Origin of the sequence: Nocardia flavorosea NBRC 108225, from assembly GCF_001613385.1 — a bacterium.
In the GTDB taxonomy this organism is placed as follows: domain Bacteria; phylum Actinomycetota; class Actinomycetes; order Mycobacteriales; family Mycobacteriaceae; genus Nocardia; species Nocardia flavorosea.
The window spans coordinates 57672-113004 of the sequence record NZ_BDCG01000011.1 but is presented as its reverse complement, the minus strand read 5'-3'; the positions used below and the strand labels follow the sequence as shown (position 1 = coordinate 113004).

The 55333-nt window shown below is 67.1% G+C and carries 57 protein-coding genes, 2 tRNA genes and 1 pseudogene (2 of these 60 only partly in view); 26 read left to right on the top strand and 34 right to left on the bottom strand.

Translation table 11 applies throughout. The annotated features are described in order from the left end of the window. Positions 1-77, top strand: partial view of a hypothetical protein gene (locus NFL01S_RS36465; protein WP_210745089.1) — the final stretch only. 85 nt of this gene lie to the left of the window's left edge; only the last 77 of its 162 coding nucleotides appear in the window; the start codon falls outside the window, past its left edge; the stop codon is at positions 75-77. Between the two features lie 95 nt (positions 78-172). Here the strand turns inward: NFL01S_RS36465 and NFL01S_RS12985 are convergent, their stop codons facing one another. The 3 genes from NFL01S_RS12985 to NFL01S_RS37320 all read right to left on the bottom strand — a co-directional run bounded on the left by NFL01S_RS12985 (position 173) and on the right by NFL01S_RS37320 (position 2121). Next, positions 173-1228 (bottom strand): serine hydrolase domain-containing protein, encoded by a 1056-nt coding sequence (locus NFL01S_RS12985; RefSeq protein WP_062974819.1) that lies wholly within the window; start codon positions 1226-1228, stop codon positions 173-175. After that, positions 1225-1755, bottom strand: a complete 531-nt coding sequence (locus NFL01S_RS12980; RefSeq protein ID WP_062974818.1) for a PadR family transcriptional regulator — start codon at positions 1753-1755, stop codon at positions 1225-1227. The genes NFL01S_RS12985 and NFL01S_RS12980 overlap by 4 nt, the downstream gene beginning before the upstream one ends. A 165-nt stretch (positions 1756-1920) precedes the next feature. Then, entirely contained in the window at positions 1921-2121 is a 201-nt protein-coding gene (locus NFL01S_RS37320) for an FAD-dependent monooxygenase (RefSeq protein ID WP_371851822.1), read from the bottom strand. A 382-nt stretch (positions 2122-2503) separates the two neighbouring features. On the opposite strand from NFL01S_RS37320, the pseudogene NFL01S_RS36890 reads away from it, so the two are divergent. Further along, positions 2504-2623, top strand: a pseudogene (locus NFL01S_RS36890) (short-chain dehydrogenase); the annotation flags it as partial. Positions 2624-2628: 5 nt separating this feature from the next. Here the strand turns inward: NFL01S_RS36890 and NFL01S_RS12970 are convergent. The 8 genes from NFL01S_RS12970 to NFL01S_RS12935 form a co-directional block, all read right to left on the bottom strand. After that, positions 2629-2964 (bottom strand): helix-turn-helix domain-containing protein, encoded by a 336-nt coding sequence (locus NFL01S_RS12970; RefSeq protein ID WP_062974813.1) that lies wholly within the window; start codon positions 2962-2964, stop codon positions 2629-2631. Further along, positions 2964-3329 carry a type II toxin-antitoxin system RelE/ParE family toxin gene (locus NFL01S_RS12965; RefSeq protein ID WP_084492648.1) on the bottom strand — a complete coding sequence of 122 codons (366 nt, stop codon included), beginning with the start codon at positions 3327-3329 and terminating at the stop codon, positions 2964-2966. The genes NFL01S_RS12970 and NFL01S_RS12965 overlap by 1 nt, the downstream gene beginning before the upstream one ends. 84 nt (positions 3330-3413) lie before the next feature. Beyond that, a complete protein-coding gene (locus NFL01S_RS12960) occupies positions 3414-4094 on the bottom strand; it encodes a response regulator (RefSeq protein ID WP_245670662.1) in 681 nt (226 codons plus the stop codon). Continuing rightward, positions 4091-5371, bottom strand: coding sequence for a sensor histidine kinase (locus NFL01S_RS12955; protein WP_245670660.1), 1281 nt, complete (start codon positions 5369-5371; stop codon positions 4091-4093). The genes NFL01S_RS12960 and NFL01S_RS12955 overlap by 4 nt, the downstream gene beginning before the upstream one ends. Then, on the bottom strand, positions 5281-6159 hold the full coding sequence (locus NFL01S_RS12950) for a CPBP family intramembrane glutamic endopeptidase (protein WP_062974810.1): 879 nt from the start codon (positions 6157-6159) through the stop codon (positions 5281-5283). Before NFL01S_RS12950 ends, NFL01S_RS12955 begins: the two co-directional genes overlap by 91 nt. A 185-nt stretch (positions 6160-6344) precedes the next feature. Further along, positions 6345-6911, bottom strand: a complete 567-nt coding sequence (locus NFL01S_RS12945) for a TetR/AcrR family transcriptional regulator (RefSeq protein WP_062974808.1) — start codon at positions 6909-6911, stop codon at positions 6345-6347. Positions 6912-6921: 10 nt separating this feature from the next. Further along, positions 6922-8472 (bottom strand): MFS transporter, encoded by a 1551-nt coding sequence (locus tag NFL01S_RS12940; RefSeq protein ID WP_062974806.1) that lies wholly within the window; start codon positions 8470-8472, stop codon positions 6922-6924. A 123-nt stretch (positions 8473-8595) separates the two neighbouring features. Then, complete coding sequence (locus tag NFL01S_RS12935; protein WP_062974883.1) at positions 8596-9060, bottom strand: MarR family winged helix-turn-helix transcriptional regulator; 465 nt, start codon at positions 9058-9060, stop codon at positions 8596-8598. Between the two features lie 74 nt (positions 9061-9134). Here NFL01S_RS12935 and NFL01S_RS12930 point away from each other — a divergent pair, with 74 nt between their 5' ends. From NFL01S_RS12930 to NFL01S_RS12920, 3 genes are read left to right on the top strand one after another with little or no spacing between them, the layout of a single operon-like run. Further along, positions 9135-9518, top strand: coding sequence for a VOC family protein (locus NFL01S_RS12930; protein ID WP_062974805.1), 384 nt, complete (start codon positions 9135-9137; stop codon positions 9516-9518). Between the two features lie 21 nt (positions 9519-9539). Then, positions 9540-10265 carry a TetR/AcrR family transcriptional regulator gene (locus NFL01S_RS12925; RefSeq protein ID WP_210745091.1) on the top strand — a complete coding sequence of 242 codons (726 nt, stop codon included), beginning with the start codon at positions 9540-9542 and terminating at the stop codon, positions 10263-10265. Next, the gene (locus tag NFL01S_RS12920) at positions 10262-11155 is read left to right on the top strand and encodes an alpha/beta fold hydrolase (RefSeq protein WP_062974801.1); all 894 of its coding nucleotides are present in this window, start codon (positions 10262-10264) and stop codon (positions 11153-11155) included. The genes NFL01S_RS12925 and NFL01S_RS12920 overlap by 4 nt, the downstream gene beginning before the upstream one ends. A 253-nt stretch (positions 11156-11408) precedes the next feature. Here NFL01S_RS12920 and atzF read toward each other — a convergent pair whose 3' ends face one another. From atzF to urtA, 8 genes are all read right to left on the bottom strand, one after another. Continuing rightward, the gene (gene atzF, locus NFL01S_RS12915) at positions 11409-13100 is read right to left on the bottom strand and encodes an allophanate hydrolase (RefSeq protein ID WP_062974881.1); all 1692 of its coding nucleotides are present in this window, start codon (positions 13098-13100) and stop codon (positions 11409-11411) included. Between the two features lie 194 nt (positions 13101-13294). Next, complete coding sequence (gene uca, locus NFL01S_RS12910; protein ID WP_245670658.1) at positions 13295-16954, bottom strand: urea carboxylase; 3660 nt, start codon at positions 16952-16954, stop codon at positions 13295-13297. A gap of 50 nt (positions 16955-17004) precedes the next feature. Beyond that, the gene (locus NFL01S_RS12905) at positions 17005-17706 is read right to left on the bottom strand and encodes a GntR family transcriptional regulator (RefSeq protein WP_280508630.1); all 702 of its coding nucleotides are present in this window, start codon (positions 17704-17706) and stop codon (positions 17005-17007) included. Positions 17707-17716: 10 nt separating this feature from the next. Further along, the gene (urtE, locus tag NFL01S_RS12900) at positions 17717-18409 is read right to left on the bottom strand and encodes an urea ABC transporter ATP-binding subunit UrtE (protein ID WP_062974799.1); all 693 of its coding nucleotides are present in this window, start codon (positions 18407-18409) and stop codon (positions 17717-17719) included. A gap of 5 nt (positions 18410-18414) precedes the next feature. Beyond that, on the bottom strand, positions 18415-19416 hold the full coding sequence (gene urtD / locus NFL01S_RS12895) for an urea ABC transporter ATP-binding protein UrtD (protein WP_084492639.1): 1002 nt from the start codon (positions 19414-19416) through the stop codon (positions 18415-18417). Beyond that, positions 19413-20531 carry an urea ABC transporter permease subunit UrtC gene (urtC, locus tag NFL01S_RS12890; RefSeq protein ID WP_062974797.1) on the bottom strand — a complete coding sequence of 373 codons (1119 nt, stop codon included), beginning with the start codon at positions 20529-20531 and terminating at the stop codon, positions 19413-19415. Before urtC ends, urtD begins: the two co-directional genes overlap by 4 nt. After that, positions 20528-21415: an urea ABC transporter permease subunit UrtB gene (gene urtB, locus NFL01S_RS12885; RefSeq protein WP_062974795.1), complete on the bottom strand. Its 888-nt coding sequence runs from the start codon at positions 21413-21415 to the stop codon at positions 20528-20530. The genes urtC and urtB overlap by 4 nt, the downstream gene beginning before the upstream one ends. A gap of 5 nt (positions 21416-21420) precedes the next feature. After that, a complete protein-coding gene (gene urtA / locus NFL01S_RS12880) occupies positions 21421-22683 on the bottom strand; it encodes an urea ABC transporter substrate-binding protein (RefSeq protein WP_062974792.1) in 1263 nt (420 codons plus the stop codon). A 328-nt stretch (positions 22684-23011) separates the two neighbouring features. On the opposite strand from urtA, the gene NFL01S_RS12875 reads away from it, so the two are divergent. Together NFL01S_RS12875 and NFL01S_RS12870 are read left to right on the top strand one after the other, a co-directional pair. Beyond that, positions 23012-23617, top strand: a complete 606-nt coding sequence (locus NFL01S_RS12875; protein ID WP_062974790.1) for a ClpP family protease — start codon at positions 23012-23014, stop codon at positions 23615-23617. Positions 23618-23852: 235 nt separating this feature from the next. After that, the gene (locus NFL01S_RS12870; RefSeq protein WP_062974788.1) at positions 23853-24443 is read left to right on the top strand and encodes a ClpP family protease; all 591 of its coding nucleotides are present in this window, start codon (positions 23853-23855) and stop codon (positions 24441-24443) included. A 353-nt stretch (positions 24444-24796) separates the two neighbouring features. Here the strand turns inward: NFL01S_RS12870 and NFL01S_RS12865 are convergent, their stop codons facing one another. Both NFL01S_RS12865 and NFL01S_RS36290 read right to left on the bottom strand, forming a co-directional pair. Next, positions 24797-25165, bottom strand: a complete 369-nt coding sequence (locus NFL01S_RS12865) for a helix-turn-helix domain-containing protein (protein WP_062974786.1) — start codon at positions 25163-25165, stop codon at positions 24797-24799. A gap of 224 nt (positions 25166-25389) precedes the next feature. Continuing rightward, positions 25390-25731, bottom strand: coding sequence for a hypothetical protein (locus NFL01S_RS36290; RefSeq protein ID WP_157116498.1), 342 nt, complete (start codon positions 25729-25731; stop codon positions 25390-25392). Between the two features lie 344 nt (positions 25732-26075). Here NFL01S_RS36290 and NFL01S_RS12855 point away from each other — a divergent pair, with 344 nt between their 5' ends. The 4 genes from NFL01S_RS12855 (at position 26076) to NFL01S_RS12840 (ending at position 30353) form a co-directional block, all read left to right on the top strand. Then, on the top strand, positions 26076-26279 hold the full coding sequence (locus NFL01S_RS12855; protein WP_033241329.1) for a cold-shock protein: 204 nt from the start codon (positions 26076-26078) through the stop codon (positions 26277-26279). 450 nt (positions 26280-26729) lie between these two features. Next, a complete protein-coding gene (serA, locus tag NFL01S_RS12850) occupies positions 26730-28328 on the top strand; it encodes a phosphoglycerate dehydrogenase (RefSeq protein ID WP_062974782.1) in 1599 nt (532 codons plus the stop codon). 308 nt (positions 28329-28636) lie between these two features. Then, the gene (locus tag NFL01S_RS12845) at positions 28637-29644 is read left to right on the top strand and encodes a 3-isopropylmalate dehydrogenase (protein WP_062974780.1); all 1008 of its coding nucleotides are present in this window, start codon (positions 28637-28639) and stop codon (positions 29642-29644) included. A gap of 106 nt (positions 29645-29750) precedes the next feature. Beyond that, on the top strand, positions 29751-30353 hold the full coding sequence (locus NFL01S_RS12840; protein WP_210745092.1) for a Uma2 family endonuclease: 603 nt from the start codon (positions 29751-29753) through the stop codon (positions 30351-30353). Between the two features lie 132 nt (positions 30354-30485). On the opposite strand, the gene NFL01S_RS12835 is transcribed toward NFL01S_RS12840, so the two are convergent. Then, a complete protein-coding gene (locus NFL01S_RS12835; RefSeq protein ID WP_210745093.1) occupies positions 30486-31712 on the bottom strand; it encodes an MFS transporter in 1227 nt (408 codons plus the stop codon). Positions 31713-31899: 187 nt separating this feature from the next. On the opposite strand from NFL01S_RS12835, the gene NFL01S_RS12830 reads away from it, so the two are divergent. The 4 genes from NFL01S_RS12830 (at position 31900) to NFL01S_RS12815 (ending at position 34734) form a co-directional block, all read left to right on the top strand. After that, the gene (locus tag NFL01S_RS12830) at positions 31900-32661 is read left to right on the top strand and encodes a fumarylacetoacetate hydrolase family protein (RefSeq protein ID WP_062974777.1); all 762 of its coding nucleotides are present in this window, start codon (positions 31900-31902) and stop codon (positions 32659-32661) included. 13 nt (positions 32662-32674) lie between these two features. After that, complete coding sequence (gene gltX / locus NFL01S_RS12825) at positions 32675-34150, top strand: glutamate--tRNA ligase (protein WP_062974776.1); 1476 nt, start codon at positions 32675-32677, stop codon at positions 34148-34150. A 291-nt stretch (positions 34151-34441) separates the two neighbouring features. Continuing rightward, a tRNA-Gln gene (locus tag NFL01S_RS12820) sits at positions 34442-34513 on the top strand. Between the two features lie 148 nt (positions 34514-34661). After that, positions 34662-34734 (top strand) — tRNA-Glu (locus tag NFL01S_RS12815). Between the two features lie 330 nt (positions 34735-35064). Here NFL01S_RS12815 and NFL01S_RS36460 read toward each other — a convergent pair. Both NFL01S_RS36460 and NFL01S_RS36455 read right to left on the bottom strand, forming a co-directional pair. Next, positions 35065-35370: an SbtR family transcriptional regulator gene (locus NFL01S_RS36460; RefSeq protein ID WP_210745094.1), complete on the bottom strand. Its 306-nt coding sequence runs from the start codon at positions 35368-35370 to the stop codon at positions 35065-35067. Beyond that, on the bottom strand, positions 35340-35606 hold the full coding sequence (locus tag NFL01S_RS36455; protein WP_210745095.1) for a TetR/AcrR family transcriptional regulator: 267 nt from the start codon (positions 35604-35606) through the stop codon (positions 35340-35342). The genes NFL01S_RS36460 and NFL01S_RS36455 overlap by 31 nt, the downstream gene beginning before the upstream one ends. Positions 35607-35848: 242 nt before the next feature. On the opposite strand from NFL01S_RS36455, the gene NFL01S_RS36080 reads away from it, so the two are divergent. Continuing rightward, positions 35849-36163: a nuclear transport factor 2 family protein gene (locus NFL01S_RS36080; RefSeq protein WP_210745096.1), complete on the top strand. Its 315-nt coding sequence runs from the start codon at positions 35849-35851 to the stop codon at positions 36161-36163. Here the strand turns inward: NFL01S_RS36080 and NFL01S_RS37590 are convergent. The 3 genes from NFL01S_RS37590 to NFL01S_RS12785 form a co-directional block, all read right to left on the bottom strand. After that, positions 36082-36828: a chloramphenicol phosphotransferase CPT family protein gene (locus NFL01S_RS37590; RefSeq protein WP_084492636.1), complete on the bottom strand. Its 747-nt coding sequence runs from the start codon at positions 36826-36828 to the stop codon at positions 36082-36084. The genes NFL01S_RS36080 and NFL01S_RS37590 overlap by 82 nt on opposite strands. Before the next feature lie 81 nt (positions 36829-36909). Next, the gene (locus tag NFL01S_RS12790) at positions 36910-37437 is read right to left on the bottom strand and encodes a pyridoxamine 5'-phosphate oxidase family protein (protein ID WP_062974770.1); all 528 of its coding nucleotides are present in this window, start codon (positions 37435-37437) and stop codon (positions 36910-36912) included. 34 nt (positions 37438-37471) lie between these two features. After that, positions 37472-38173 carry an IclR family transcriptional regulator gene (locus NFL01S_RS12785; RefSeq protein ID WP_062974768.1) on the bottom strand — a complete coding sequence of 234 codons (702 nt, stop codon included), beginning with the start codon at positions 38171-38173 and terminating at the stop codon, positions 37472-37474. Between the two features lie 143 nt (positions 38174-38316). Here NFL01S_RS12785 and leuC point away from each other — a divergent pair, with 143 nt between their 5' ends. The 3 genes from leuC (at position 38317) to NFL01S_RS12770 (ending at position 41185) form a co-directional block, all read left to right on the top strand. Further along, positions 38317-39732, top strand: a complete 1416-nt coding sequence (gene leuC / locus NFL01S_RS12780; RefSeq protein WP_062974766.1) for a 3-isopropylmalate dehydratase large subunit — start codon at positions 38317-38319, stop codon at positions 39730-39732. A 55-nt stretch (positions 39733-39787) separates the two neighbouring features. Next, positions 39788-40396: a 3-isopropylmalate dehydratase small subunit gene (leuD, locus tag NFL01S_RS12775; protein WP_062974765.1), complete on the top strand. Its 609-nt coding sequence runs from the start codon at positions 39788-39790 to the stop codon at positions 40394-40396. Between the two features lie 156 nt (positions 40397-40552). Next, positions 40553-41185, top strand: coding sequence for an HU family DNA-binding protein (locus NFL01S_RS12770; protein ID WP_062974763.1), 633 nt, complete (start codon positions 40553-40555; stop codon positions 41183-41185). A 190-nt stretch (positions 41186-41375) separates the two neighbouring features. On the opposite strand, the gene NFL01S_RS12765 is transcribed toward NFL01S_RS12770, so the two are convergent. Genes NFL01S_RS12765 through cofC form a run of 3 tightly spaced genes read right to left on the bottom strand, consistent with a single transcriptional unit; the run spans position 41376 to position 45296 of the window. After that, on the bottom strand, positions 41376-42350 hold the full coding sequence (locus NFL01S_RS12765; protein ID WP_245670656.1) for an NUDIX hydrolase: 975 nt from the start codon (positions 42348-42350) through the stop codon (positions 41376-41378). Next, a complete protein-coding gene (locus tag NFL01S_RS12760; RefSeq protein WP_062974758.1) occupies positions 42347-44539 on the bottom strand; it encodes an RNA degradosome polyphosphate kinase in 2193 nt (730 codons plus the stop codon). Before NFL01S_RS12760 ends, NFL01S_RS12765 begins: the two co-directional genes overlap by 4 nt. Positions 44540-44591: 52 nt before the next feature. Next, entirely contained in the window at positions 44592-45296 is a 705-nt protein-coding gene (cofC, locus tag NFL01S_RS12755) for a 2-phospho-L-lactate guanylyltransferase (RefSeq protein WP_062974755.1), read from the bottom strand. Between the two features lie 30 nt (positions 45297-45326). Between cofC and NFL01S_RS12750 the strand changes: the two genes are divergently transcribed. Both NFL01S_RS12750 and NFL01S_RS12745 read left to right on the top strand, forming a co-directional pair. Continuing rightward, positions 45327-46322, top strand: coding sequence for an NAD(P)H-dependent glycerol-3-phosphate dehydrogenase (locus tag NFL01S_RS12750; RefSeq protein WP_062974752.1), 996 nt, complete (start codon positions 45327-45329; stop codon positions 46320-46322). A 56-nt stretch (positions 46323-46378) separates the two neighbouring features. Beyond that, positions 46379-47497, top strand: a complete 1119-nt coding sequence (locus NFL01S_RS12745) for a D-alanine--D-alanine ligase family protein (protein ID WP_062974750.1) — start codon at positions 46379-46381, stop codon at positions 47495-47497. A 67-nt stretch (positions 47498-47564) separates the two neighbouring features. Here NFL01S_RS12745 and NFL01S_RS12740 read toward each other — a convergent pair whose 3' ends face one another. After that, a complete protein-coding gene (locus tag NFL01S_RS12740) occupies positions 47565-48155 on the bottom strand; it encodes a DUF3515 domain-containing protein (RefSeq protein WP_062974872.1) in 591 nt (196 codons plus the stop codon). A 525-nt stretch (positions 48156-48680) separates the two neighbouring features. Here NFL01S_RS12740 and NFL01S_RS12735 point away from each other — a divergent pair. The 4 genes from NFL01S_RS12735 to NFL01S_RS12720 are packed head-to-tail and all read left to right on the top strand — an operon-like array spanning position 48681 to position 51609. Next, a complete protein-coding gene (locus NFL01S_RS12735; protein WP_245670655.1) occupies positions 48681-49721 on the top strand; it encodes a thiamine-phosphate kinase in 1041 nt (346 codons plus the stop codon). Between the two features lie 11 nt (positions 49722-49732). Then, positions 49733-50416, top strand: a complete 684-nt coding sequence (locus NFL01S_RS12730; RefSeq protein WP_062974748.1) for a uracil-DNA glycosylase — start codon at positions 49733-49735, stop codon at positions 50414-50416. A gap of 35 nt (positions 50417-50451) precedes the next feature. After that, positions 50452-50688, top strand: a complete 237-nt coding sequence (locus NFL01S_RS12725; protein ID WP_033241348.1) for a hypothetical protein — start codon at positions 50452-50454, stop codon at positions 50686-50688. 51 nt (positions 50689-50739) lie between these two features. Then, positions 50740-51609 carry an alpha/beta fold hydrolase gene (locus tag NFL01S_RS12720; protein ID WP_245670654.1) on the top strand — a complete coding sequence of 290 codons (870 nt, stop codon included), beginning with the start codon at positions 50740-50742 and terminating at the stop codon, positions 51607-51609. Between the two features lie 383 nt (positions 51610-51992). Here the strand turns inward: NFL01S_RS12720 and NFL01S_RS12715 are convergent, their stop codons facing one another. From NFL01S_RS12715 to rpmB, 3 genes are all read right to left on the bottom strand, one after another. After that, entirely contained in the window at positions 51993-52778 is a 786-nt protein-coding gene (locus NFL01S_RS12715) for an enoyl-CoA hydratase/isomerase family protein (RefSeq protein WP_062974744.1), read from the bottom strand. Next, positions 52775-53359: a GNAT family N-acetyltransferase gene (locus NFL01S_RS12710; protein WP_084492634.1), complete on the bottom strand. Its 585-nt coding sequence runs from the start codon at positions 53357-53359 to the stop codon at positions 52775-52777. Before NFL01S_RS12710 ends, NFL01S_RS12715 begins: the two co-directional genes overlap by 4 nt. Before the next feature lie 106 nt (positions 53360-53465). Beyond that, on the bottom strand, positions 53466-53657 hold the full coding sequence (gene rpmB, locus NFL01S_RS12705) for a 50S ribosomal protein L28 (protein WP_011210730.1): 192 nt from the start codon (positions 53655-53657) through the stop codon (positions 53466-53468). 689 nt (positions 53658-54346) lie between these two features. Between rpmB and NFL01S_RS12700 the strand changes: the two genes are divergently transcribed. Next, positions 54347-55333: the 5' portion of a DAK2 domain-containing protein gene (locus tag NFL01S_RS12700; RefSeq protein WP_084492633.1), read on the top strand. The gene runs 888 nt beyond the window's last position; only the first 987 of its 1875 coding nucleotides appear in the window; the start codon lies at positions 54347-54349; the stop codon falls past the right edge of the window.

Here is a 55333-nt window from a genome sequence, read left to right as displayed (position 1 = left end):
CGGCGAACTGGCCGGCCGATGTGCGGGAACTGGTCCGGTGGCGGCGGCCCGCTGTTTCGGATGCCGCCGCCGGGTGACCCGGCCGATCGGACTGGCGAACCTTTCCGGCCCGGGGAGTCCTCGACCTGCCCGGCTCCACGCAGCGGTAGGACGTCCGGGGGTGTTGTTCGTCTCAGGAGAATCGGGAGACGAGTCGCAGCAAGAGGGTGTGGGAGAGGCTGACCGAACGCATCTGGTTGACCGTGGCGGCGAGATAGAGGTCGCGGTCGGGGACGTGGTAGAGGACGGTGCCGAAGGCGCCGGAATGGCCGATCATGGGTGGGTTCGGTGTGAAAGGGTTCTGCCAGCGGGGCTGCCGGTAGCGCATCATCCCGATGCCGTAGTGGATGGGGATGAGGGGCGAGAACACCGAATGCCACCGTGCGGTCATCTCGGCGAGATATGACGACGGGAACAGTTCGCCGGCGATGAAGGCGCGCAGGAAACGCACCTGGTCGGTGACCGTCGAGACCACCGCGCCGTCGGGTGGGAACGAGGCGATCGTCTTCGGGATGTGCAGCCGGTTCCGGCCGTGCCGAATCGTGGCGACCTCGTCGTAGCGGTCCAGGGTGTGCGGGGTGAACAGCCAGGTGTGTGGCAAACCGATCGGTTCGAGAATGCGGCGGCGCAGTGCGTCGTCGAAGCTGCCGGACGTGGCGACCTCGATGATCCGCCCGAGTAGTTGATAGTTGGTATCGCAGTACTGTGCCCGGCCCGGCGTCGACGGGGCGAAACGGCTCGGCATACTCCTGGCCGTTTCGAGGTAGTCGTCGAAAGATCGCGCGATATCGACGCGGAGCATCTCGTCGGCCATTGTTGTGCCGTCGGGTCTTTTCTGTTCGTAATAGTCCGGTATCCCGGACGTTTGGGTCAGCAGTTCGCGCACCGTGATCGCCGGGCCGTAATCATGGCCGTCGTGCACGACCAGTCCACGCATCGTGTCCGCGCCGAGGAGATCTGCTGCGGGGGTGTCGAGTGTGAGTGCTCCTTCGGCGCGGAGTTGCATGATCATCGCGGCGGTGTAGAGCTTGGTGATGCTCGCGATGAAATACGGCTGATCGGTGTTGCCGTACCCCCAGGTGAATCCGGTGGACGGCTGTTCGATGGCGGCGCCGAAATCCGAGACCGCCGGTTTGGTGGCGTAACGCGCCGCAATGCGATCGAGCTGGGCAGGCAGGGGTGTGCTCATGGGGTGATCCGATCCAGTCGTTGCTGTGCGGCGTCGAGCCAGGCGATTTCGGCCTTGGCCACGGTTATTCCGTAGTCGAGCGTGGTGAGTCGGAGTGCCTGCCCGATATCGGCCGGTTCGCCGGGGACCGAAATCGCCTCCAGCGTCGCCAGATATTCGTTCAGTTCCTGCCGGCGAGTCCGCAGGAGGTCACGAATGCGGTCGGGCGGCAATCTGTCCGCGAAGAACAAGCGCACCAGGAACGGATCCCGCGTCGGTGGGGTGCGCAGCGGTGAGGCGAGCCAGGAGTCCAGCTCGGCCGAACCGAGGTCGGTGATGCTGTGGACGTGCATATTCGGACGCTCCTCCTGCACGACCGTGCGGCGGGAAGCCAGTCCGCTGTCCACCAGATCGGCGAGGGTGCGATACACCTGCGACTGATCCGATGTCCAGAAGTGCGCAACGCTTTCGTCGATCACCTTCTTCAGCTCGTAACCGCTCATCGGCTTGATGGAAAGGAGACCAAGAATCGCGTGCCGGAGGGACATTAATAGATGTTAACACACATATATGTGGTGTCCAGTATGGAGGCGCTGGGCTTTTCGCTGTTCGAGGCGCGGCCGTGACGTTCGTGCCGTCGGTACGGTGCCACCTCGGACTCCCGGCGCCGCGGATGGCCTGGTCAGGCGTTCGGAGCCGGGGCCGGTTCCTCGTCAGAGCTTCGAAGCATGCCCTGTTGCTTCGACCGGCCGCCCGGCGAACGCCACCGCGGGGTTCCCGCCCCCGGCCGCGAGTTCGCCTGCCAGTACATAGGCTCCGATCAGTGCCAGGGCGGCGCCTTGGCCCGCTATCGGGTCGGGGCAGTGCGCGGCGTCGCCGACCAATCCGACTCTTCCCGTGTGCCAGGAGTCCATCCGGACCTGAAGGCACGGCGTGAGCCGGAAATCGTTGGCGGAGCGCATTGCCCCCAGCATGCTCGGCACAAGCCACTCATCGCCGCCGAATACCTGCTCGATGTGGCGTAGCCGGGCCTCCTGGTCCATTTCGCGCGTCACGGTTGTTTCCGTGCTGCGCAGCAGAAACATCCCTTCCAGCTCGGCATTTCCGGGCATGGTCGTGATTGCCGCGACCCGGCCGGGCCACGCATGGAAGCGCGAGACATCGGACCGGCCCAGGTAATTCTCCATGGTGAAGTACGCCTCGTCGGCCCCGAGGTAATGCAGGAAGCGGTTGTGCTCGCCGAATGTCAATCGGCGCAGTGGCTGTGGGCAATCGGTCCCACCGCGGTGCTGCTTCATCGCCCAAGGTTTCGGGCGGATCATCAATGTGAGCGGGCTCGGTGCGCGGCAGGCGAATTCGATCGCTCAAACGGTTCGCAATGTGAGCGTCGCCGCGCTGACCAAGAATCTGGCGGACGCCACTCAGGCCACGCGCCAGGTGCGATCACCCAGGGTGGCAACTATATCGACGGAACCGCCCAAGGCTGCGACATACGCACGGATCGTATCGATACCTGAGATTTCACCACTTTCGATCTTGGAGATTCGGGCCTGAGATACGCCGAGTATTTCCGCAAGTTCCGTTTGTGAGAGACCCACCGCTTGTCGCATCTCAGCAAGCTGGTGACCACGCACATACGCCTCACGGCGAGTCTTCGCACGGTCGGCGCCGGCGGCGCGTTCCTCGTCGGTCCGGGGGTCTAGGGCGCGGGCCGCCTTCTTTACGTCACTCCATTTCGAGTATTTCGGCTCTGTCATTATTTCTCCTTCACCGCTGCCAGGTGTTCGGCAAAGCGCTTATCGGCGAGTGGGACGGCTTCTCGGTACCACTGTTGCCACTGTCCGGACTTGTCCCCGGCGACGAGAACTATTGCCTCACGCAACGGGTCGAACGCAAACAGCATCCGGATCTCCGTCGAGCCGGTCGACGGCGGCCGCAACTCTTTCATGTTGTGGTACGAACTGCTCTTGATCCTGTCCACCGGTGGTCTGCCCGCTGCCGGTCCCTCGTGTTCGAGTTGGTCAAGTGCATCAGCGATCAGGTCGCTGGTGTCGGGGTCGCTCACGCATATGGCCAAGTACCACGCTTCCACCTCCGGATGAAGACTGATCTCCCAGCTCACCGCAACCGCACCCATTATAACCTAATTGTCATACCACCCCCGGTTGTGGTTTCTGCCCGACATCGGACCCACAGGGGTGGGCGCTCAGTGGGCCTCGGGTTGGCCGAGTGAGCGTAGGTAGATGAGGGTTGCCTGGACTCGGCGGTCGCCGTCGTGCAGGGGGAGTTTGGCGAAGATGGCGCCGATGTGTTTGCGGACGGCGGCTTCCGAGACGGTCAGCACCTCGGCGATACCGGCATTCGTACGACCCTCCGCCACCAGCGCGAGCACTTCCCGCTCCCGCGCGGTGAGATCGGCCAGTGGCGTGCGGTGCCGGCCGGATTTGACCAGCGCCCGGACGACCTCGGGATCGACGATGGTCTCCCCGGCGGCGATCCGGGCGACGGTGTCGAGAAACTGCCGGACGTGTCCCACCCGTTCCTTCAAGAGATAGCCCACACCGGCGGCCGAATCGTCACCGAGGAGATCATCGAGGTAGGCGACCGAAACGTACTGTGACAGCACGACTATCGGGAGGTGGGGGTCGCGGCGTCGTAGTTCGGCAGCGGCGCGGAGGCCGTCGTCGGTGCCGTCGGGCGGCATCCGGACATCGGTGATCACCAGATCCGGCGTGTAGGCCGCGCAGGCGTGGACGAGGCCGGGGGCGTCGCCCACCGCCGCGCTCACCTCGTGGCCGGCCGAGGTGAGCACGCTCTCCAGCCCCGCCCGTAACAGGGGACTGTCCTCGGCCAGCACGATCCGCAGCCGGGCGGGTGGGATTGTCACACTGCGCACTCCATCCTGATGGTGGTCGGACCGCCGGTCGGGCTGGTCACCGTGAGCTGTCCGTCGAGAGCAGCGAGCCGGCGTCGCAGGCGGTCGAGGCCGTGACCGTCGACGATATGCGCACCGCCCGGACCGTTGTCGGTGACGTTCAGGATCCACCGCGGGCCGGTGCGCTGGCCGCGCACGTCGACGCGGGCGGCGTCGGTGTGCCGGGCGACATTGGTGAGGCATTCGGCGACCAGAACATAGGACATATGCTCGACCGCGGGTGGCAGACGGTTGCTGTCGAGGTCGATGTGGATATCGAGCGGCAGGTCTGCGGCGAGGTCGGTCAGGGCCGGTTCGAGTCCGCGTTCGGACAGCACCCGAGGGGAGAAGCCGCGCAGGACGGCCCGTAGTTCGCTCAAGGTGTCGTCGACCTGCCGGTGGGCCTCGGCGGCGAGGCGGCCGGCGGGGCCGTCCGCGTCCTGCGCTTCGGTCAGCCCCAGGTTCATCGACAGTGCGACGAGTCGATGCTGGACACGATCGTGCAGTTCGGATTCGAGGAGTTCGCGCTCGAAACCCTCCGCTTCCAGCAGGGCCGAGCGGGAGCTCTCGATCCGGACGGCCTCGTGGCGCCAACGGTCGGCATCGGGGGTCAGCAGGCTGCGGGCGAGTAGTGCCTCGAGTGCCGACCAGGCGCCGAGGAGTACCAGCAGCACGAGCGTAGCGAGCAGGCCCACGCCCGCGCTGGTCCAGGCGGCCGCATTATCGTCGATCACCCAGGGGCCGAAGTCGAAATAGTCGTCGCGGACGATGATCGGCGCGGCGAGCAGGACCGCGGCGACGGAAAAACCCAGCGCCGCCAGGCAGAACACCACGCCGCTGAACACCGCGGTCGCGACGATATAAGTGATATGCCGGAATGTGGGCAGTCGTTGCGCGGCGCTCGCCTCCCGCACTCGGGTATCGGCCCGGACGGCCGTATCGGGGTCGATCAGCCGGAGCCGCATACAGTGCAATCGCAGCATGGGCTCCCACAGAGCGACCCGCAACGAACGGGTCAGCCCGAGCAATACGATCGGCACCACACCGATCACCGTCAATGCCGACAGGACAGCGCCGCACACCACTGCGAGCAGTGCGCGCCACGGCCATGTGGAGATCAAGAAGCGCGGACCGGTCCGGAGTGCGGCTCCCATCGCCGTCACCGTCCGGCCGTCGAGTTCGCGTTCCGCGGACCGCCGAGCCTCGTCGTCACGACGATCCACGCGACTACCGGCAAATACGCTGCGCACATCAGCAGGGTAATCGAAGCGCCGGAGGGTCCCGCGTTACCGACGAACAGTTCCAAACCCAACGCGACCACGAGATTACTGCCGCCGTGGAGCAGCGCGGGCGGCCACACCGACCCACTCCGCGCCCACAGCCAGCCGATCAGAAACTCCAATTCGATCGACAGCGGCAGCCACAGCAGCATGGCGATGAAGGCATCCGCGGCCGAACCGCCCGAACCCAGATAGCCCAGCCACGGCAGCGGCCAATGCCACACACCCCAGATCACACCGGTCGCGAACGTGGTGGCCACCGGGCGGCCGGGGAGGAGGCGGTCGCGGAGATAGGTGGTCCAGCCGAACTCCTCGCCGAAGAAGATCGGGGCCGCCACGACCGGGATGAGCGGGGCGAGTACCAGGAACAGCAGGGTGCCGGAACCGAAATCGTGCTGTTCGGGGCGCCACATTCCGAGGAGCACCGCGAGCGTGAGCGCGGCGGCGAGAATGCCGATCGGTAGCAGGGCCGCGGTCAGATACGACCGCCACTGCGTGCGGAGTCGCAGGCGAAGGCCGGAATCGGCGAAACCTTCCCGGGTGATCCACCGGCGGGTGATGATCGCCGCCAGTGCCGGGGTGAAAGCGCCGGTCAGCAGTTGGACGGCCGGATTGTCGAGGGTGTATCCGGCTGCTCCGGCGACACCCCATGGGATCCATGCGCCTGCGAACGCGAGGAACAGGAACCAGACGATGCCTCTCCGTCGAGTCACGGCGGTGCGCCCGAACGGCTTCCCATCGGTCAACGCTGTAGTCATACTTCGATTACACGGTGGCGGCCACGCGAAGTCGGTGGTGAACGGGACCGTTTCATGGTCGCGTACGCGCTACCTCGCGAAGGCATCCGGTGCGGGTGCCGTCCGGTTCGGACGATACCGCCGGGAAGGGAGCGGCCGAGGCTCGGGAGTCGCAGGTGTCTTCGACGAGCGGGCCGTTCGGTGGACTATGGACCTGTGCGGCGCAGTGCGCCGTCGAGGAGTCCGCGGATGTGTGCCGGGTCGGCGTCCTGATCACCGAGCAGGATCGCTGCGCACAACCCGTCGCAGAGTGCGACGAAAGCCTCGATGACATCGGCGTCGCCGGATTGTGTCCGGGCGAGTTCCGCCACGCTGTCGCGCCAGCTCCACGCCGCGGGACGCAGTGCGGGCCGGCGGGCCGCCAGGGTGGACAGTTCCCGTTCGGCGAGCGCGCGCTCCCGGCCTGGACCTGCGGATTCGGCGATGAGCCGGGCGAGCCCGTCCAACGGGTCGCCGGCGGTGTCGATGAGTTCGCGGATGCGCTCTGTGTAGGCGTCGGTGACGCTGGTCAGGGCGGCGACCAGAAGGTCGTCCAGGGTGGCGAAGTAGTAGAGGGTCAGGCTGGTGGCGATACCGGCTTCTTTGGCCACGGTGCGGTGGGTCACGCCCGCGGCGCCGTCGCGGTGCACGATCGTGAGTGTCGCCTCGATGATCTGTGCTCGACGCTGCCTGCCACGTAGTTTGCGGCCGTCGACAGTATCCTGTTCAGTCATCGTGGTCCTCTCACCGATCGTCGCCGCCGTCGGTCGAGGCTATCGGTTCCACGGGGTGGCCCGTGGAACCGATCGGGGGGAGCCGGCGCAGCATCCGGAAACAGACCACGGCGGCAGCGGCGACGGCGATACCGGCAGCGGTCGCGGCGATGCCGAGGCCGCTGGTGAACGCCTCCCGGGCAGGTCGAAGAGCTTCTGCCGGTAGCTGTTCGGTCACCGATACCGCGCCGGAGATGCTGTCGTCGTAGGACTCGGCCACCGAGCGGGGTGCACCGGCCGGGGCGTGAGCCATCATCCGGTAGACCGCCGTGGTCAGGCTTCCCAGTAGTGCAACCCCGGCCGCGATTCCCAGTTCCTGCACCGTCTCCGACAATGCCGCCGCCGAACCGGACCTTTCCGCGGGGGCCGCGCTCACGACGATTTCGGTGCCGAGAGCCGCGATGACACCCAGTCCCAGATAAACGAATCCGAAACCGGCCACAACCGTGGGCTTACTGTCCGTTCCCGCAACGGCAATCAGGGTGTATCCGATCAACGACAGCGCCAGCGTGCCTGCCATGACGATTCCCGGCGGGACGCGGCCGGCGAGCACCGGCGCACCGATCCCGCCGATCAGCATCGCCAGGGCGGGCGGGCCCATCCACAGCCCCGCTGCCAGTGGGGAGAGCCCGTCGACGAATTGCAGGTACTGGGTGACCAGGTACATCACCCCGCCGAATCCGGCCAAGCCGATCAGTAGGACCGACAGGGCAGCGGCGAAAGTCCGGTCGGTGAAGAGCCTGATATCCAGCAGCGGCTCGCGGAGGCGCAACTGTCGGCGGACGAAGGCAACGGTCGCGGCAGTAGCCAGCGCGGCGGCGGCCACAGCCTGGGCGTCGATGCCGTGCGCGGCGGCATGCTTGATCGCGAAGATGGCCGGGAGCAACGCCGCCAGCGAGAGGGCGACGCTCCACAGATCGAGCCGGGAGGTTTCGCTGCGGAACTCCGGCAGTAGTGCCGGCGCCGCCACCAGCGTCACCACGCTGACGGGAACCGCGATAAGAAACACTGCACCCCACCAGAAATGGGCGATGAGGATACCGCCCGCAATCGGGCCGGCCGCCATTCCCAAGGCGAACATCGTCGCCCATAGACCGATCGCCGCCGCCCGCTGCCGGGCGTCGGCGAACATATTGCTGATCAGGGACAAGGTGGACGGCATCAGCGTCGCCCCGGCCACGCCCAGCAGCGCCCGCGCGGCAATGAGCCAGGGGGCACTTGTGGTGAACGCCGCGAATACCGAGACCGCGCCGAATGCGGCCATGCCGATCATCAGCAGGCGCCGGCGCCCGATCCGGTCGCCCAGCGACCCCATCGTGATCAGGAAGCCCGCGATGAGGAAGCCGTACGCGTCCATGATCCACAACGTCTCGGTGGCAGTCGGCTGTAGGTCCGCGGCCAGATTCGGGACGACGAGGTAGAGCGCCGTGACATCGAGACCCAGCAGCACTGTCGGCAACATCAGCACCGCCAGGCCGGCCCACTGCCGCCACTCGAGGCCGGGCGTCGGGCGTATGTCCATCGCGAACTCCGATCTAGTTGAACGAACGTACTAGTTGTACCATCGTTCAAAATGATCGGGAAGTGGGTGCGGTGCCGCTCCGGAACGGACGGTCCGGTGTCCTCGATTCGGGCCGGGCTCGGGTTATGTGGCGGTTTCGTCGGCGAGGCGTCGGAGGTAGGTGGCGAACCGGTGACGATCGTCGGCGGGCCACTTGGCGGTGAGGCGGTCGAAGCAATCGCGTTGCCAGGCGTGGGCCGCATCCAGGAGGTGGACGCCGGATTCTGTGGGTTCGAGGGTTACGCGACGGCGGTCCCGCGGTGAGGTGGCGCGGGTGAGATAACCGGCGGCGGTGGCATCGCGGACCATGCGGCTCGCGCCGGAGTGATCGATACCGAGCTGGGTCGCGATATCGGTGACGGTGGCTTCCTCGCGAACGCGCCGGGCGGCGGCAACGGCTTCGAGAACCTGGATGTGCTGGATGCGGCCGGTGTCCGAGGGTGGGGTGGTTCGTTCGTCGAAAACTCGGCCGGTCCAGCGGCGGGACCAGAAACGGACCAGGCGGAAGAGTGCCGGTCCGCCGTCGGCGGGGTCGGGAGTGTCACGCACCTCGACATTGTATGCGATACGCACTTATATTTGTGTGCGTAACGCATGCAATTCGATCTGTGGAGGGAGCCTGTATGTTCATCGTGCTGAATCACACGATCGTCCCCGCAACCGACAAGGTCGGTTCGGCGGCATTTTTCGCCGAACTGATGGGTCTCTCGGTATCGCCGCCCGCCGGCCCGTTCGCCCCGGTACGCGTGAACGACGACCTGACCCTCGACTTCGACGACCGCGGTCGCGTCGAACCGGGGCATTACGCATTTCTCGTGGACGACGCGACCTTCGACGCGGTTCTCGCCCGGCTCGCGCAGTGGCCCGCGGTCGACTACGGGTCCGGTCCGGGAAACGGCTGGGATCGGCGGTTCAACCGATTGTCCGGTGGTCGCGGAATCTATGTCCGAGACCCGGACGGTCACAGCTACGAGCTGTTCACTGCGGTCCCCGATGTGTTGGGGTGAAGCGCAAGTTGCGGTACTGTAGTGACCAACATTGAAAAACTGGTCACTACGAAGGGGGGGCGGATGCCACGCCCGCTTGTTCCTGATCGCCGGGCAAGGATCCTGGCCGCGGCCGCCGAGTCGATCGTCGAATCCGGCTGGCCCGACACCACCGTCGCGCAGATCGCGGAACGCGCCGGAATCGGCAAAGGGGCGGTCTACCGCGAGTTCGACGGCAAGGACGAAATCCTGGCCGCGGTGCTCAACCGCAGCATGCGGCGGATGACTGCGCAGGTGCACCGGCGAGTGGTCGACGCCGAAGATCTGGTGGACCTGCCCGCCGTATACCGGTTCGGTGTGGAGGCGCTGCTGTCGGAGCCGCTCATGCTAGCGCTGTACCTCGGTGATGATTCGGTCCTCGGCGACCACGTTCGCGAGGTCGGTGACCACCGCTATTCCGTCCGGATGGGCTGGCTGACCGACTACATCGAAAAGCTCCAACACGCCGGAGTGATCGCGAACGACGTTGCGAGCGACACCATCACCCGCATGCTGAGTGTTTTTACCATCGGCCTGGTCAACGCACCCGGCGTGCTCGGAGCCGGAACCGCCGACGAGCTGACGGATACGGTCGCGCTCTTCGCTCACCTGATGGGCGCCGGCCTGCGCGGCACCGGTCCGGTGGACGCCCCCGCCGCCCGGCGGGCCCAGCTCACGCTGCTCGATCAGCTGTCGGATCAACTCACCCAACTCGAGGAGCCGCAATGACCTCCGCGTTCGAACGCTGCACCGACCTGATGATCGGCGGCGGCCCCGTCCGGCACTACCGATCCGGTGCACAAGGACCGCCGGTGCTGTTGCTGCACGGCGGAATGATGGACACCGCCGAGGGGGTTTGGCGCGATGTTGCGCACCGGATGGCCGCGAAATACCAGGTGCACGCGATAGATCTCCCACGGCACGGCGCCAGCAGGCCGTGGCCGGGCCGCCTGGACCGGCAGTTCTTCGATCGTTTTCTCGACGATCTCTTCGACCGGCTCGACCTGCCGCCCACGGCCGTCGCCGGGTTGTCCCTCGGTGGGGGGATCGGAATCGGCTACGCACTACGCAATCCCGGCCGGGTATCCGCGCTGATCGCGATCGGGCCCGGTGGGATAGGTGCGAAACGCCGGGCCCAGTTCACGACCTGGGCGGTGCTGCGAACGCCGGGCGTCCTGAAGCTCACCAGCAAGTATTTGGCCCGCAGCCCCGAAGCCGTCCGGCGCTCGATGATCGCCAACCTGACCGCCGGGGCCGGCACTCGCGACTTCGACGCCATTCTGGAACTGGTCCACGCCGAAGCGCGGGCCAAAGCGCGATACGGCGAACCGGCGCTCGATGATTGGATGGTCGACGCCTACGGCCCCCGGCGCATGCGCTTGGACTATCTCACCGAACTCGAAAGGCTCGCGGTGCCCAGCCTGTGGATCCGCGGCGAGAACGATCCGCTCGTGGGTCACCCGGAACTGGCTGCCGCCGCCGCGGCGGCGCCCGACGGCCGGTTGGTCACGATTCCCGATGCGGGACATATCGTCACCTACGACCAGCCGGCCGAATTCTTCCGACTGGCCGACGAATTCCTCGCCTCGGTTACCGGAGGGGATCGGCGCGTCGGGTGAGCCGCCGGCGGGAAACGGTCCGCAGAATCGGCGGCTGCGGGTACCGGGAGACCGGTCTCGGGCGCGCCGGGACGTCGGCTGAGTGGCAATGGCAGAACGACGTCTCGGTCGGCGCAGCGTATCCGGACGGTCCGCTGCGTCGACCGAGGCGATCGGCGTGGCGGCCGGTTGTGTGACCGGCAGGCCCGCCGCGCCCCTCATCGGTACGGTGGGCCGATTCGCCGTCACTGCGAAACGGTGAGCGGGACAGCGGTCACCGATCGGCGTTCAGATAGTTCTTCCACCCCCTGTACTCGGTGATATCCGTTGCGTCACGTGATGATTCGAAGTCGCAGGCGAAACCCGTGACCCATTCACCGGAATCCAGTTCGACCTTGCCCAGCGTCATGGGCGATGGCAGGTTGCTCAGGAACGTGCCGAGGGCAGCAGGAGACAGGCGATACAGTTCGCCGGGCAGGGATCGGCCGCCGGACCCGACGCGCAGCATCCCGGGTTTCGGCGGGGTGGCGGGGAGTGCGACCATCCGATACGCCGCCGAGGTGTATACCTCCCCGACGAAACGGGCGCGGGCTTGTTCCAGTTGGTGATGTAAGGGGAGTCCGCGCAGGTGGGCGCCGACGACGAGGAGGTCGGTGCCGGTGTCGGTGAGAAGGGGGGAGGGTTCGCCGAGGAGGCGGGCGGCGAGGTCTATCCCGACCTGATCGGCGAAGGCAGGGGTGACGAACATGACGCCGAAGGGATCACCGTCGGCGGTGTCCGCCCCCGGCACCGCGACCGCGGCCAGGTCGAGGAGGTTGCAGAAATTCGTGAACGTGCCCATTCGGCTGTTGATCGTCATCGGCTCGGCCGCGACCACTTCGATGGTCGGATGCTCGGTGGTGGTGGGCAGCAACAGGGCCGGGTATTCGGTGAACAGACGGCGGGCGGTGGCCGCGGCGCGCGTCAGATGGTCGAGGTCGGCGACGTAGGAATGCGCGGCTGGGCGCGCGCCGCCGGTGATGATGGCCGACACCACCGGGTCGGCGCCTTCGGGGTTGCCGCTGAGAATTTCGCCGACAGCGGCATATCGCTGGGCTACGATTGCGCCGTCGTAGAGGAGTGTGGCTGCGTCGAGGAGTTCGGTGATATCCACCGTGGCGATCTCGCCGCCGCCGGCCCGCCAGCGGTCGACGGTGGCGTCGAAGGCGGCACGGTAGGCGGGGGTCAGGGATTTCAGGTTGTCGTCGGCCGGGACGGCGAGGACGGTGCTCGAGGGTGCGCCGAGGGGCGTGTCGGCGGGCCACGGGCGGGAGCGGGGATCGGCGAGATCCGGGCCGACCATGGTGTTCGCGACCTTCGTGGCGAGGGCCAGATCGCGGGCGAAGACGGTGACAGCGTCGTAGTCGGGGCACGCGGGGACCACGCCGGTCGTGGGGATCAGTCCGAGAGTCGGTTTGATTCCGACGATGCCGTTGAGCGCCGCCGGGACGCGGCCCGAACCGGCGGTATCGGTCCCCAGGGCGGCATCGACGATGCCGAGGGCCACCGCTACCGCCGAGCCCGAGCTACTGCCGCCGGAGACCCGGTCGGGGAATCGGCTGTTGCGGACGGCACCGTAAGGGCTGCGGGTGCCGACCAATCCGGTGGCGAACTGGTCGAGGTTGGTTTTACCCAGGACGATCGCGCCCTGCTCGACCAGCCGCGCTACGGCGGGTGCGGTGTGGTCGGGGGTGCGGGCGAACCCGGGGCACGCGCAGGTAGTGGGGGTTCCGGCGATATCGATGTTGTCTTTGACGGCCAAGAGAATCCCTGCGAGCGGCAGCTTCTCGCCATGGCCGACGCGGGCGTCGATTTCCGCGGCCTCGGCCAGGGCGTCGGCCTCGCCGCGTAACGAGATCCAGATCTCGGGACGGTCGAGTGCGTCGATGGCCCGGTACGCGGCAGCGACTCTGCCGGTTGCCGACATGGTATCGGCCGCGCCGGTGGAGTTTCCGGCTCCGTCGACAGCTTCGTCCGCACCGCCGGTCGCATCATCGACGCCGGTGGTTGCCAGGTCTTCGGCCCGGGTAGTCCCTCCGGTGGCAGGAAGTTCGCTGTCGGCGGCGCGAACTCCCGCGGATGCCCCGGCAGCCGCGCCGGCTAGCGGTAGTTTCTCCATGGTCATGCCGCTCCTTCGGTTTCGATGGCGACCAGAGGCGCGCCGGTGGTCACTTGGTCGCCCGCGGTGGCGGTGATCGCGCGGACAGTTCCCGAGACCTCCGCCACCACGGGCAGCTCCATCTTCATGGCTTCGAGCACGAGCAGGGGCGCGCCGGCCTCGACGCGATCTCCCTCGGCTACTTCCACCCGCCATACGTTCGCCATCATGGGAGCAGTGACGATTTCGCAGTCTTCGGGGAGGTCGAGGGTATCGGCGGTATCGGGATCCGGGTCCGGTTCGGCGTGGGCGCCGAATTCGCCGGCGGCCTCCCAGCGCTGTCGTTCGGCGGTGAACGCGGCCTGCCGGACCTCTTCGGTGACGGCGATATCGGCCGCGTGCTCCGCCAGGAATTCGAGATGTTCGGCCATCGCGAATTCGCCGGCGCCGGTGCGCATCTCGAAACGCCCCGCCGACATATCGGCGCGCAGATCGAGAAGTTCTTCGGCCGAGACCGGATACCAGCTGATGCGGTCGAAGAACCGGAACAGCCACGGTTTACCGGTTTCGAACGGGGCGCGCTGCCGGTAACCGGACCAGATGGGGAGGGTGCGGCCGATGAGCTGGTAGCCGCCGGGGGATTCCATACCGTAGACGCACAGGTATTTGCCGCCGATACCGACGGCGTCGGCCGGGGTCCAGGTGCGGGCGGGGTTGTATTTGGTGGTCACCAGGCGGTGGCGGGGGTCCAGCGGGACGGCCAGTGGTGCGCCGAGGTAGACGTCGCCGAGACCGAGCACCATGTACTGGGCGTCGAAGACGAGATCGCGGACCTCGTCGATACTGTCGAGTCCGTTGATGCGGCGGATGAATTCGATATTCGACGGCAGCCAGGGGGCATCGGGCCGGACGCCGTGACCGTAGCGTTCGATGGCCTGCACGATGGCCGGATCGTCGAAGGAGAGCGGCAGTTCGATATGGCGGCTCGGGACGCGGAGATCGGCGGTATCGGGGATATCGTCCTCGAGTTCGCCGAGCAGCCGGACCACGGTGCGCTGATCGATCACGTCGGCATCGAAATGCAGGTGCAGGGAACGCACACCCGGGGTGATATCGATCAGACCGGGGATGGAGGCCTGTCCGAGGCGTTCGCTCAGGGCGTGCACGCGCATACGCAAGCCGAGGTCGAGTTCCATCGGGCCGTATTCGACGAGGACGTTGTCGTCTCCGCCGCGCAGGTACTTGACCTCGGGGGTCCCGGTACCGGCGTCGCGGCGGCCGAGCACACCGTTGTCCTCCTCGCGGGTGCCCAGGAGTTCCGGGGTGGATACATTACGGCCGCGCAGGGCCGGTGACGAGCGGAAACCGGCGGTCCGGTCATCGGCGACCGGCACGAAACGCACCTGGTCGCCGGGGCGCATCTGGCCCAGTTTCCAGCGGTGCGCGGAAACCACCGTGAGGGGACAGGCGAAACCGCCCAGGCTGGGACCGTCGGGGCCGAGCAGGATCGGGGTATCGCCGGAGAGGTTGAGCGCGCCGACACTGTAGGGGCAGTCGTGCAGATTCGAGGGATGCAGGCCGGCATCGCCGCCGTCGGTGCGCGACCAGGCCGGTTTCGGGCCGGCCAGGCGCAGCCCGGTGCGGTTGGCGTGGGCTTGCACCTGCCAGGTGGCATCGTAGAACTGGGCGATATCGGCCGGGGTGAAATAGTCGGGTGCGGGCTGGGGGCCTTCACCGACCCCGACGTACCAGGTGTGGCCGAATTCGGGGCGGTCCTCGGCGGGGATGGGCGCGGGATCGAGTAGACCGCCGGCGTCGGGTTTGATGCCGAGGATATCGCCACTTGCGACGGCGCGGCCGGTGATACCGCCGAATCCGCCGAGGGTGAAAGTCGCTGCGCTGCCGTGATAATCGGGGGCGAGGATACCGCCGCGGACGGCGAGGTAGGTGCGCAGACCGGTGTCGTGGGGGGCGCCGATATCGAGAACCGAACCGGCGGGCACGGTGATCGGTTCCCACATGGGCGCGGGTTCGCCGTCCACGGTGACCGGGGCTTCGGCGCCGGTGACACAGACGATCGTGGTGTCGGTGCAGCGCAGGCGCGGACCGAGCAGCGTCGCCTCGAGACCGTTCTCGCCGAGCGAATTGCCGACGGCGTGATTGGCGAGCTGGAAGGACAGATCGTCGAAGGCGCCCGACGGTGGGATGCCGACGTTCCAGAGTCCGAGACGGCCGGGATGGTCCTGGATGGTGGTGGAGACGCCGGCCCGCAGGATCTCCAGGCGGGGGCGGATCGTGGCCAGGCTACCGAGGGTCGCGGTGGTGTGCCGGGCGTCGAGCATGGGCGAGCTGGTGGCCGCGGCGCGCAACTGGGGCAGGTTGGTGGTGATACCGAACATGCGGGTTTCGTCGAGCGCTGTGCGGAGCCGGTGCAGGGCCTCGGTGCGGCTCGCACCCGAAGTGATGATCTTGGCGATCAGCGGGTCGTAGTAGGGGCTGATCTCGGTGCCGGTTTCGACCCAGGTCTCCACCCGCGCGTCCGCGCCGGGGATCTCGACACCGGTGAGTGTGCCGGCGCCGGGGCGGTAGTCGTTACCGGGATCCTCCGCGTAGACGCGGGCTTCCACGGCGAAGCCGGTGAGGGGTGGGCCGGCGTCGGGAACCTCGTCGAGGAAGGCCGAATCTCCGCCCGCCAGGCGTAGCATCCACTCGACCAGATCCACGCCCGTCACGGCCTCGGTGACCGGATGCTCCACTTGCAGACGGGTGTTCACCTCCAGGAACGACGCCGCACCGCGATCCACGTCGTAGATGAACTCGACAGTCCCGGCAGACCGGTAGCCCACCTCGCCGAGCAGCTTCCGGCTCGATTCGAGCAGCCGTTGGCTCACGGTATAGGGGAGCCCGGGCGCCGGTGCCTCCTCGATGACCTTCTGGTTGCGCCGCTGCAGACTGCAGTCGCGCGTACCCAGGGATACCGCGCGACCGCGTCCGTCACCGAAGATCTGTACCTCCACGTGCCGGGCGCGGGCAACGAATCGCTCCAGATACACCGCCGACGACCCGAAGTTGTTCTGCGCCAGTCGGATCACCCGCTGATAGGTCTCGGTGAGTTCCGCGGGACCGGCGCAGGCCGCCATTCCGATTCCGCCGCCGCCCCCGGCCGCCTTGAGCATCACCGGATAGCCGATCCGGTCGGCCTCGGCCAGCGCTTCGTCGAGCCCCGCGAGCAACCCGCTACCGGCGACCAGCGGCACACCCGCCGCCGCGGCGGCCTGGCGGGCGCTGTGCTTATCGCCGAAGAGCCGCAGATGTTCGGCGGCGGGCCCGACGAAGGCGATACCGGCTGCTTCGACCTCGGACGCGAATCCAGCGTTCTCGGAAAGGAACCCGTAACCGGGGTGGATCGCCGTCGCACCACTGGACAACGCCGCTTCGATAACGGCCTGGGCGCGCAGATAGGACTCCGCGGCCGGAGCGGGCCCCAGCCGGACCGCGCGATCGGCCATCCGCACATGCCGGGAACCCTCGTCGGCATCGGAGAACACCGCGACCGTATCGATTCCCAGCCGCCGCGCGGTGCGCAGAATACGGCAGGCGATCTCACCGCGATTGGCGATCAGCAGACATTCGGGCAGCGGCGTATGCAGTGGCGTATACAACTGCGGGGCGGTCTCGGTCACGGTCGATCCTCTCGGCGTGGACAGTGCCGGCTACCGGAGTAGCCGGGAATTCAGGTCTTGGTCGCGCGGGCCAGGCGGGTCAGCTGGAGTACCTGACCGGCTCGGTCGGCCACCACGCGGCGGGATTGGTCGATATGGGCGAGGAGTTGCTCGCGGGCGGTGGCGAGGTCGCGCTCCAGGACGGCTTCGCCGATGGCGATGTGCTCGTCGATGGTGGCGAGCATGCGGTCGGGGGTCAGGTAGTCGAACATCCGGACCGGGCGGATCCGGGCGTTCACCGTGCGCAGGGCCTCGGTGAGCGCGTGATTGCCCGAGGATTCCAGCAGTACGGTGTGGAACTGTTCGTCGGCGTCGACGAAACCGGCATCCGGTTCCGGCGGTGCGGTGCGGAAGACGCGCCATCGGTCGATCTCCGGACCGAGCACGGTCCGGTCGTGGCCCAGGTCCGGATCGTCGAGGACGCGGGCGATGCCCTGCACCTCCAGGGTGATCCGCAACTCGTAGTAGTCGCCCAGGGTGTCCAGGCGGGGGCGGTACGGGAACAGGCCGGTGTCACGGCGTTCGACGAGACCGTCGGCCAGCAATCGGGCCAGCGCCTCCCGCACGGGGGTGCGGGAAACACCGTAGCGGTCGGCCAGCCGTTCCTCGCCGAGCCGCTCGTCCGGTGCCAGCGCACCGCCCATGAGTTCGTCGCGCAACGCCTTGTACACAGTGTCGCTACGGGATTCGCGTTTGCTTCGTGGTTCGGTCACGACGCGCAGCCTAAAGAGTCATGGCGGCGCGAACGGTGTCGACGGCACCGGTGCCACCCTCTCCGGTCGAGGTGACCCGGCCGCTCTCCAGCACGTAGTACCGGCTCGCCGCCCGCAGCGCGAAACCGATGTGCTGTTCCACCAGTAGCACCCCCAGCCCACCGCGACCCACCAGCTCGGTGATGGTGTTCTCGATCTCGGCCACCACCGACGGCTGGATCCCCTCGGTGGGTTCGTCGAGGATGAGCATGCGCGGTTCGGTGATGAGTGCGCGGGCGATGGCCAGCTGCTGGCGTTGCCCGCCGGACAACAGCCCGGCGCGGCGGTCGAGCAGATCCTTCAGCGCCGGAAACAGGTCCAGCTGCTCGTCGATCAACGCCGCGCCCCGTTTGCGGCCGTCGGCCACCACGCGCAGATTCTCGGCGGTGGTGAGATGGCCGAAGCACTGCTGTCCCTGCGGGACATAGGCGAGCCCACGTTCGACCCGGGAACTCGGGCGCAACGAGGTGATATCGGCACCGTCGAAGCGGATCCGGCCCCGCGCGGTTTTCACCAGACCCACCGCGGCACGTAGCAGGGTCGTCTTCCCGGCCCCGTTGTGGCCCATGATCGCGGCCACACCGTCGCCCGGGACCTCGATCCCGACCCCGTGCACCACTTCGGTACGGCCGTAACCGGCGTGGACGTCGATGAGTTCCAGCATCGCGGTCAGCCTTCCTGTCGATCGGGCCCGGACGTCGACCCCGCCTGCTCATGCCCCGCTGCCCGATCCGGGGCGTGCCCGATCTCGCCGGGTGCGGCCGGTGCGCCATGACCCTCCGCTACCGCTTCGCCGCCCGGCGCGCTCAGCCTGTGCCGATCCGCCCCGGGCGATGCTCCCGCGTGGTGACCTCGGGCTACCGGTACCGGTTCGGTGCGTTCGGCTACGGCAGCGGTGCCCAGGTAGGCCTCCTGCACCGCGGGATCGGCCTGCACCTCGGCCACCGAGCCCTCGGCGAGAACCGCGCCGCGGGCCAGCACCGTCACCGACGTCGCGAAGTTGCGCATGAAATCCATATCGTGTTCGACCACGACGACTGTGCGTTCACCACCGATACGGCGCAACAGGTTCCCGGTTTCCTCCCGCTCCTCCTGGCTCATCCCGGCGACGGGTTCGTCCAGCAACAGCACCGAGGCGTCCTGAACCAGCAGCATGCCGATCTCGAGCCACTGTTTCTGGCCGTGGGCCAGCGTTCCGGCGGGTTTGTTCCTCAGCTTGGTGAGCCCGATCGTTTCCAGCGCCCGCTCGACCGATTCCGGAACCTCGGCCGGGCGGCGGCGCAGCATGGTCCACACCGACCGGCCCGCCCCCGCGGCGATATCCAGGTTCTGCAGGACCGATAGTTCCTCGAACACGCTCGCCGTCTGGAAGGTGCGGCCCACACCCAGCCGGGCGATCTGATGCACCTTCCTGCCCAGTAGTTCGACCCCGGATTTCTGCACCGACCCGGTGGCCGGCACCAAACCGGTGATCGCGTCGATGATGGTGGTCTTTCCGGCGCCGTTGGGTCCGATGAGGAACCGCAGATCACCCTGGAAGAGGGTCAGATCGACGTTCGATACGGCCTTGAATCCGTCGAATTCGACGCTCAGTCCCCGGACCTCCAGGTAATCGCTGTGCATTCCGGCGTTACCACCGGCGACCGGTGCGGTGGTCGTTTCCTGAGTCATGACGGCACTCCTACCGGGGTAGCGGCTGCGGGTTGCGGCGCCGGCCCGGGTGGTGCCGGATCGTCGTCCGCACCCCGTTTCCGCCGCCGCAGCAGCGTGACCAGGCCGGCCAGGCCCGCCGGGAAGAACCCGACCACGACGATGAAGAGGATGCCCTGCGCATACACCCAGCCGGAGGGAAAGCTCTCCGACAGACTGGTCTGCGCCCAGGCCACCGCGACCGCTCCCAGCACCGGGCCCAGCAGCGTCGTGCGGCCACCGATCGCGACTCCGATGAGGAACGCGATGGACGGCACGATCCCGATATCGGCGGGGGAGATGATCCCCACGATCGGTACGAACAATGCCCCGGCGATACCGGCGAACAGCGCGGCCACCGCATACGCGACCACCTTCACGTTGGCCGGGTCGTAGCCGAGGAAACGCACCCGCTCTTCCTGATCGCGCACCGCGACCAGCAGTTCGCCGTACCGGCTGTACATCAGCTGCCGGGTCAGCGCCACGATCACCAGCAGGGTGCCCGCGGCGATGAAGAACAGCAGCCGCCGGTTGATCGGATCGTTGAGCGCCAGCCCGAAGAAACTGCGGAACCGGTTGAGCCCGTTACTGCCGCCGGTGGACTGCTGGCCCACCAGCAGGATCGCGAAGGCCGCCGCCAGCGCCTGCGACAGGATCGCGAAATAGGCGCCCTTGACCTTGCGTTTGAACACGCCCAGTCCCAGCAGAACCGCCACCAGCGGCGGAACGATCAGGATGCCCAGGATCGTCACCACCGGCGACGAGAACGGAACCCAGTATGCCGGCAGCTCGCCGATCCCCGCGATCTGCATGAAATCGGGTACCTCGTCACCGCGCAGCCGGGCGTCGGAGATCTTCAGATGCATCGCCATGATGTAGGCGCCGAGCCCGAAGAACACCCCCTGGCCGAGGGTGAGCATGCCGCCCCGGCCCCAGGCCAAACCGATCCCGACCGCGACGATGCCGAAGCACAGGAACTTACCGAGCAGGTTGAGCCGGAAATCGGAGAGCACCGCGGGCGCCACCGCGAACAACAGGACGGCGGCCAGTGCGAAGCCCGAATAGACCTTCCAGCGGGTGGTCAGGAATTCCCTCATACCAGACTCCTCGACCGGATCATGAACAGTCCCTGCGGCCGGACCTGCAGGAAGATCACGATGACGGCGAATACGATCACCTTCGCCACCGAGGCGGTGGTGCTGTATTCGATGAACGAATTCAGCAGGCCCAGCGCCACCGCGGCCAGTACTGCGCCCCGGATCTGCCCGAGACCGCCGATCACCACCACGAGGAAGGCGTCGACCAGATAGTTGGCGCCGGTATTGGAACTGGTGGAACCGATCAGCGTCAGCGCCACACCCGCCACCCCGGCGAGGCCGGATCCGAGGAAGAACGTCGTGATATCGGTGCCGCGGCTGGAGATCCCGCTCGTTTCGGCGAGATCACGATGCTGCACCACGGCCCGGATACGCCGGCCCATCGCGGTGTACTTCATGGTCACCGCGATGGCCGTTACGCACAGCACCGCGAGCAGCATGATGAAGATCCGGGTCTTGGGGACCACGGCCCCCAGGATCTCCACCCCGCCACCGAGCCATTCCGGGGAGACCACGCGGACCGCGGGCGCACCGAAGATATCCCGGGCCGCCTGCTGCAGGATCAGGCCCACCCCGAAGGTCACCAGCAGGGTGTCCAGCGGCCGGTCGTACATCCGTTTGATCAGCGTCACCTCGAGGAGGGCACCCATGAGACCGCCGACCAGGAAACCGACCACCAGCGACACGATCAGTGAGATATCGGTGTTCGACACCAGATACGTCTGCACCGTGTAGGCGGTATAGGACCCCGCCATGATGAACGCGCCGTGGGCCATGTTGATCACGCCCATCTGCCCGAAGGTCAGCGACAACCCGAGGGCCGCCAGCAGCAGAATGGAACCCAGACTCAGGCCGGTGAAAAGCTGCCCGACAAGTGCTTCCATTCAGATCAGCCCCCGAGCCCCTCGGCCCACGAGTAGCCGGCCAGGTACGGGTCGGGTTCGATGGCCTCGCCGGAATCCCAGATGCTGTAGATCAGGCCGTCGGGCCGGATCTCGCCGATCCGGGCGGTTTTGGTGATGTGGTTGTTCTCGCCGTTGATCGTGACCGTGCCTTCCGGCGCTTCGAAGCTCACCCCGCCGGCCGCGTTCTGCACATCTTCGACAGCGAAGGACTGCGCCTTCTCCACCGTGTTCTTCCACAGGTGGACCGAGGTGTAGGCGGCCTCCATCGGATCCGAAGTGGGTTTGTCGGCACCGTATTTCGCCTGGTAATCCTGGACGAAGGAGTTGTTCACCGGGTTGTCGACGGTCTGGTAGTAGTTCCAGGCGGTGAGCTGGCCGGCGATGTTCTGAACGCCGATACCACCGACCTCCTCCTCGGCGATCGACACCGAGACCACCGGCATATCCTGCGCTGTCAGGCCGACGTTCTTGTACTCACGGAAGAACGCGACATTGGAGTCGCCGTTGAGGGTGTTGAACACCGCGTCCGCGTCGGCGGCCCGCACCTTGTTGATGATGGTCGAGAAATCGGTCGACCCGAGCGGGGTGTAATCCTCGCCTTTGATCTCGATTCCGTTGGCCTCCGCGTACGCCTTGATGATTCGGTTCGCCGTCTGCGGGAACACATAATCGCTACCCACCAGGTACAGCGATTTCACGCCGCGGCCCTTCAGATAGTCCAGCGCCGGCACGATCTGCTGGTTGGTGGTCGCGCCGGTGTAGAAGATGTTCTCCGACGATTCCAAGCCCTCGTACTGCACCGGGTAGTACAGCAGCGCGTTGCGGTCCTCGAAAACCGGGAGCATCGCCTTACGGCTCGACGAGGTCCAGCCACCGAAAACCGCAGCGACACAATCACTGCTGATCAGCTTCTCGGCCTTCTCCGCGAAAACCGTCGGCTCCGAAGCGCCGTCCTCACCCACCAATTCGATCTGCTTGCCCAGCACCCCACCGGCGGCATTGATCTGATCGACCGCGAGCCGGATGGAATCCCGGACGGTGACCTCCGAGATGGCCATCGTGCCCGACAGCGAGTTCAGCGAACCCACCTTGATCGTGGGGCCCGAGGTGTCGACACAGGATTGGGCACTCGCACCGGCCTGCTCGGAGGCCGAGCTACCACAGGCGGTGGCGGCCAGTGCGGTAACACAGAGGGCGACCGGCAGGGCGAGCAGTGTGCGCCGCCGGCTCCCTCCCCTCCGGCGCATCGCCGCAGCACTCGTGGGTTCTTCGGTTCTGGCTGCATTCATGACCGTTCGGCCTCCACTCCGGAAAAGGTCAGGCCCGCTGACTCGCTATCGGCTCGCTGTATACAGCGGCGTATACGAGGAATTACGCTAAGGACACTGTGTTGCCGTGACGTATCCCAGCGTGAAACCTCGGTATCCGTTTCCTCTCCGAGCGCCCGGGCGCCTTCCGTGGTTGCGTAGGCCGCCGCCTGCTCATCCGGTGTTTCCGGCCGTCAACTGCTGAGAGCAGATCCGCTCACAGCAGCGTGCGGTTCCGGTTCCCGCACAGGTCGGGCACCGTGAAAACATGGCTCACGACGACAAATCCCCGCTGTTCGGCTGGCGCGCCCGCGAACAACTGCTGTCCCGCCGCATTCTCGTTCTCGACGGCCCACTCGACGACGACAACGGCACCCTGCTGGCCACCCAGCTGCTCACCCTCGCCGCCGAGGACGCCGACGCAGGGATCTCCCTCTGGATCCATTCACCGGGTGGATCGGTACCGGCCATGCTCGCCATCCGCGACGTCATGCGCCTCGTGCCCTGCCCCGTCTCCACCCTCGCGCTCGGCCTGGCATGCAGTGCGGGACAGTTCCTGCTCTCCTCCGGAACCCCCGGAAAACGTTTCGCGCTCCCGCACGCCCGCATCCTGATGCATCAGGGGTCGGCCGGAATCGGCGGCACCGCGGTCGACGTCGAAGTCCAGGCCGACGATCTGCGCTACACCGTGGAAACCGTGCTCGGCCTCATCGCCGAAGACACCGGTCAGCCCTACGACCAGATCTACGAGGATTCCCTGCACGATCGCTGGTTCAGCGCCACCCAGGCCAAGGAATACGGGTTCATCGACCATATCGTCGGCGAATTCGGTCAGGTCGTCCCGCCGCGTCAGCGGGTGGGAATTTCCGCATGACATCGGGCACGGCAGCGGTTGCGCATCGGAGGCGCAACGTGGTCGGCGCTGCCCGGCGGCAGCCTGCGTCACTACGGAGCGTGCCCGGTCCTGCATCGTGGAAGCAGCGTGACCGCGGTCCCGCCGGCGACAGCAGCGCGGCACCGCGAGAACGGTTCCCGGCCGGGCCCGGTGGAGAACGCATGAGCAGGCAGCGCCCGGAAATCTATCGACCCGGATACGAAGGGGACAACCGATGAGTACCTACACGATTCCGAATGTGATCGCCCAGCATCCGCGTGGCGAGCGCATCACCGATATCTATTCCCATCTACTGGCCGAGCGGATCGTCTACCTCGGTACGCCCATCGACTCCGGTGTCGCCAACGCGCTCATCGCGCAGCTACTGCATCTGGAGTCCGAAAGCCCCGGTCAGCCGATCGAGTTCTATATCAACTGCGAAGGCGGCGACCTGTCGTCGATGCTGGCGGTCTACGACACCATCCAGCACATCGGCGCCCCCGTGCACACCACCTGTGTCGGGCAGGCCATCGCGGTCGGCGCGGTCCTACTGGCCGGCGGCGCTCCCGGGCATCGCGCGATGCTCCCGCATGCCCGGGCGGTCCTGCATCAGCCGGCTGCTCGCGGACAAGGCGCCATTCCGGACCTGATCCTGCAGGCCGACGAATTGGTCCGGATGCGCGCCGAGATCGAGTCGATCCTGTCCCGGCACACCGGGCAGTCGGCCGAACAGCTCCGGCGCGATACCGACCGTGACCGTGTCTTCACCGCATCTGCCGCCGTCGACTACGGCCTCGCCGACACCGTTTTGTCGCCACGGACGTGACCACGGCGCGGCTGGAAGCGGTGCCGCGTCGACCACCTCGGCTCGGCGCCGCATGGTCCGGTCGACGGCACCGCGCCGGCGGTGAGCGATACCGATATCACGATCAGCGCCGAGGTTGCCGGCAACCACTCCAAGATCCTGCGCAAGGATTTCGCTGCCGTCGCCGACGCGGTTCGCGAGGCCGCCGCCCATCAGGAACTTGTGCCGGCGTCGGCCCGTTTCTCCGTTCCCATTACCGGCCGATCGAGCAGCACACCCGGATCGCCGCTCTCGCGGAACCGGCCCGTTCGGCCGGGCGTCGGCACAGCCGTCTCGGATCGCGCCGGTTGCGTCGCCGGCGGTGGTGATCGGGGTCAGGCGGCGCGCAACACAGGCACCTGCGCGGCGCCGGGCCGCTCGGCGGCGGGGCGCCGCCGGAAGCGGAGTTCGTGGGCGACCTGTTCGGTGAGTGCACCGAGGGATGTGCCGAGGGCGCCGGCCAATGCGGCGATCATCTCGCTCGAGGGTTCCTTGCGGCCGCGTTCGACCTCGGAAAGATATTGCGGCGAGATCCCGGCCCGCTGCGCGGTTTCCGCGAGGGTTTCACGCTGATCGGTGCGCAGGGCGCGTAACCGGCTGCCGAGCACCTCGCGCCACAATGGTTCGGGTTCCTCGGCGGGCTGCCGGCGCGGTGGCTCGTCCTTGCCACCGGGGATTGCGATCAATCTGCGCGGCTCGGTCATGGGTCGAGCCTAGATTCGCGGCCGTGGCGGTCGACACCGATTACGCTCTGGGCGTAACCGTGGCGCGTGAACCAGGCCCGGTATTTTCGAAGGTACTGCGCACCAGCGTGTCCGGGCGCGAGAACGGTGAATCCGATCGGGATATCGCCGTCTCGTTCCCTCGCTGCGGAGAAGAAAATCCGGGCCCGCATCCCGGCGAATTCGGAATGCGGGCCCGTCCGCGCTCAGCTGCTGCCGAATGTTCCGCGCAGAATATGGCGGAACCAGTCCGCCGGATCGTCCCAGCCGTGATGATGGCCGCGGTCCCAGTGCCGGTCACGATGGTGGTCGCGGTCCCAGTGCCGGTCGCGGTCCCGGTGCCGGTCGCGATCCCGATCCCAGTGCCGGTCGCGATCCCAGTGCCGGTCGCGATCCCGATGATGGTCCCGGTCGACTTCGGTATATCCGGGGGCGGGGGCCGCGGGAGCTGCTGCGGCGGGGGCGGCGAGCGCCGCCATGGGCAGTAGGGCAATGGCGCCCGCGATGACGACCCGGCGGGCCGTGAACGTTCGTTTCGTGCGGAACACTTCGTATCCTCTCGAACTCCAGCCGTGGCGCGGCAAGGGAATCCGCGCCGAATCGGCGATAGAGCCCTCACCCTCGCGCAATCCGTGCCGGTATGTCACCGATTTTCGCGGAAATCATCCCTTGGAACTACGGGGTTTCCCCGGGACGACCCCGGGTTCCGCAGGAATGGGGAGACGAGCGCCACCGTGCTGGTCATATCGTGCGCGATATCACCGCGTTCTGCCTCACAATGAGCGGTTTTCGAGGTGCCGGAACTTCCCGCGACATGGCATCGTTGTCATAGAGATCAGGCGGATCGACCGAGATCCGGCTGGCTCGCAACAGAAAGTATGAAGTAAGTAACATGGCTCAAGGCAGCGTGAAGTGGTTCAACAGCGAGAAGGGCTTCGGCTTTATCGCGCAAGACGGGGGCGGACCTGACGTCTTCGTGCATTACTCGGCAGTCGCCGGCTCCGGCTTCCGGACCCTCGAAGAGGGACAGCGGGTGGAGTTCGAGATCGGGCAGGGCCAGAAGGGTCCGCAGGCTCAGGATGTTCGCTCCATCTAAGTGATGTGACGAAATGACAGGGCCCCGCACCACACGGTGCGGGGCCCCTCCGTCTTTTAGGGGCACTACGTCTCCGGCCCGGAAACTGCCCCCGCGTGATCCCCGGCCGTATCCCGGTCTCCGAATGCGCTGCACAGTCGCGCCGCTTCCGGCCGCGATCACTCCTGCAGGTGCTGAAGGTTGATTGCGCCCGTCCTCCCGGCTCGCGAGCCCGGTCTGCGAGTACTTCCGCCGCGAGAGAACACGTCCATACAAGAACTCGGGGCGACCCTTGCACAACCGCCTCGAGAACCCGGAGAGCGTGATTCCGCCCACCCGTCCACCGCACTCGGTGCTGGTTGTGGCGGGTACGTGGGCGGTGACCACGAGGGGGCGGGACACCGCCCGATCCGCTGGAACTAAGCTTGGCCGCGTCAACTGGCCGTCCCCCTCATCCAGGAGAACCCCACCGTGAGCCAAGCAGGCCGTCCTGTAGTTCTGATCGCCGACAAGCTCGCCCAGTCGACCGTCGATGCGCTCGGTGACGGTGTCGAGGTCCGATGGGTCGACGGCCCGGACCGGCCCGCCCTGCTGGCGGCGGTGCCGGAGGCCGACGCGCTGCTCGTGCGGTCCGCCACCACCGTCGACGCCGAAGTCCTCGAGGCCGGCAAGAACCTGAAAATCGTCGCCCGGGCCGGGGTCGGCCTGGACAATGTCGACGTCCCCGCCGCCACCGAACGCGGTGTCATGGTCGTCAACGCGCCCACCTCCAATATCCACACCGCCGCCGAACATGCCGTCACGCTGATGTTGAGCGCGGCCCGCCAGATCCCGGCCGCCGACGCCACCCTGCGTGAGCACACCTGGAAGCGCAGCAGCTTCAACGGCGTGGAGATCTTCGGCAAAACGGTCGGCGTGATCGGGCTCGGCCGGATCGGGCAGCTGTTCGCCGCGCGCCTCGCCGCCTTCGAAACCAAGGTCGTCGCCTACGACCCCTACGTCTCCCCGGCGCGTGCTGCCCAGCTCGGGATCGAACTGCTCACCCTGGACGAGGTGCTGGAGCGCGCCGATCTCATCTCCATCCACTTGCCGAAGACCCCGGAGACCAAGGGCCTGCTCGGCAAGGAATCGATCGCCAAGACCAAGCCGGGTGTGATCATCGTCAACGCCGCGCGCGGTGGCCTGGTGGACGAGGCCGCGTTGGCCGAGGCCATCAAGTCCGGCCATGTGCGGGCCGCCGGTATCGATGTGTACGAAACCGAGCCCTGCACCGACAGCCCGCTGTTCGAACTGCCGCAGGTCGTGGTGACCCCGCATCTGGGTGCCTCCACCAGCGAAGCGCAGGACCGGGCCGGTACCGATGTGGCGAAATCCGTACTGCTGGCCCTGGCCGGCGAGTTCGTACCCGGCGCGGTGAACGTCACCGGCGGCGTCGTCGGCGACGAAGTGGCGCCCTGGCTGGACCTGGTCCGCAAACAGGGTGCGCTGCTGGGTGCGCTGGCCGACGAACTGCCGGTGAGCCTCGAGGTGCAGGTCCGCGGTGAGCTGGCCGCCTCGGAGGTCGAGGTGCTGCAACTGGCCGCGCTGCGCGGTGTGTTCTCCGCTCACGTCGACGATCAGGTCACCTTCGTCAACGCCCCGGCGCTCGCGCAGGACCGCGGGATCAGCGCGGAGGTCACCACGGTCACCGAAAGCCCCAGCCACCGCAGCCTGGTGGATCTGCGTGCGGTCTTCGGTGACGGACGCACCATCAATGTTGCCGGCGCGCTCACCGAACCGGCCCAGGTCGAGAAGATCGTCAACATCAACGGCCGCAACTACGATATGCGCGCCGAGGGCATCAACCTGGCCGTCCTCAACTACGAGGATCAGCCGGGCGCACTGGGCAAGGTCGGGACCGCCCTGGGCGCCGCCGAGATCGATATCCTCGCCGCCCAGCTCACCCAGGACGCCAACAAGGAAGGCGCCACCGTGGTGTTGCGGGTCAACAAGGAGGTCCCCGAATCGGTGCGGGCCGAAATCGCGGCCGCCGTGGGCGCCGGCAAGGTCGCGCTGGTCGACCTGTTCTGATGTAGCGGTGCGCCGCCGCGGTGTTCGATGGGCGAAGGCGAGGGCCTGCGTGTCCAGGCAGGGCTGTCGCCGCCGGCTCCGGTTCGCTCATGCGGTGTCCGATGGGGTGAGGGCCCTGGGTGGTGACGCTCCGGTACCCACTCTGGCCCGGACTCGCCCACATCGAGGTAAGGCGCACAGCGTCGTGTGAATCCGCCCGGGTGTCACCTACCCGGGCGTACGGCGCAGAATCACTGTCCCAGCGGCGGCCACCCGGCCCGCCGGCCGCGACCGCTCGCGGCACGTCGTATCCAGAAAGCGTGGTTGTCATGAAGCTCGCCGTGATCCCCGGTGACGGTATCGGCCCGGAGGTCGTCGCCGAGGCGCTCAAAGTGCTCGATGTGGTACTATCCGGCGTCGAACGCACCGAATACGATCTCGGTGCCAAGCGCTACCACGCCACCGGCGAGATCCTGCCGGAATCGGTGCTGCCGGAACTGAAACAGCACGACGCGATCCTGCTCGGCGCGATCGGCGACCCGTCCGTACCCAGCGGCCTCCTCGAACGGGGCCTGCTGCTGCGCACCCGATTCGCGCTCGACCACCACGTCAACCTGCGGCCCTCCAAGCTGTACCCGGGCGTCGGCAGCCCGCTCGCCGGGAGCCCGGAGATCGACTTCGTGGTCGTGCGCGAGGGCACCGAGGGCCCCTACACCGGCACCGGTGGCGCTATCCGCGTCGACACCCCGCACGAGGTCGCGACCGAGGTCAGCACCAACACCCGGTTCGGCGTCGAACGCGTCGTCCGCTACGCCTTCGCCAAGGCGCAGACCCGGCGCAAGCACCTCACCCTCGTGCACAAGACCAACGTGCTGGCCTTCGCCGGTTCGCTGTGGCAGCGCACGGTGGACGCGGTGGGCGCCGAGTTCCCCGAAGTCGAGGTCGCCTACCAGCACATCGACGCCGCCACCATCCATATGGTCAACGATCCCGCCCGCTTCGACGTGATCGTCACCGACAACCTCTTCGGCGATATCATCACCGATCTCGCCGCCGCGGTGAGCGGTGGTATCGGCCTGGCCGCCAGCGGCAATATCGACGCCACCGGCACCAACCCGAGCATGTTCGAACCGGTCCACGGCAGCGCCCCCGATATTGCCGGCCAGTCCAAGGCCGACCCGACCGCCGCCATCCTCTCGGTGGGTCTGCTGCTGGAGCACAAGGGCGAAACCGCGGCCGCTGCCCGCATCCAGGACGCGGTCGCCAAGGATCTGTCGGGTCGCACCGGCACCGCCTCCACCACCGAGATCGGCGACCGGATCGCCGCAGCGGTCTGACCTGGAAGTTTCGTACTTTTCGGCAACGAAATCGCTGTGCGTCTCCGATACTATCGGGGGTACCTGGGCGTATCCCCGATGGACGGCCCGAGCACTTGGAGGCAGCATGACCGCGTGGCATGCCACCTGTGACGCAGGCTTCGGCCCGTACACAGTGCTGGATCTATACGACTTGCCGGAAGACGGTAAGGGGTTCGAACTCGAAGACGGGTGGTTGGTCGAGGTGGCAGCGGGGGCACGGCACAACTGGATCGCGCGCAGGCTGTCCCGGATCATCGAGGGTGCGTTCGGCGAAGCCCCCGTGATCGTTTGCGATGGGGGAGAGTGGGAGATCAGCACACCGGCGGGTGTTCGGAAGCCGGATATCGCCGTGGTCCCCTACGATATCGCGCGGTCTGTGATCTCGGACGGATCGCCGAAACTCATCCCCGGTATCGATCTCCTGCTGGTGGTCGAGGTGGTCTCACCCGGCAGCGGTAGCGAGCGCACCGACAGGGTTCGGAAGGTGAGTGAGTATGCGGCGCTGGGTATTCCGCAGTACTGGATAGTCGAGCACCAGTCGAAGGTTCGTGTTCACCGTGGAATTCTGGACGGAAGTACCTACCGGTGGGGTCCCGTCGTTGTCGAAGGTAGTGAATTCGCTGCCGACGTCGAGGTCGATTCGACGATCCGAGTGAGTTTCGACCCTGCGGTTCTCGTCGATATCTGAGCGGTTCGGACAGCCGTCCGGGTTCCTGCTCTGCGGACCTGCCGACCTGTGGGAGCAACCGGAACCCGCCTGGCCGACTGCGCCCTCTCGCGTAGTGGTCGCCGACGTGCTTTTCGGTGGGCAGCGGTCCGCCTACTTCGGGAAATTCTCCGAACTCGATGGCACCAGCGGGACGGCTGCCGCGGCCAAGACCGCCGCCGCCAAATAGGCTGCGGGGAATCCGGAAGCGGTGATCAGGCCGCCGAAGACCGGCGGTACGGCAGCGATCATCAGGTTCTGGCCGGTGTTCTGGATACCGAGGCCGCGACCGCTCCAATAAGGACCGGCGAGTTCCGCGATGGCGGTGAAGGCCAACCCGTTGTCGGACACCGAGACCACCGAGGCGATCACCATCAGCGGTATGGCAGCCCACCACCATTCGGTCCAGGCGGTCAAGGCCAGTAGTGCCATGGTGGCGACCGCGGCGACAGCGATCAGGCGCAGTGGGCGCATCCGGCTGCCGACGCGGTCGGACCAGGCGCCCGCACCGATCCGGCCCAGCGCGCCGAGTACCTGCGTGCCGGTGACGAGGGCGCCGGCGGCGGCCAGCGACCATCCGATATCGCGGTGCAACCACAACAGTGCGAAGGTCCAGACAGTGCCCTGCGGGATGACCAGCAGGATGGACACTCCGTGGATACGCCAGAGAGTGCCACCGGCGCGGTACGGGTTGGCGCCGGTGGACTCCGCGCGTGACGGGCGGGGCGGGTCGACTATGCCGAGCAGACAGCCCACGGCCGCCAGACTCGCGAGGACCGCCGGCACGAACAACGCCGGAGCGACCCCGGCACTGTCGGCGACCAGCGGAATGGACAGCGCGCCGATACCCACCCCGATCGGCTGACCGGTCTGCCGGATACCCATCGCCAGGCCGCGCCGTTCGGGCGGGAACCAGCCGACGATCACCCGGCCGCTGGCACCGTTGGTACTGGCGGCGCCCATACCGCCGAGGAACAACAGCACTCCGAGGAGGGGATAGCTCGTCGTGAAGGCGGCCGCGGTACCGGCGGCGCACATGATCAGCGGTCCGGCCACCAGTGCGATGCGTTCACCGAGCCGGTCCACCAGGTAGCCCCAGGCGATGAGGGTGCAGCACAGTCCCACCGTCGGCAGCGCGACCAGCAGACCGGCCGTCGGCAGCGGCATACCGCCCGCGGTGAGTGCCGGCAGCAGGAATGGGACGCCGTGGACGAAGATCGCGCTCGCGGTCTGGGCGAACACCCCGAGGGCGAGCATGAGCCAGCGGCGTGCGGGGGAGACCGGTCGCGGCCGGCGTCCCGGCTCGGCGGCTCGGGCGGCCGCCGGTGAACTGTGTGCCATAGTTCCCCATCTCGGAATACAGCAGCACATCTCAATATATGGGAAGTGCTTCTCAAATCCTGAACTCTCGGTCACCGTACACCTGCCGGGTGCGGTTGTACCAGGCGGTGTCACGCTTTTCACCGGCCCACATGCCGACCGGTCGGGCGCATTCGGGCTGGTGAACCCGGCTGGATAGACTTCGGGCATGCGTCTAGGTCGAGTTGCCAGCCCCGACGGGGTCGCTTTCGTCGCCATCGACGGCGAGACCGCCAAAGAAATCGCCGAACACCCATTCGGTACTCCGACGTTCACCGGCCGTAGCTGGCCGCTGGCCGATATCCGCCTGCTCGCCCCCATCCTGGCCAGCAAGGTGATCTGCATCGGCAAGAACTACGCGGCGCACGCCGCCGAATTCGGAGGACAGGCACCGGAGGAACCGGTGATCTTCATCAAACCCAACACCTCCATCATCGGGCCGAACGTGCCCATCCAGCTGCCGCCCAACTCCTCCCGGGTCGACTTCGAAGGCGAGCTGGCGGTCGTGATCGGGCGCCCCTGCAAGGACGTCGCCGCGGCCCGCGCCAAGGACGTGATCCTCGGCTACACCGTCGCCAACGACGTCACCGCCCGCGATCAGCAGGCCCAGGACGGACAATGGACGCGGGCCAAGGGGTACGACACCTTCTGCCCGCTCGGCCCCTGGATCGAAACGGAACTGGATCCGGCCGACCTCGAGCTCACCACCGAACTCGACGGCGAAGTGAAGCAGCGCAGCACCACATCGCTACTGCTGCACGATATTCCGGAAATCATCGAATGGGTGACCCGGGTGATGACCCTGCTGCCCGGTGACGTGATCCTCACCGGCACACCCGAAGGTGTCGGCCCGATGAAAGACGGTCAGAGCGTCTCGGTGACCGTCGCCGGAATCGGAACACTCACCAATCCTGTTGCCGCCAAACGCTGAACGAAAGAGAGACATGACAAACGTACGGGTCCGTTTCTGCCCGTCGCCCACCGGAACACCGCATGTCGGGCTCATCCGCACCGCGCTGTTCAACTGGGCCTACGCCAAACATCACGGCGGAACCTTCGTCTTCCGAATCGAAGACACCGATGCCGCACGGGATTCCGAGGAATCGTATCTGGCGCTCTTGGACGCATTGCGCTGGCTCGGCCTCGAATGGGACGAGGGCCCCGAAATCGGCGGCCCCTATGCGCCGTACCGGCAATCGCAGCGCCGCGATATCCACCTCGACGTGGTGCGGAAACTGCTGGAAGCCGGTGAAGCCTACGAATCCTTTTCCACGCCAGCAGAAGTCGAAGAACGTCACCGTGCGGCCGGACGTGATCCGAAACTCGGCTACGATAATTACGACCGCGACCTCACGCCCGAACAGATCGCCGAATACAAAGCCGCCGGTCGCGGTGCCGTGGTCCGGCTGCGTATGCCCGATATCGATCTCACATGGAACGATCTCGTACGCGGCGAGACCACCTTCAAAGCGGGCACCGTCCCCGATTTCGCGCTCACCCGCGGCACCGGCGACCCGCTCTACACGCTGGTCAACCCGGTCGACGACGCGACCCAGCGAATCACCCACGTGTTGCGCGGCGAAGACCTGCTGTCCTCCACTCCGCGCCAGCTCGCCCTCTATGCGGCGCTGCGGCGTATCGGCGTCACCGATTTCACCCCGGAATTCGGTCACCTGCCCTTCGTGATGGGGCAGGGCAACAAGAAACTCTCCAAACGCGACCCCGAATCCAACCTGTTCCTGCACCGCGACCGCGGCTTCGTCCCCGAAGGTTTGCTGAATTATCTAGCACTGCTCGGCTGGAGCATTGCCGACGACCACGATGTGTTCACCTTGGACGAGATGATCGCCGCCTTCGACATCTCCAAAGTCAACTCGAACCCGGCCCGCTTCGACCAGAAAAAAGCCGACGCGATCAACGCCGAACATATCCGGATGCTCGCCCCCGCCGATTTCGCTGGACGGTTGCACGAATACTTCGTCCGGCACGGATATATCGGTGAAGAAATCGACGAAAAAGTATTCGCCGAAGCCGCCGAACTCGTTCAGACCCGAATAGTGGTACTCGCCGACGCCTGGGATCTGCTCCGATTCCTGTTCGCCCCCGCCGCCGACTTCGCAATCGACCCGGCAGCCGGAAAGAAAAACCTCGGCGAAGGCAGCCGGCCGGTTCTGGACGCGACCGTCGACGCACTCGAACCACTCGCCACATGGACCGCCGCCGAAATAGAAGAAGCGCTGAAGACGGCACTTATCGAGCGGCTCGAGCTGAAACCCAGAAAAGCGTTCGCGCCGGTACGGGTCGCGGTCACCGGATCGCATATCAGCCCACCCCTCTACGAATCCATGGAACTGCTCGGCCGGGAAGAATCCATGCGCCGGCTGCGCGCCGCACGTGAATGGGTCGCACCCAGCGAATAACCCTGCCCGGCGGGCCCGGCCATCATGTCGCGGGCCCGCCCACCGGTTACTCGATACCCGGCCCGGAACCTTCAGCCAGACACCATCCGCGGGCCCTGGACGCTGCCCGGGGCGGAGGGTGAGCCTGGTGGGCGCGACCGGTGCCCATACCGAGACGAACCGTGAAACAGCCCGAACAACCCCGATCTGACCAGGCGATTTGTAGTTTCACCCGCACAGTTTGGTACTCTCTTTCTCGGCCGGAACGACGGTGCCGCCGCAGCCAGCGACGAACCCGAAAGCCCAGGTCATTGGGGTATGGTGTAATTGGCAACACAGCTGATTCTGGTTCAGCCATTCTAGGTTCGAGTCCTGGTACCCCAGCGGAGATCGGTCTCTACTACATCTTCCAGATGCGGTGCGGAACGAATATCCAGGCGATTTGGTCGCCGCCGCCCGGTCGGTTACGCTGATCGAGCTTCGGATCGAAAGATCCACGATCCGCTCCAGCCAGGAGTCGATCAAAAGTCCTGGCCCCGTCGTCTAGCGGCCTAGGACGCCGCCCTCTCAAGGCGGTAGCGCGGGTTCAAATCCCGTCGGGGCTACTCAGCTGGCAGGCTCATGCTCATGGAGAGCGTGAGCCTTTGCTGATTCGCGATGTTCTGCGGGGGTTCATTCCCCGCACCCCGACCAGGCGGGCTCGGCGCCCCCTGGCCCCCCTCCGTGGAGGGATTCCTACGAAGGTCTTGCCGGGGCTGCGCCCCTGGACCCCTTTGCGGTTGGTGGAGTCCGGAAAGGTTTCGTGGTCGGTGAGCGGGGGATGTGCCGGTTCGGTCGGTGGTTCCTCGGGTCAGTCGCTTGGGTGCCGTTGCCGTTCCTGTCGGGGGATTCGGTCTCGGCTCGTGTGTTCGGTGGATCGGCTGCACAGGTCACTGTCAGCGCGATAGCCCGGTGGGTACGACGGCGATGGCGCGTTCCAAGGTAGCGGGCTGTACCGGCATCGTGGCCGTCGCTTGTGCCAGGCCGCGGATGAGCAGGTGAACCTCCTCGACCGTGACCGAAGGGCGCACCATGCCGGCCGCTTGCGCCTGCAGGAGGACCGCGGCGACCGCGGCCTTCAGCCGGTTCGATGCGGTGGCGACGCTGCGGGGAAGCCTCCCGTGGTCGTCCAGTGCCGAGGCCGATATCAGCTTCGTGGCGCCCGTTTCGATCATGGTCCGCAGTAGGGTCTGCCACGCCACGGACCGGTCTGTGTCGAGGGTGAGCGCTTCGGCGCGTTCGGTGAGCTGATCGAGATGCGCAGCAGTGCCGCCTCGATCAAATCTTCCTTTGTAGCGAAGTGGCGAAAGACCGTGGCGATGCCGACACCGGCCCGCCGGTCCACCTCCTCGGTCGATCCAGCACCACCGTGCGCGCCGAACACCTTCTCGGCCGCGGCCAGGATCCGTTCCCGGTTCTCCCGCGCGTCCTGGCGCATTCAGGGCCCCTTCCGTTTCCGCTGTCGGTAGCCGACGTTAACCGAAGTCCAGACTCCGATTAATTCAGGGAATGCCATGCCACAGCCGTCCACGCCGGCAGATGGAGTTCGCGCCGTCGCTGCAGGGGTCACCCGCTTGGTCTCCGGGAACCTCACCGAGCAGGAGAAACAGGCGCAACTGGATCACCTTGCCGGCCTGTACGCCGAACAAACCGATGTGCGGCATCCCCTCGCCCCACTCGGTGACACACCGTTTGCGCACCCGTTTCCAGTTGCGGAGCCACTTCGCCGAGGGGCCGGCGCGGACAACAGGAGTTGAGCGTTTCGAGGCACGGGGGCAGGTCCACGAAACCGCCGACCCGGAGGTCGTGGTCTACGAATTCAGCTATGTCGGTTCGGCGAACGGGCGCCCCTTCTCGATCCCGTGCATCTTCGTGGCGCGGGTACGTGACGGTCTCATCGTCGAGTCCCGCGACTACACCGACCACGTGGGCTTTGCCCGTGCCTTCGGCCGGCTCGACGACCTGGCCACTGCACTGGCGGCAGACTCCCGATGAGCACACCGATCCTTGCACCGGAGGCGACATCGAAACCCGTCGATACGAATATCTCCCGACCCCGCCCGACCGGGCGGACAGGTCAGCGACCGGCTGCGACGGTCGAAGGCGCGATCGGCCGGGGGACGGTCCAGGAAGGCCTTGATCCCGGCCGAGCATTCCTCGAGGGAGGCGGTCCCGGTATCGACCTCCAGATCGTAGATTCCGTGGGTGTGGACCGAAACCAGCTGCCGTGCCGCTGTACCCGGCGGCCGGTCGGGGCGGCGGCGTTCGCGGCGCCGGAGTTCGCCCGGCGGGCAGTGGACGCCGACGAAAACGACGTCTATGCCGGTCATCACGGCCAAGCAGTCGGATAGTCGCCAGGGCTCGCTCAGGACGTGGTCCATGATGATGTCGTTACCTGCCCGGGCCATACCGGCGACGGCGCGGTGGAATCCGGCGCGGGTCCTGTGGAGGGCCGCGGCGAGGGCGCTCGGATCGAGTTCGTGGGTCCGGGATTCCGAGCGCATGGCGCCGAACATATCGACGCTCATGTGGAAGAAGGGCCGGTCGAGGTCGGCCAGAAGCCTGTGCGCGAGGCTGGATTTTCCCGAGCCCGAGACGCCGTTGAGGAGAACGATCCGGCCAGGAGCGGTCTCGCCTGCACAACCGGATTCTCTCTCCATCCGCCCATGGTGACTGCATGACGGATGGTTGTGGGTGTATCGCGCGTCGCCCGGGTGATCTGCACCACCCGGGCACTGGTCTCAATCGTCGAGGGCGCCCGCGGTGGAGCCGCCGAGGGGCATTTCGGGTAGGCCGAGTTTGCGGTGGTCCCAGCTGCGGATACGTTCGGGGACCACGCGGACCGCGACACGCTTGTTCAGCATTCCTTCGACGTACTGGCGCATATCGTCGGTGTAGGGGCCGGTGTAGCGCTCCCAGACGCTGACGCCGACGGCGAACAACTTCTCGGGGTCGTCGATTACTTCGGCGTGGCCCTCGATGGAGACCCCGCGTAGGGTGTCGTAGGTCTGGCCGGCCTCGACCATGCAGGTGATGGTGGGGTTGCGGCGCAGGTTGACGGCCTTCTGGGATTTGCCTTTGGTCTCGAACCACAGCTCGGGGACGGCATCGGGACGGCCGGGATCGGCGATCAGTGCGTACCACATGGCGGTGAGGTGCGGTTTTCCGTCCCCGCCGAGGGTGGCCAGGGTGGCCACGCGGCTGCGGGTGAGGAAATCGGTGATCTCGGCGTCGGTCATCACGATCTGTGACCGTTGGTTCACTCCCATGAGGTCACCATAAGTTACGGCGGGTGCCCACCGCTCAGAGTCGGCGGTGCAGGGCATCGGCGGCCGCGACGAGATCGGCGGCCCAGCGGGCCCCGGGGCGGCGGCCCATCCGGTCGATCGGGCCGGAGACCGAGATGGCGGCGACCACTGCGCCCTGTTGATCCCGTACGGGTGCCGAGATACTCGCGACCCCGGCCGCGCGTTCGCCGGCGCTCTGCGCCCAACCCCTTTTACGGACATCGGCGAGAGTGCGTTCGTTGTACATGGCCTCGGCGAGCACACTGCGCTGCAGGTCGGGCTCCGCCCAGGCGACGAGGACCTTCGCGGCCGAACCGGCGGTGAGCGGCAGGCGGGAGCCGATGGGCACGGTATCGCGTAATCCGGCGGGTGGTTCCAGGGCGGCAACGCAGACCCGCTGGTTGCCGTCGCGGCAGTACAGTTGCACGCTTTCGCCGGTGATCTCGCGGAGCCGGGGCAGGATCGAACTCGCGGCTTCGAGCAGCGGATCGGCAGCGCCGGCGGCGAGTTCCCCGAGGGCGGGGCCGGGGCGCCAGGCGCCGTCGCCGTTACGGGCCAGCAGGCGATGGGTTTCCAGTCCGACGGCGAGGCGGTGGGCGGTGGCCCGGGGGAGACCGGTGCGTTCGCACAACTCGTTGAGACCGCAGGGCTGTTCGGCGACCGCATACAGCACTGCCACCGCTTTGTCCAGGACGCCGATACCGCTATGCTGTCTCATACAACGATATTAGCGTCCTGCATTCTGAGATGCCATCACGAACAGCCCAGGTGGATCGCGGGATGGGGTCGCGATATTCCAGCTAGCGCGTATTCGCCGCGGGTCACCCGGGCGGATGCCCGGCCCGAAAGGTGATCGCAACAATGCCACGTACGCTGGCCGAAAAAGTATGGGAACAGCATGTCGTCGCCCGCGGGGAAGGCGACGGCGAGGCCCGTGAACCCGATCTGATCTATATCGATCTGCATCTGGTGCACGAGGTCACCAGTCCGCAGGCGTTCGACGGCCTGCGGGCGGCGGGGCGGCCGGTGCGCCGGCCCGATCTCACCATCGCCACCGAGGACCACAACGTTCCCACTGCCGATATCGATAAACCGATTGCCGATCCCATTTCGCGTCTCCAGGTGGAGACGCTGCGGCGTAACTGCGCCGAATTCGGCGTCCGGCTGCACCCGATGGGCGATCGCGAACAAGGGATCGTGCATGTGGTCGGCCCGCAGCTGGGCCTGACCCAGCCGGGGACGACCGTGGTGTGCGGGGACAGCCATACCTCCACCCACGGCGCGTTCGGCGCGCTCGCCATGGGAATCGGGACAAGTGAGGTCGAACACGTCCTGGCCACGCAGACGCTGTCGCTGCGGCCGTTCAAGACAATGGCGATCACCGTCGACGGGGAACTGCCGCCGGGCGTCACCAGCAAAGACCTCATTCTGGCGGTGATCGCCGAAATCGGCACCGGCGGCGGGCAGGGATATGTGCTCGAGTACCGCGGTGAGGCCATCAGGAAAATGTCGATGGAAGCGCGGATGACGATCTGCAATATGTCCATCGAGGCCGGAGCGCGGGCGGGGATGATCGCCCCGGACGAAACGACCTACGAGTTCCTGAAAGGCCGGCCGCATGCGCCGCAGGGCACCGACTGGGATGCCGCGGTGCAGGCGTGGGAAGCGCTGAAGACCGACGAGGATGCCGTTTTCGACCGGGAAGTGCATATCGACGCGAGCGCACTGACACCGTTCGTCACCTGGGGGACCAACCCGGGACAAGGTTTGCCGCTCGGCGCAAATGTGCCGGATCCGGCGCAGATCGCCGACGAAAGCGCCCGCGAGTCGGCGGAGAAAGCGCTGCGATACATGGATTTGACCCCGGGTATGCCGCTGCGTGAGGTCGCGGTGGATACCGTGTTCGTCGGCTCGTGCACCAACGGCCGGATCGAGGATCTGCGGGCCGTGGCCGGGGTCCTGAAGGGCCGCAAGGTCGCCGACGGGGTGCGAATGCTGGTGGTACCCGGGTCGATGCGGGTACGCGAACAGGCCGAGGCCGAGGGGCTCGGGGAGGTGTTCACCGCCGCCGGAGCCGAATGGCGCCAGGCCGGATGCTCGATGTGCCTGGGAATGAACCCCGATCAGCTCGAACCCGGCCAGCGTTGCGCCTCCACCTCCAACCGGAATTTCGAGGGACGGCAGGGCAAAGGCGGCCGCACTCATTTGGTGTCACCGCTGGTCGCCGCGGCCACTGCGGTGCGCGGCCGGTTGTCGGCGCCCGCCGATCTGAACTGAGCCGCTGCGCCGCATTCGGAAAACCTACGATCAAGCCCGAAACAGGAGAAATACGATGGAAGCCTTCACCGTGCACAAGGGGATCGGCGTTCCGCTGCGCCGGTCCAATGTGGACACCGATCAGATCATCCCGGCCGTCTATCTGAAGCGCGTGACTCGAACAGGATTCGAAGACGGCTTGTTCGCTGCATGGCGGGGTGACAAGGACTTCATTCTGAACACCGAACCGTACTCCCGCGGCTCCGTACTCGTGGCCGGACCGGATTTCGGCACCGGATCGTCGCGTGAGCACGCAGTCTGGGCACTCATGGACTACGGCTTTCGGGTAGTTATCTCTTCACGTTTCGCCGACATCTTCCGCGGTAATGCGGGCAAGGGCGGTCTACTGGCCGCGCGAATGTCACAGAATGATGTCGAAATGCTCTGGAAGTTGCTCGAGGAACAGCCCGGACTGGAATTGGTTGTCGACCTCCAGGCACGCACGGTGACCGCAGGAACCGTCGTGTTGCCGTTCGATATTGACGACTACACGAGGTGGCGCCTGTTGGAAGGATTGGATGACATCGGCCTGACCCTGCGGCGTAGCGATGTGATCGCGGAGTTCGAAAAGGCAAGGCCGGGTTGGAAACCAAAGACCCTTCCCGAACCTATTTCGCAGGCGTAATGTTCTCGGCCTCTTAGTGGGGGCTCGGATGAGGCGGTAGCTGTGCGTGTGCTAGGCCACATGAATTTTGGCGTGGCACATAGACTCTTGCCCATTGTGGGTTTACCGTGGTACCTAGTCGGTCCGACGACGGGCCATTAGTCTGCGGAGGATTCAATGAACAAGGCGGAACTGATCGACGTTCTGACCGAAAAGTTGGGTACTGACAGGCGCACGGCCACCGCGGCAGTCGAGCATGTGGTCGACACCATCGTGCGTGCGGTACACAAAGGACAGAGCGTCACCATCACCGGATTCGGTGTGTTCGAACAGCGGAAGCGTGCGGCGCGCGTCGCACGGAATCCGCGCACCGGGGAAACCGTCAAGGTGAAACCCACTTCGGTGCCGGCCTTCCGGCCCGGTGCCCAGTTCAAGGCGGTAATCGCGGGTAAACAGAAGCTCGCGGCCACCGGCCCGGCGGTCAAACGCGGTGTCAATGCTCCTGTGGCGGCCAAGAAATCCACGGCCAAGAAGACCACGGCGAAGAAAACCACCGCCAAGAAGTCGGCCACCAAGGCGCCCGCCAAAACCACGGCACGTAAGACCGCCACCAAGGCGCCGGCCAAGAGCACCGCCGCGAAGAAGGCGGCCACCAAGACGGCGGCACGTAAGACCGTCGCCAAGAAGACCCCGGCCAAGGCCACGGCGAAGAAGACCACGGCCAAGGCCACCGCCAAGAAGACCCCGGCGACCAAGAAGGCGACCACCGCAAAGCGGACTCCGGCGAAGAAGGCTGCAAAGAAGCGCTGATTCGCCCAGCCGCGGATGCCGCGGAAATCCCCGACGGCTTTCCGACCCGCGAACGGTGCTCGTCGACGAGCACAGCGTGCCGCATCTCGGCTCGCCGGCTCGCGACCCTCACAACCGAAACGCCGGACGGACCAGCCCCCGGGCGATCCCCGGGGGCGTGACCGTTTCCACGGCCGGTGAGTGTTCGGCTCTACCCGGTCGCCGGCGCGGTATCGACCGATAGCGATCGGTCGAGATGATCGGCGGCGACCAAACGGTCGCCCGCGAAAGACAACACCCACACCGACCCTTTCCGGGTCCGGGCGGGTGACAATCGCATTCCGTCCCGTTCCGCCCACCACCGGACAAGATCCGGAACGGTGTCGCCCTGACTGCACAGTACGGGCACAGCCCGGGCGGACAGGGCCAGCGACCGGATATGTTCCCGCGCCTTCTCGGTATCAGCGGCATATCCGATATCACCGAGCAGCGGATCCACCGCCACCTCGACTCCCAGATCCTCGGCCAGCGGCGTCACGGTCTGCACGCAGCGGAGCGGTTCGGCGGAATAGATTTCCGCGGCACCGAATGCCAGCAGATTCGGCACCAGCGCGAGCGCCTGCTGATATCCGGCCGTTTCGAGCGGCCGTTGCTCGTCCGGGCCGCGGAACCGGTCGCGGCGACCGGCCTTGGCATGCCGGACCACCAGTGCGGTGCGCGTATCGGCCGGTAACCGGGTGAACGCCCGGACGATCTGGCGATCCATCGGATACGACAGCGCCGACATCACCGTCTCCAGCGGGCACCAGGTGAGTTCGTCGACCTCGTTGTTCGCCGTGAATGCTCCGCCGGTCACCTCGGCCGCCCAATAGTCGACCCGTTTGAGCCTGCGATGTCCAGGAATCGGATAGGTGACCTTGCCCAGATAGCGGCCCAGCCGGGGCCGCAGCCCCGTTTCCTCTTCGGTTTCGCGGACCGCGGCCAGCACAGGCGTTTCCCCGGGATCGAGTTTTCCCTTCGGCAACGACCAGTCGTCGTATTTGGGCCGGCGGATCACGGCGATCTCCATCCGGCCGCCCGAATCGGGCGCATGACGCCACAGCACGGTGCCGGCGGCATGAATATTGGCTGTGGTCCGTGGATCCGGATAGGCCGGGGGTGTATGCGTGGTGCCCACTGAGTTCACTGCTGATCCGGGCGGCGCAGACGCATGAGCGCCACCTGATGGTCGCGGACCTCGATCCCGTCACCGTCGGGCCCGGTACCGGCCCGGTCGGGGCTGGATTGCCAATTCCCGTCGGCATCCAATACCCAGCAGCGTGTCATCGGGTGCAATGCCGATTCGAAGATTCCGTCCAGCCGTTCCCGTAGTTTCGGGTCCTTCACCTGCGCCATGACCTCCACGCGGCGGTCCAGATTCCGATGCATCATATCGGCGCTGCCGATCCAGAACTCGTCCTGCGCCGCGAAGTTGAGAATTCGCGAATGCTCCAGCACCCGGCCGAGGATCGACCGCACGTCGATGTTCTCGCTCATCCCCGGAACGCCCGGCCGTAACCCGCAGATACTGCGGACCACGATCTGCACCGGAACGCCCGCCTGTGAGGCGCGGTAGAGCGCGTCGATGACCTGTTCGTCGACAAGGGCATTGGCCTTGAGGCGAATCCGGGCCGGCGCGCCGTCGCGGGCCAATTCGATCTCACGTTCGATCCGCGAGATGATCCCGGATCGGATACCGTGCGGGGCAACCAGGATGTTGCGGTAATCGGCCTTTCTGGAATAGCCGGTGAGCGAATTGAACAGATCGGTGAGATCGGCGCCGATCTCGGGGGCCGCGGTGAGCAGCCCGACATCCTCGTACAGGCGGGCGGTCTTGGGATTGTAGTTACCGGTACCGATATGGCAGTAGCGGCGAATGGTCGAGCCCTCCCGGCGCACCACCAGGCAGGTCTTGCAGTGTGTTTTCAACCCGACCAGGCCGTACACCACATGCACCCCGGCCTGTTCCAGCGTCCGTGCCCATTTGATGTTGGCCTGCTCGTCGAAGCGGGCCTTGATCTCCACCAGCGCCACCACCTGTTTACCGGCTTCGGCGGCATCGATGAGCGCGTTCACGATGGGAGAATCGCCGGAGGTGCGGTACAGGGTTTGTTTGATCGCCAGGACCTGCGGATCTGCGGCGGCCTGTTCGATGAAACGCTGCACACTGGTGGAGAACGAATCGTACGGGTGGTGCACGAGAACATCGCCTTCACGCAGGGCGGCGAAAACATTGCGCGGGGTTTCGCGCTCTCCGAACGCCGGCGGGGTCGCGGGCACGTAGGGGGCGTCCTTCAGGTTCGGGCGGTCCACCCCGTACACCTGCCACAGGCAGGACAGGTCCAGCAGCCCGGGAACCTGAATGACGTCCCCCGGGTCGACCTCCAGTTCACGCAGGAGCAGGTCGAGCATGTGCTCGGTCATATCGTCGGACACCTCGAGCCGTACGGGAGAACCGAAGCGGCGCCGGGCCAGTTCGCGTTCGAGCGCCTGCAGCAGATCCTCGTCGCGATCCTCGTCGACCTCGAAATCGGCGTTACGGGTGATCCGGAACGAATGGTGCTCGACCACTGTCATCCCCGGGAACAGTTGTTCCAGATGCGCCGCGATGAGCGCCTCCATCGGCAGGAACGCGGCGATCGATACGCCGTGACCGGATCCGGGGCGGCGGACCCGAACGAACCGGTCCACGTTGTCGGGCACCTTCACCCGAGCGAAATGTTCACCACCGGTGGACTGGTCCTGGACGGTGACCGCGAGATTCAGGCTGAGCCCACTGATGTAGGGGAACGGGTGCGCGGGATCCACGGCCAGGGGAGTGAGTACCGGGAACACCTGGTCCTGGAAATGCGCGGACAACCGTTCCCGTTCGGGCTCGGCCAGATCGGCCCAGTCGATGATCTCGATCCCCTCCGCGGTGAGCGCGGGCAGCACCTCGGTGAGAAACACTTCGGCGTGACGGACGGCGAGATCCTGGGTGCGGGCCGCGATCAGCTCGAGCTGCTCACTGGGGGAGCGACCGTCGGCCGAGCGCACCGAAAGCCCGGTTTCGGCGCGGCGTTTGAGACCGGCGACACGGACCATATAGAACTCGTCGAGATTCGAGGCGAAGATCGCCAGGAATTTCGCGCGTTCCAGCAGCGGCAGCGAACTGTCCTCGGCCAGCGCCAGGACACGGGCATTGAAGTCGAGCCAGCTCAATTCCCGGTTGAGATAGCGATCGGCCGGCAAACGGGGGGTTCGCTCGTCGGCAAGGATCTGGGTGGCGGCCGGAGGCGGAGTGGGTAGCACCTGCTGCTGCTTGACGGTTTCCGTATCGCTCACACCTACGATCATCCCCTACGAGCCGGATGGTGTGCAGATACCGGCGGTGACTGTTATCTCTAGTTCACGGGGTGGCGACCGGCCCGCACACCTGGGTGGCCGGTTCGCGAACACGAGCGGACAGACCCAGTTCACGCAGGAGGGCAGCGGTCTCGACGCCCGTGCCCAGCGCTTGCACGGCCGCCAGATCCGCGGCGGTATCGACATCCTGGCGCAGACCGGGCCAATCACCGGCCAGTTCGCGCGCGCCGTCGGCGCGGTGGTGGTGAGCCGAATCACGGCCGAAGCGGGGTCGCAGCGGCAGGCCGGACGGCGCGAACAAGGCCGCGGTGCCCGTCCCCGCGTGGTCGGCCACCAGCGCGCGCAGATCGCCCGCGGCGGCGGCCAGCACGGCCGCCAACTCGTCCGGGCACAATGCGGGCAAATCGGCTTGCAGTGCCAGCAGGTCCACGGCGCCGTGCCGGTTCCGGACGGCCGCGGCCGCGTCGGCGAGCGCGATATTCAGCCCGTCGGGGTCGGTGCGGGCACGGGCGGGTTCGGGATGTACTTCCGCGCCGAGTGCGCGGGTTGCCTCGGCTACCACCGGGTCCGGGGTGACGATGGTGATCGCCGCGATCGCGGGCACCGCCGCGGCCGCGCGCACGGTATCGGTGAGCATGGCCAGCACCAGCCGGGACCGGTGCGCCGGCGCGAGCACACCGGCGAGCCGGCTCTTGGCGCTGTCCAGGGATTTCACCGCGATCACGGCGTGCACGGAGTGCGGGCACATGGCCCCATCCTGTCATGGCATTCTGGGCTGATGACGAGGGCGGCGGTAATGGGTGCGGGATCGTGGGGTACGACACTGGCGAAGGTGTTGGCCGACGCCGGGACCGAGGTCACGGTCTGGGCCCGCCGGCCCGAGGTCGCCGAGGCGCTGGCCACCGACCACCGCAACCCCTACTACATGCCCGGGGTGCAGCTACCGCCGATCGCCGCCACCAACGATCACGAACGCGCCCTGGACGGCGCCGAGATCGTGGTGCTCGCGGTACCGTCGCAATCGCTGCGCGCGAACCTGAAGGCCTGGGCACCGGATATCGGCGCCGACGCCACCTTGCTGAGTGTGGCCAAGGGAATCGAGAACGGCACCCTGCTGCGGATGAGCGAGGTGATCGCCGAGGTCAGCGGCGCGGATCCGGCGCGGATCGCGGTGCTGTCGGGACCGAATCTCGCGGGAGAGCTGGCCGCCGGGCAGCCGGCCGCGACGGTGATCGGCTGTATCGACGCGCAGCGCGCGGCGGCCGTGCAGCAGGCTTGCGTCACCAGCTACTTCCGGCCCTACACCAACACCGATGTGATCGGCTGCGAAATCGGTGGTGCCTGTAAGAATGTGATCGCGCTGGCCTGCGGGATCGCCTCCGGCATGGGATTCGGCGATAATTCCATCGCCGCGCTGATGACCCGGGGCCTGGCCGAGATCATCCGGCTCGGCGTTGCCCTCGGCGCCGAACCGGCGACCTTGGCGGGGCTGGCGGGAGTCGGGGACCTCATCGCGACATGTACCTCGCCGCTTTCCCGGAACAGATCCTTCGGCGTGGCGCTCGGCTCCGGTGGTTCCATGCAGGTCGCGCAGGAAGCCACCCACGGCCAGATCGCCGAAGGAGTGAAATCCTGTAGTTCGGTTCGCGCACTGGCCGATGCGCACGATGTGGAGATGCCGCTCACCGAAGCCGTCCACCAGGTATGTCACGAGGGGCTGGCCGTGCAGTCGGCACTGGAGAAACTGCTGGGGCGCCGGATCAAACCCGAATGAGCCGCGAGCCCGATGCGCGGGGATTATCCGGTGCCGCGACAGGGTACCGTTCGGGCATGACCCGGATCAGAGTTGCCGTCGTCTTCGGCGGGCGCAGTAACGAGCACACGGTCTCGTGCGTATCGGCCGGTGCCGTACTGCGCAATCTCGATCCGCAGCGTTACGAGGCGGTGCCGATCGGAATCACCCAGGCCGGAACCTGGCTGCTCGCCGATATCGATATCGCCGCACTCGCCCGCCACGACCGGACCCTGCCATCGGTTACCGGTGACGGCACCGAACTGGTCCTGGCCGCCGACCCCAGTCGTGCCGGAACGCTGGTACCGCTCGGCGATCCGCAGACTGCACTGGAAACCGTCGACGTGGTGTTCCCGGTGCTGCACGGTCCGTTCGGCGAGGACGGCACCGTCCAGGGAATGCTGGAACTGGCGGGCCTCCCGTACGTGGGCCCCGGTGTACTTGCCAGCGCGGCCGGGATGGACAAAGAGTTCACCAAGAAACTGCTGGCCGCCGACGGCCTGCCGGTGGGCGTGCAGGTGGTGCTGCGACCCGGTACCGCGACCGTCACACCGGAGGATCGGCAGCGGCTCGGACTGCCGGTATTCGTCAAACCCGCCCGCGGCGGTTCGTCCATCGGGATCACCAAGGTCGCCGACTGGGCCGATCTCGACGCCGCGGTCGCCGCCGCGCGCGAACACGATCCGAAGGTGATCGTGGAAGCCGGGATCGTCGGCCGTGAGGTCGAATGCGGTGTGCTGGAATTTCCCGACGGCCGGGTGGAAGCCAGTGTGCTCGCGGAGATCAGGATGCCCGAGGACCTCGCCGACGCCGACGCCGGTGAGGAACCCGCCGGGCCGGCCTTCTACGATTTCGACACCAAATACCTCGACGACGTCTGCGAATTCGATGTTCCGGCGAAACTGGACGACGATATCGCCGAGGAAGTCCGGGCGATGGCGGTGCGCGCTTTCCGGGCACTGGACTGCCAGGGGCTGGCCCGGGTCGATTTCTTCGTCACCGAGGACGGGCCGGTGATCAACGAGATCAACACGATGCCCGGATTCACGCCGATCTCCATGTATCCACGGATGTGGCAGGAAACCGGGATCGGCTATGCAGAGCTGCTGACGAATCTGGTCGACACCGCGTTGGCCCGCGGCACCGGGCTGCGCTGAGCCGACTGCGCAATCTCCGGGGCGATCGGGCTGGGCGGAGTCGCCGGTGTACGAGTCCGCGGAGAAACTAATTGGGCAGTTCGCCGGGATCGAGCGGCTGTGCCGGCAGGTGCGCGGTGATGGTGTCCGATACCGCCTGCAGCGGGGTCGGGCCCGAGTCGTCGGGAACGGTGAGCGCGATATAGGTTTCGCGATCCACCGCGAACCAGGTGGCGGTGGCCGCGGTATCGTCGCGGACCTCGAACCATTGGACGCCGTTGACGACCTGCAGCGGGGAAGCCCGGTTGAATTCCAGTGGGCGATCCAGACCGCAGCGCAGCACCACCGCTTCGCCGCCGTCCGGCCGCTGCCAGGCCGCCGTCGCGGCCGGCGCGGGTTCGACCAGGGTCGAGCGGGTGAACTCGCCGAACTCAGCGGGTAACGCGGGCAGCAGGGCAGAGCAGGCCGGGCCGTCGGCCGCGGGCGCGGGAACCGGACCGAGCGCCAGCGGTTCGTGTTCGACCGGGCCGCGTAGCACGATCCCGGCGGCGACGAGGACACCGACCAGCAGCGCGACCGGTAATGCGACCGCGGTCGCGATGAGTGCGGGGTGGTAGGGCGCGCGTTCGGGAGCCGCGTGGTCCGAAGTTGCGTCGTCCGGAGTCGCGTGGTTCGGGATTGCCGCGCGCGGTGCCTCGGTGTCGTGCGTTGCCGCGTCCGGGATCGCGTTGTCCTGGGTCGCGGCGTCCGGCGTTGCGTCGTGCCCGGACGCCACGTCCCGTGCCTCGGTGTCCGGAGCTGCCGCGTGCGGTGTCTCGGTGTCCGGGGGCTCCGTGTCCTTGTCGGGCGATGTCCCCGGCATCCTCGACGGTCCTTTCTGCGGTATACGGGTATCGGGCCGGCCGCGTCCCGAGGCGGTAGCCGGTATCGGGCCGGTGTACGGGTACGGCGCGCTGTGGCATACAGGTCCGACCGCCGTCGCGGCATCCGATCGGGCCGGCCGGAGTGTGATCTGCGACCGGCCGTCGCGGGCGGTTACGGCTGCTTCGGCCACACCCGGCCATCGGGCACAGGGTACCGTCAGTGCGGAAAGCGCCGGACGACCGGCCGCCGGCCCGCGGTCCCGGGGCGTCTGCGCCCGGTCCGGGCCGGGCATCCCGGCTCTGCCGGAGTTACGCTACGCATCCCGTCCGCTCGGCGGCGAGTGAGAAAGGTTCTGGCGATCAGCACCCCACCGACAGTGCGCGACCTGGGCGAATTCGCCCTGATCGATCGGATCAACGCGGGCCGGACGCAGGGGCCCGCCGTCCGGCTCGGTCCCGGTGACGATGCCGCGGTATTGGCCGCGGCGCGCGGGAACTACGTGGTGAGCACGGATATGTTGATCGAGGACCGGCATTTCCGGCTGGACTGGTCGAACCCGGACGAGATCGGGCGCAAGGCGATCGCGCAGAACGCGGCCGATATCTATGCCATGGGTGCCGAACCCGTGGGTTATGTGATCGGCCTGGGGGTGCCCGGGGATACCCCGGTGGATTTCGTCACTCGGCTCGCCGACGGGTTCTGGGCCGAAGCGGAGCGGGCGGGCGGTTCTGTCGCGGGCGGGGATATCGTGCACAGCGCACAATTGGTGATCTCGGTAACAGCCTTCGGGGATCCATTGGGTGATCGGCCGGTCACCCGGTCCGGGGCACAGGTCGGTGGCACGGTGGCGATCGCGGGCCGGCCGGGATGGTCCGCGGCAGGTTTCGCACTGTTGTCGCACGCGCACCCGGGCGTCGTGCGGCGAAACGAGGATTCGACCGGCGGGGTGGTGGCGGCCGCGGTCGCCGCGCACCGGGCGCCGCGCCCGGCCTACGACCTGGTTCGCGCGGCGATGGTGACCGGCACTCGGCCGGAAGCGCTCACCGATATCTCCGACGGGTTGCTGGCCGATCTCGGACATCTGGCCGCAGCCTCGGGTGTCGCGGTGGCGGTCGAGTCCGTCTGCCTGTGCGATCCGGATCTGGAGCTGTGCGCTGCGGAACTGGAAGCGGATGCGCGGCAATGGATTCTGGCCGGCGGCGAGGATCATGTCTTCGCGGGGGTCTGGGCAGCCGGGGTGGCACCGCCCCCCGGATGGACTCCTATCGGGCGTATCGAGGCCGGTCGAGGCGTCACCGTGGACGGTGCGCGATACCGGGGTGCGGGTGGCTGGGAGGCGTTCTCCGGCTCGGAGTCGGCGAAATCGGACCACTCACGATAGGTTGTGCGGTCATGGGCACGAAACCACTCGCGGAAATCATCGATCCGGGCTGGGCGAAAGCACTGGACCCGGTGGCCGACCGGATTGCGGCGATGGGTGAATTCCTGCGTACCGAGAATGCCGCCGGGCGCGGATATCTACCCGCCGGGGAAAATGTGCTGCGTGCCTTCCAGCACCCGTTCGACGAGGTGCGGGTGCTGATCGTCGGCCAAGACCCCTACCCCACGCCGGGCCACGCCATGGGATTGAGCTTTTCGGTGGCTCCGGACGTTTCGCCGGTCCCGCGCAGCCTGGCCAATATCTTCGCCGAGTACAGCAAGGATCTCGGCCACCCCACGCCCACCTGCGGGGATCTGAGCCCGTGGTCGAATCAGGGCGTGCTGTTGCTGAACCGCGTGCTGACGGTCTCGCCGGGCACACCCGCTTCGCATCGGGGCAAAGGCTGGGAAGAGGTCACCGAACAGGCCATCCGCGCCCTGGTGGGCCGGAACGAACCGCTGGTGGCGGTCCTGTGGGGTCGCGATGCCGGTTCGCTGAAACCGGCGCTGGCCCGGGCCGAGGTGCCTTGTATCGAGTCCGCGCATCCGTCACCGCTGTCGGCATCGCGAGGATTCTTCGGTTCGCGTCCGTTCTCCCGGGTCAACGAACTCCTGGACGAACTCGGCGCGGAACCGGTGGACTGGCGCCTGCCCTGACCGGGCGTCGAAGAAAAACAAGTGAGGAGCACACCATGAATCTGCGCGGCATCACCGCCACGCTCGCGCTGGGCGCCGCCCTGTCCGGCGCCGCCGGGGCGACGGCCGGAGCGGCCCCGCTGACCCTGCAACCGGCTCAGCCGGTCACCGAACCCGCGCCGGTCGCCGAGGATTTCACCTCGTCCGGTTCGTCCACGATCTCCGCGTCGGTGAACGCCAAGGGCGCATGCCTGTTCCAGCGGACCCTCAGCGCCATGGACCTGGACTGCTGATTTTGTCCGTTCGTACGGCGTAACGTCCGCATATTTGCGATGCTGCAAATCGTGAGTAATGCGAACAATCTGCTCGATCCCGTCCGCCTGCGATTCCGCGGCGCGGGCGGGATCGAGCTCGTTGCGGACCGATACGGCCCCGCGGAAGGCTCCACGGTGCTGTTTCTGCACGGCGGCGGTCAGACCCGCCACTCCTGGAAGCAGACGGGCGCGCAACTCGGCGCCGCGGGAATCCGTGCGGTCACACTGGACGCGCGCGGACACGGCGACAGTCAATGGGCACTGGATCGCGATTACCGCTACGAGGCCATGGTCGGCGATGTACTCGCGGTACTGGAACAACTGGGCGGCGGCCCGGCGGTCCTGGTCGGCGCGAGTATGGGTGGGATCACCGGGCTGCTGGCCACCGCCGCTCCGGGCGGTGATGCGATCTCCGCGCTCGTCCTGGTCGATATCGTCACCCGGCCCGAACCCGAGGGAGTGGACCGGGTGGTCACCTTCCTCAACAAGAATCCCGAAGGATTCGCCACGGTGGAGGAAGCCGCCGACGCGGTCGCCGACTATATGCCGCACCGGCCGCGGCCCAAGTCCAGCGCCGGCCTGCTACGCAATCTTCGCAAGCGGGATGGGCGCTGGTACTGGCACTGGGATCCGGGCATTCTCAGCGACAAAGGTCACGACCCCGACGAGATGGCGCGCAACCTCGAGGGCGTCGCCCGGGCACTGACGATCCCGGTGCTCTTGATACGGGGTATGAAATCCGATGTCGTCAGTGCCGAAGGTGCCGCCGAATTCCAAGCCCTGGTACCGCACGCGGAAATCGCCGAAATCGGCAACGCCGCCCACACCGCCGCCGGCGACGACAACGACGCCTTTACCGAGGCCGTTGCCCAGTTCGTGTTACGCGCCCGGCGCGCCTGATGGCCATGATTCCGGCTTCCGGCGTGCTCACGGCCAACGGCAGGTGCACCCTGCGCGAACGCGCTGCCGGAGTCCGCAGCGCTGCGGGGGACGAGACCTCGGTCCATGCATTCGGCCCGCGATGCTCGCGCCCGAACTTCCGGACCGGCCGGACCTGTCGAGGTTCTCGCTGAACTCGGCGGCGCCGCCGGCTGCGTCACGTGCAGGTATTGCCGGGCCAGGCGACGCCGTTGCGTCTGGTTCCGTGTCGGCCGGCTCTCGGTTCGCTGTACCTCCGGGGTCCTGACGGTATCGGGGAGACCCATAGCCAGGCGGAACGCGTGGCCGGGCCGCGAGCGATGGGATCACGGCCCGGCAGTTCTGCGTCGTGCAGCGGGGCTGGATCAGCCGAGGCCGGAATAGTCGGGGGCGCGTTTGGCGAGGAACGCGTCGACACCTTCGCGGCCGGTGGGGCTACCGGCAGCCTTGCCCATGGCATCGCGTTCGGCGTCGAGTTGTTCGCTCAGGGTCGCGGTGGCGGAGCTGCTCAGCAGGGTGCGAATCGAGGTATAGCTGGCGCGCGGACCGCGGGCCAGGGTACGGGCGAGTTCGCGGGCTGCGTCCTGGACACCGTCGTCGCTGTCGGTGAGCCGCGCCAGAATACCGAGGCGGTGTGCTTCGGCGGCGTCGAGCACGGCGTCGGTGAGCATGATGTCGCGGGCCTTCGCGAAGCCCACCAGACGCGGTAGCGTCCACGACATACCGCCGTCCGGGCTCAATCCGACACCCGGATATGCGGGGCGCAACCGGGTACCCGGTCCACCGACCGCGATATCGGCGGCACACACCAGGCTCATCCCGGCACCGGCCGCCCACCCGTGCACAGCCGCAACCACCGGAACCGGCGCGGCATCCAGCGCGCGGACCAAAACATGCAGCGTATCGGCAAGCTGGTACAGATGCGCGGAACGGTCCTCGGCGGCGGCGAAACCCCGCACATCACCGCCGGCGCAGAAATTGGGACCGGAACCGGTGAGCAGTACGGCGCCCACATCCTTTCCTGCCGCGGCCAGGGCGGCGGTGCCGGCGGCGACTCCCGCGAAATCGAGGGAGGTTCCGCGGGCTGCGGTGGACAGGGTGATCTCCAGTACCCCGTCCTGGATCCGGATGTATTCGGTTTCGGTGCTCATGATCGGCACTCTACTGCCGGGCGCACCAACCTGATCTCGGTCGTGGTGGTGAACCGTTCGGCCCGGACGGTGCCGTCGGGGACGAAACCGTACTTGCCGTAGAAGGCGCGGGCCCGCGAATTCTGTTCGAAAACCCAGAGCGAGCAGGACTTATCCGGCTCCAGCACGGCGTTCAGCAAGGACTGGGCGAGCCCGGTGCCGTACCACGGTGCCCGGACATACAACGCGCCCAGTTCCCGTTCCGCGGCCGCGGGATACTCGCTCGGCGGACCGTAATGGACGAACCCGATCACCGCACTACCGGATTCCGCGACCAGCATGGTCCCGGCGGGGTGCCGGGCGATCCGTTCCACGGTGGCGGCGCGGCGATCCGTATCCAGGGCTGTCAGTACATGCTCGGGCACCAGTCCCTGATAAGCCTCGCGCCAGCAGGCGATATGGCATACGGCCAGCGCATGGGCATGTCCCGGATCGAGGGGAACTATCCGCCACAGCGGTCCGGCCCCCGACTGCGCTGCACTGTTCGGAGCGATGGACGACCCTCCGATCGGAGGCCCCGACGAACTCGCCCCGGCTGTCATAAGACATCCGGGGCGAGACGCTGTTCAGAAATCTGTGACCGATGCGACGATACGCAGCTTGCGCCACACAACCGCGGTGGCTCGGGCCACAGATGATCGGCGCGGCTCAGCCGCGGACGACCTTGCCCGCCTTCAGGCAGGAGGTGCACACATTCATCCGGCGGGTGTTCCCCGGGGCGACCTGTGCACGCACGGTCTGGATATTCGGGTTCCAGCGACGGTTGGTGCGCCGGTGCGAATGCGAGACCGACTTCCCGAAGCCGGGGCCCTTGGCGCAGACGTCGCAGACGGCAGCCATAGTCGCGAACTCCTTCATGTCTTCAGAGGGACCTACCACCGGTACGATGGCCGATCCGAGATCAATGTCTTCCTGCCTGCCGGGCGACCCCGGGGAGCGCAGACCGATCCGATCGCGCCAGGCAACCCTGCAAGAGTAGCCCGACCCGCATTGATCCACAAAACCGGGGGTGGACGCCGCCGTGACCGCGCGGCCGCCTACGCGGCAGCCGGCTCCGTCGCACCGGCCGCCGCGTACCCGCCGGTTCATGTGTACCGGCGGCGGGGGATCTCCACCGGTCACGTGCGGTGAGATCCTGCGCCGTACGGTAGCGCTGCCTCCCGTGACCGGCCGGTCGTCGAGAGGACGCCATCGACTGTGATGCCGAACGATGTACCGATCCCGTCCGAGGGGATCGGCGGCCGGAACCGCTGTGCCCGGCGCATTGCCACAGAAGCACCGCGGGGCGAAAACCGGCGTATCCGCGGTCGGGCGCGACCACCGGAGGCCGCGGTTTCTCCAGGGCTGCCGCCGTCCGGTCGCCCACGGGATGGGCCGCATTCGGCGTGTTCGGGTACCGGTCTCGGTGCGTGTGGTGTCGCCGGGCGGGCTCGAACGCCTCCGGCCGAGCCGCCGCCGCGACGTCCGGTTGTTGCGCACCGGGTCCGCGTTGTCGGGCACTCCCGCTAACCTGGCGGGCGAAGAATCCGATGACCAGGAACGAGGTGGCGGTGCCCGAAACTCGGCAGGTGGGCGGCGTTCCGGAGAGTCAGTGCCCGGAGCTCGACGGCGCACCGGTTGCGGGTGCACGGGTTACGCGGCCGGCGGATTCCGGGGGTATCGATGCCGGTTCGGGCGGAGCGGAATTCTTGCGGTGGGGTCGCGCTTGTGTCGCGGCCTTGGAGCGGGCGCGTGCGGAGATCGACGGGCTCAATGTGTTCCCGGTCCCGGACTCCGATACCGGGCGGAATCTGCTGGCGACCATGCGCGCCGCCGTAGTGGAGGCGGACGCCGCCGCGGAGATGGTGGATGCCGCTGCCGGGTTTTACGGCGTAACTACAGGTCGACCGCCGGCCGATGGCGCGAGCGGAATCGCCGGGGAAACGGCGAGCGGCGGTGGTCGGCCGATAAACCGGGTCCACCCGTACGCCGCGGCGATGGCACGGGGGGCGACCTCCGGCGCACGGGGGAATTCGGGAATCATCCTGTCGCAGGTATTGCGCGGGATCGCGGAGTCCACGGTGGACAGCGGGCTGACCGGCGAGACCTACTGGGAGGGACTCGCGCGGGCGGCCGCGCTGGTCCGGGACAGTTTGAGCGAGCCGGTGGAAGGAACCATCCTCACCGTGCTCGACCGGGCGAGCGTGGCGGCGCGCGAATGCCCCGAGCGCGGGCTGGCCGCGGTGGCCCGCGCCGCCGCGGAGGGCGCGGCGCAGGCACTGGACCAGACCCGCGACCAGCTTGCGGTCTTGCGTGCGGCCGGGGTGGTGGACGCGGGTGCACGCGGCCTGCTGGTGTTGCTGGACACGATGGTCGCCGTGGTGACCGGGGACGTTCCTGCTCGGCGCGAATATCCACCGGCGACCCGTACGCCCCGCGTGGACCACGCGCAGGTCCCTACGGAGCCGGTGCGCTACGAGGTGATGTACCGGGTCACCGGTGCCGGCGCACACCGTATCGCCGAGTTGCGTTCGCGG

Bases quoted from the DNA above. Each gene is read 5' to 3' on its own strand.
- NFL01S_RS12745 (WP_062974750.1), top strand. From the start codon at position 46,379: ATGACCCGGATCAGAGTTGCCGTCGTCTTCGGCGGGCGCAGTAACGAG.
- NFL01S_RS12790 (WP_062974770.1), bottom strand. From the start codon at position 37,437: ATGGGAGTGAACCAACGGTCACAGATCGTGATGACCGACGCCGAGATC.
- gltX (WP_062974776.1), top strand. From the start codon at position 32,675: ATGACAAACGTACGGGTCCGTTTCTGCCCGTCGCCCACCGGAACACCG.
- NFL01S_RS12985 (WP_062974819.1), bottom strand. From the start codon at position 1,228: ATGAGCACACCCCTGCCTGCCCAGCTCGATCGCATTGCGGCGCGTTAC.
- NFL01S_RS12750 (WP_062974752.1), top strand. From the start codon at position 45,327: ATGACGAGGGCGGCGGTAATGGGTGCGGGATCGTGGGGTACGACACTG.
- NFL01S_RS12855 (WP_033241329.1), top strand. From the start codon at position 26,076: ATGGCTCAAGGCAGCGTGAAGTGGTTCAACAGCGAGAAGGGCTTCGGC.
- NFL01S_RS36455 (WP_210745095.1), bottom strand. From the start codon at position 35,606: ATGCGCCAGGACGCGCGGGAGAACCGGGAACGGATCCTGGCCGCGGCC.
- urtE (WP_062974799.1), bottom strand. From the start codon at position 18,409: ATGCTGGAACTCATCGACGTCCACGCCGGTTACGGCCGTACCGAAGTG.
- urtC (WP_062974797.1), bottom strand. From the start codon at position 20,531: ATGAGGGAATTCCTGACCACCCGCTGGAAGGTCTATTCGGGCTTCGCA.
- NFL01S_RS12845 (WP_062974780.1), top strand. From the start codon at position 28,637: ATGAAGCTCGCCGTGATCCCCGGTGACGGTATCGGCCCGGAGGTCGTC.
- NFL01S_RS12785 (WP_062974768.1), bottom strand. From the start codon at position 38,173: ATGAGACAGCATAGCGGTATCGGCGTCCTGGACAAAGCGGTGGCAGTG.
- cofC (WP_062974755.1), bottom strand. From the start codon at position 45,296: ATGTGCCCGCACTCCGTGCACGCCGTGATCGCGGTGAAATCCCTGGAC.
- urtB (WP_062974795.1), bottom strand. From the start codon at position 21,415: ATGGAAGCACTTGTCGGGCAGCTTTTCACCGGCCTGAGTCTGGGTTCC.
- urtD (WP_084492639.1), bottom strand. From the start codon at position 19,416: ATGACTCAGGAAACGACCACCGCACCGGTCGCCGGTGGTAACGCCGGA.
- NFL01S_RS12830 (WP_062974777.1), top strand. From the start codon at position 31,900: ATGCGTCTAGGTCGAGTTGCCAGCCCCGACGGGGTCGCTTTCGTCGCC.
- NFL01S_RS37590 (WP_084492636.1), bottom strand. From the start codon at position 36,828: ATGGAGAGAGAATCCGGTTGTGCAGGCGAGACCGCTCCTGGCCGGATC.
- NFL01S_RS12835 (WP_210745093.1), bottom strand. From the start codon at position 31,712: ATGGCACACAGTTCACCGGCGGCCGCCCGAGCCGCCGAGCCGGGACGC.
- NFL01S_RS12930 (WP_062974805.1), top strand. From the start codon at position 9,135: ATGTTCATCGTGCTGAATCACACGATCGTCCCCGCAACCGACAAGGTC.
- NFL01S_RS12725 (WP_033241348.1), top strand. From the start codon at position 50,452: ATGAATCTGCGCGGCATCACCGCCACGCTCGCGCTGGGCGCCGCCCTG.
- urtA (WP_062974792.1), bottom strand. From the start codon at position 22,683: ATGCGCCGGAGGGGAGGGAGCCGGCGGCGCACACTGCTCGCCCTGCCG.
- NFL01S_RS12710 (WP_084492634.1), bottom strand. From the start codon at position 53,359: ATGACAGCCGGGGCGAGTTCGTCGGGGCCTCCGATCGGAGGGTCGTCC.
- NFL01S_RS12920 (WP_062974801.1), top strand. From the start codon at position 10,262: ATGACCTCCGCGTTCGAACGCTGCACCGACCTGATGATCGGCGGCGGC.
- NFL01S_RS12870 (WP_062974788.1), top strand. From the start codon at position 23,853: ATGAGTACCTACACGATTCCGAATGTGATCGCCCAGCATCCGCGTGGC.
- NFL01S_RS12760 (WP_062974758.1), bottom strand. From the start codon at position 44,539: ATGATCGTAGGTGTGAGCGATACGGAAACCGTCAAGCAGCAGCAGGTG.
- NFL01S_RS12770 (WP_062974763.1), top strand. From the start codon at position 40,553: ATGAACAAGGCGGAACTGATCGACGTTCTGACCGAAAAGTTGGGTACT.
- NFL01S_RS12950 (WP_062974810.1), bottom strand. From the start codon at position 6,159: ATGACTACAGCGTTGACCGATGGGAAGCCGTTCGGGCGCACCGCCGTG.
- NFL01S_RS12970 (WP_062974813.1), bottom strand. From the start codon at position 2,964: ATGACAGAGCCGAAATACTCGAAATGGAGTGACGTAAAGAAGGCGGCC.
- NFL01S_RS12875 (WP_062974790.1), top strand. From the start codon at position 23,012: ATGGCTCACGACGACAAATCCCCGCTGTTCGGCTGGCGCGCCCGCGAA.
- NFL01S_RS12945 (WP_062974808.1), bottom strand. From the start codon at position 6,911: ATGACTGAACAGGATACTGTCGACGGCCGCAAACTACGTGGCAGGCAG.
- NFL01S_RS12715 (WP_062974744.1), bottom strand. From the start codon at position 52,778: ATGAGCACCGAAACCGAATACATCCGGATCCAGGACGGGGTACTGGAG.
- leuC (WP_062974766.1), top strand. From the start codon at position 38,317: ATGCCACGTACGCTGGCCGAAAAAGTATGGGAACAGCATGTCGTCGCC.
- NFL01S_RS12865 (WP_062974786.1), bottom strand. From the start codon at position 25,165: ATGACCGAGCCGCGCAGATTGATCGCAATCCCCGGTGGCAAGGACGAG.
- atzF (WP_062974881.1), bottom strand. From the start codon at position 13,100: ATGTCGGCAACCGGCAGAGTCGCTGCCGCGTACCGGGCCATCGACGCA.
- NFL01S_RS12730 (WP_062974748.1), top strand. From the start codon at position 49,733: ATGGGCACGAAACCACTCGCGGAAATCATCGATCCGGGCTGGGCGAAA.
- rpmB (WP_011210730.1), bottom strand. From the start codon at position 53,657: ATGGCTGCCGTCTGCGACGTCTGCGCCAAGGGCCCCGGCTTCGGGAAG.
- NFL01S_RS12840 (WP_210745092.1), top strand. From the start codon at position 29,751: ATGACCGCGTGGCATGCCACCTGTGACGCAGGCTTCGGCCCGTACACA.
- NFL01S_RS12940 (WP_062974806.1), bottom strand. From the start codon at position 8,472: ATGGACATACGCCCGACGCCCGGCCTCGAGTGGCGGCAGTGGGCCGGC.
- NFL01S_RS37320 (WP_371851822.1), bottom strand. From the start codon at position 2,121: ATGGACTCCTGGCACACGGGAAGAGTCGGATTGGTCGGCGACGCCGCG.
- leuD (WP_062974765.1), top strand. From the start codon at position 39,788: ATGGAAGCCTTCACCGTGCACAAGGGGATCGGCGTTCCGCTGCGCCGG.
- NFL01S_RS12980 (WP_062974818.1), bottom strand. From the start codon at position 1,755: ATGTCCCTCCGGCACGCGATTCTTGGTCTCCTTTCCATCAAGCCGATG.